Below are 55,037 nucleotides of genomic sequence, written 5' to 3'. Positions count from 1 at the left end.
GCGGAATCGACCGAGATCTTGCGGCCCATCACCCAGTTGGGGTGCGCGACCGCCTCTTCCGGCGTGACGTCGCGCAGGCTCTTCGGGTCGCGCGTGCGGAACGGCCCGCCCGAAGCGGTGAGGATGATCTTCTCGACGCGCGCGGGCCACGTCGACGGGTCTTCGGGCAGCGACTGGAAGATCGCCGAATGCTCGCTGTCGATGGGCAGCAGCTGCGCCCCGCCCTTCTCCACCGCGGCCAGGAACAGCTCGCCGCCCACGACCAGCGCCTCCTTGTTGGCCAGCAGCAGGCGCTTGCCGGCGCGCGCAGCGGCCAGGCACGACGCGAGGCCCGCTGCGCCGACGATGGCGGCCATCACGGTGTCGACCTGCTCGTGCGACGCCACGTCCTCGAGCGCCCTGGCGCCCCACAGCACTTTCGTCGGCCAGCCGCGGCCCTCGATCTTGCGCGCGAGCTCGCGGCCTGCGGCCTCGTTCGCCATCACGGCCAGCTGCGGCTGGAAGGCCGCGCACTGCTCGAGCAGGGTGTCGACCTGGGTCGCCGCCGTCAACGCGAAGACCTCGAAACGGGCGGGATGGCGGCGGATCACGTCCAGCGTGTTCGCGCCGATGGAGCCGGTCGAGCCGAGGACGGCGACGCGCTGGCGCTTCATCCGACGATTCCCGCGATGAACATCGCCAGCGGCAGCGTGGGCAGCAACGCGTCGACACGGTCGAGCACGCCGCCGTGGCCGGGCAGCAGGTTGCTGGAGTCCTTCATGCCGGCGCTGCGCTTGACGAGCGACTCCGTCAGGTCGCCGACGACGCTCATCGCAGTGAGGAAGACCGCGGCGATCGCGAACAGCCACCAGCCGACCGTGGCGAGGCGCGTGTACAGGCTGGGCACCGCGGCGTCGAGCGAACGGTCGGCCAGCACCCAGCACACCCCCAGCACCAGCACACCCAGCGTGCCGCCCCACGCGCCTTCCCAGCTCTTGCCGGGGCTGATCGCGGGCGCGAGCTTGTTCTTCGTGAACTTCAGGCCGAAGGTGCGTCCGGCGGCATAGGCCGCGATGTCGGCCACCCACACCAGCACCAGCACCGACAGCAGGAAATTGATGCCGATGAAGCGCGCTTGCGCCGCCGCAAGCCACGCGACCCACAGGGCCAGCACGCCCAGCACCAGCCGCAGCGCACGCGGGATGCGCGGCCAGCCCGCCACGCCCATGCGCAGCAGCAGCGCCCCACCGATCACCCACAGCGCGCCGGCGATGGCCCACAGCAGGCCGAGGGGCTTTTCGATCAGGCCCGCCATCCACGACGCACCGCACAGCACCAGGCAGATCACGCCCACCGCCACCGATGCACCCATGGTCAAGCCATTGAGGCGGCCCCATTCCCAGGCGCCCCCCGCCAGCAGCACGAGGACGACGGCCGCGAAGGGATACGGCGACGGCCAGAACAGCGCCGGCAGCAGGATCGCCAGCATGACGAGCGCGGTGATGATGCGCGTTTTCAGCATCACGCCACCTTCTGGGCCACTTGCTCCGAGGTCTTGCCGAAACGCCGCTCGCGCGACGCGTAGTCCGCGAAGGCGGCGTCGAGCGCGGCGGCATCGAAATCGGGCCAGAGCTTGTCGCTGAAATACAGCTCCGAGTACGCGGCCTGCCAGAGCAGGAAGTTGGAGATGCGCTGCTCCCCGCCGGTGCGGATGATCAGGTCGGGGTCGGGCACATGCGCGAGCGCCATGGCTTCGGCCATGCTCGCCTCGGTGATCGGCTCGCCCCGCGCCGCCAGGCGTGCTGCGGCCTGGGCGATGTCCCAGCGGCCGCCGTAGTTGAAGCAGACGTTGAACGCCAACTTCGTGTTGCCCGCGGTCGCGGCCTCGGCCTTTTCGAGCCCGTCGCGCACCTTGTCGCTGAGCGCACTGCGCTCGCCGATGAAGTGCAGGCGCACGCCTTCGGCAGCCAGCTGCGGCACCTCGCGCGCGAGCGCGACGGCCAGCAGCTCCATCAGCGCCGAGACTTCGTCGGCGGGACGGTTCCAGTTTTCGGAAGAGAAGGCGAAGACGGTGAGCACCTTCACGCCGCGCTCGCCGCAATGCCTCACGCAGGCGCGCAGCGCATCCATGCCCTTCTTGTGGCCCGCGACCCGCGGCAGGAAGCGGCGCGTCGCCCAGCGGCCGTTGCCGTCCATGACGATCGCGACGTGATGCGGGGTGCGCTGATGCGTCATGTGAGTGGAGACCCGGCTCAGACGGCCATGATCTCCTGCTCCTTCTGGTGGATGAGCGCATCGATGTCGGCGATGTGCTTGTCGGTCACCTTCTGGATGTCGCCCTCGGAGCGCTTCACCTCGTCCTCGGAGATGTGCTTGTCCTTGGCCAGGCGCTTGGCGTGGTCGTTGGCGTCGCGGCGCAGGTTGCGGACGGCGATCTTGGCGTTCTCGCCTTCGTGGCGCACCAGCTTCGTCATCTCCTTGCGGCGCTCCTCGCTCATCGGCGGCATCGGCACGCGGATGAGGTCGCCCATCGCGGCGGGGTTCAGGCCCAGGTCGCTGTCGCGGATGGCCTTCTCGATCTTGGGGCCCATGCCCTTTTCCCAGGGCTGCACGGAGAGCGTGCGCGCATCGAGCACGGCCACGTTCGCGACCTGCGTGATCGGCACGTTGCTGCCGTAGTAATCGACGTGCACGGTGTCCAGGATGCCGGGATTGGCGCGCCCGGTGCGGATGTGCGAGAGGGTCGTCTTCAGCGCGGCGATGGTCTTGTCCATCTGCTCCTGCGCGTGTTTCTTGATCTCGGGGATGTTGGTCGCTGCCATGGGTTTGCTCTCCTCTTTTTCCTCTGCCCTCAGGCGTAGACGAGCGTGCCCTCGTCCTCGCCCATCACCACGCGGCGCAGCGCGCCGTGCTTGAAGATCGAAAAGACCTTGATGGGCAGCTTCTGGTCGCGGCACAGCGCGAACGCCGTGGCGTCCATGATGCCGAGATTCTGCGCCATCGCCTCGTCGAACGAGATGCGTTCGTAGCGCTTGGCGGCGCTGTCCTTCTTGGGGTCGGCGGTGTACACGCCGTCGACCTTGGTCGCCTTGAGCACGAGCTCGGCGCCGATCTCCGCGCCGCGCAGCGCGGCGGCCGTATCGGTGGTGAAGAAAGGGTTGCCGGTGCCGGCGGCGAAGATGACGACCTTGCCTTCCTCGAGGTACTGCAAGGCCTTGGGACGCACGTAGGGCTCGACGACCTGCTCGATCGCGATGGCCGACATGACGCGGGCCACCAGGCCCTGCTTGTTCATCGCGTCGGCGAGCGCCAGCGAATTCATCACCGTCGCCAGCATGCCCATGTAGTCGGCCGTGGCGCGGTCCATGCCGACGGCGCCGCCCGCGACGCCGCGGAAGATGTTGCCGCCGCCGATGACGATGGCCACCTCGACGCCCATGTTCACGACCTCTGCGACCTCCTCGACCATGCGGACGATGGTGGCGCGGTTGATGCCGAAGGCATCGTCCCCCATGAGTGCTTCACCGGACAGCTTCAGCAGGATTCGCTTGTGGGCCGGCTTGGCGTCGGTCATGGGGGGAGGTCCTTTTCGAATACGGGGTCGAGTGTAGCGGCTTGGTTGCGGGAAAAGGCCTCAGGCAGCCTGCTTGGCGGCTGCGACTTGCGCGGCCACTTCGGCGGCGAAATCGTCGGCCTTCTTCTCGATGCCCTCGCCCACCACGTACAGCGTGAACGACTTCACCGTGGTGCCCTTTTCCTTGAGCATCTGTTCCACGGTCTGCTTGTCGTTCTTCACGAAGGGCTGGTTGAGCAGCGAGACTTCCTTGAGGTACTTCTGCACCGAGCCTTCGACCATCTTGGCGATGATCTCGGCGGGCTTGCCGGATTCGGCGGCCTTCTGCGATGCGATCGAGCGCTCCTTCTCGACGAGGTCGGCCGAGACGTCCTTGCTCGACAGCGCCACGGGCTTCATCGCGGCGACGTGCATCGCGACGTCCTTGGCCGCGACTTCGTCACCCTCGTACTCGACGATCACGCCGATGCGGGTGCCGTGCAGGTACGACGCCAGCTTTCCGCCATTGGCGAAGCGCTTGAAGCGGCGGAAGCTCATGTTCTCGCCGATCTTGCCGATCAGGCCCTTGCGCACGTCTTCCAGCGTGGGGCCGAAGCCGTCCTGGGAGTGCGGCAGCGCGGACAGCGCGGCCACGTCGGCGGGATTGCTCTTCGCGATGAGTTCCGCGGCGGCCTTGGCCAGCGCGAGGAAGCTGTCGTTCTTGGCGACGAAGTCGGTCTCGCTGTTGGTCTCGAGGATCGCGCCGGTGTTGCCGTCGATCGCGATGCTGATGACGCCTTCGGCGGTGACGCGCGAGGCGGCCTTGCCGGCCTTGTTGCCCAGCTTCACGCGCAGGATTTCCTCGGCCTTGTCGAAATTGCCTTCCGCTTCGGTGAGCGCCTTCTTGCACTCCATCATCGGGGCGTCGGTCTTGGCGCGCAGTTCGGCGACCATGCTTGCGGTGATTGCTGCCATGTTTCTCTTCCTTGGGTGTTTCTTGATGGTCGAAGGGGGCCCGAAAGCCCCCTTCATCTCGGAATGGGACCGGCCGCTTAGGCGGACGCGCCTTCCTGCACTTCGACGAATTCGTCGCCGCCTTCGGACACGGCGCGCTGCACGTCCGCAGCGGCGTTGGCGCGGCCTTCCAGCACGGCGTCGGCGATGCCGCGCGCGTACAGCGTCACGGCCTTGGCCGAGTCGTCGTTGCCGGGGATGACGTAGTCGATGCCGACGGGCGAATGGTTGGAGTCGACCACGCCGACGATCGGGATGCCCAGCTTCTTGGCTTCGGCGATGGCGATCTTGTGGAAGCCCACGTCGATCACGAACAGGGCGTCGGGCAGGTTGTTCATCTCCTGGATGCCGCCGATGTCCTTCTCGAGCTTGGCCATCTCGCGCGTGAACATGAGCTGTTCCTTCTTGCTCATGGACTCGAGGCCGGCTTCCTGCTGGGCCTTCATGTCCTTCAGGCGCTTCAGCGACGTCTTCACCGTCTTGAAGTTGGTGAGCATGCCGCCCAGCCAGCGCTGGTCGACGAAGGGCATGCCGGCGCGCTGCGCCTCGGCCTTCACGATGTCGCGGGCCTGGCGCTTGGTGCCGACCATCAGGATGGTGCCGCGGTTCGCCGCCAGCTGGCGCACGAACTTGCTGGCATCCTGGAACATCGGGAGCGAGCGCTCCAGGTTGATGATGTGGATCTTGTTGCGATGGCCGAAGATGTAGGGGGCCATCTTCGGGTTCCAGAAGCGCGTCTGGTGGCCAAAGTGCACACCGGCTTCCAGCATCTGACGCATGGTCACGGACATGAATGTCTTCCTAAGGTTGGGTCTAGAATCCGGCCCGAAATCGTTGTGGGTTTTGCTCCCGCAACGACACCTTGGTAGGGCCCGATTCGCGATTTGCTTTGCTCATCCGCGGCGCCCGTCATGGGCACCACCCGGCAAAACCCAAAAATTATAGCAGCTTCACCCTTGCCGCGCTCCCGACCCGACCTGCACCACGTCCGCGCGGCCATCGCGCGCGGCGACACCACCGCCCCCCGCGAGATCGAGGAATCGATCACGATCGCCCAGGCCGAGGCCTGCCGGCACGTCTTCCTCAAGCCGACGTTCGAGGAAGCGCGCCGTGCCGCGTCCGATCCCGGCTCGGGCCAAAGGCCGCTGGCCGGGCTGGCGGTCTCCGTCAAGGACCTGTTCGACGTGCGCGGCGAGGCCACCGCCGCGGGCTCCGTCGCCCTCGCCGGCTCGCCGCCGGCCGCGCAGGATGCGCCGGCCGTGGCGCGCCTGCGCGCCGCCGGTGCGGCGATCCTGGGCCGCACCAACATGACCGAGTTCGCGTACTCGGGGGTGGGCGCCAATCCGCACTTCGACACGCCGTGGAACCCGGCGGACCGCGCGACGCGACGCATCCCCGGCGGGTCGTCGTCCGGCGCAGCCGTGTCGGTCGCCACGGGCGCTGCGTTCGTGGGGCTGGGCTCGGACACCCGCGGTTCCATCCGCACCCCCGCTGCCCTGTGCGGGGTCGTGGGCTTCAAGAACACCGCCCGCCTCGTGCCCACCGACGGCTGCGTGCCGCTGTCGACCACGCTCGACACGGTGTGCGCGATGACGCGCTCGGTGCCCGACGCGATCCTCGTGCACGAGCTGCTGTCAGGGACGACGATCCCGCGCGCCGATGTGCCGATGTCCGGCTACCGCCTCGCCGTCGCCCGCAACGTGATGCTCGATGCCCTGGAAGCTCCGGTGGCGCGGGCTTTCGAGCGCGCCATCAAGGCCTTGCGCGATGCCGGCGCGGCGGTGGAGGAAGTCGACCTCCCCGCGATCGACGACATCGGCCCCATGCAGGCCATCGGCGGCTTCGGCGCCGCGGAAAGCTACGCCTGGCACCGCCAGCTGCTGGCGCGCGCCGGCGACCGCTACGACCCGCGCGTGCGCAAGCGCGTCGAGGGCGGCGCGGCGATGAAGGCCTACGAATACCTCGAGCTCTTCGGCGCCCGTGCGGCAGCGATGGCGAAGCTGCAGGCGTCGCTGCGCGGCTTCGACGCCGTGCTCTCGCCCACCGTCCCGCTGGTCGCCCCGCCCTTCGCGCAGGTGGCGCCCGGCGCCGAGCGCGACGACGAGTTCTTCCGCGTCAATGCGCTCCTGCTGCGCAACACCAGCATCGTGAACATGGTCGACGGCTGCGCGATCTCGATCCCGTGCCATGCACCGGACGAGCTGCCCGTCGGGCTGATGATCTGGCAAGGCGCCTTGCACGACGCGGCGGTCCTCAACGTCGCCGCGCAGGCGGAAGCCACCCTCCAGAAGACCCGCGCATGAGGATCGCCGTCATCGGCGCCGGCATCATCGGCGTCACCACGGCCTTCGAGCTCGCCGTCGACGGCCACGAGGTCACCGTCTTCGAGCGCCGCTCGTCCGCCGCCGAGGAAACCAGCTTCGCGAATGCCGGTGTGATCGCGCCGGGCTACGTCACGCCGTGGGCCGCGCCCGGCATGCCGGCCAAGGTCGCGCGCTTCCTGGTGTCCGACCACGCGCCCGTGCGCCTGAGCCTGCCGCTTTCCGCGGCGGAAATCGGCTGGATGTGGAAGTGGTACCGCTCCTGCGACGCGGCCACCTACGCCGCGAACCGCGCGCGCATGCAGCGCCTGGCCTTCTACAGCCGCACCCGCCTGCACGAGATCACCGAGCACTTCCACCTCGAGTACGACCGCAGCACGGGCTACCTGGTGATGCTGCGCGGCGAGAAGGATCGCAAGATGGTGCAGCCGGGCCTGCAGGTGCTGCGCGACGCCGGCGTGACGTTCCACGAGGTCGATGCCGAACAGGCGCGCAAGGTGGAGCCCGCGCTCAACCCCGACACGCCCTTCGTCGGCGCCATCCACCTGCCGCAGGACGAGGTGGGCAATTGCCGCCAGTTCGCGCTGCTGCTGAAGAACGAGTGCCAGTCGCGCGGCGTCGCGTTCGAGTTCAACAGCACGGTGGCTCCCCTGTCGCGAGCGACACCGGGATCGCTGCAGGTCAGGGGCCCCGACGGCGGCACGGCGCAGTGGAATTTCAATGCCGTGGTCGTTTGCGGCGGCGTCGACTCGGCGCAGCTGCTGGCGCCCGTGGGCCTGGACGTCCCGCTCGCGCCCGTGTGGGGCTATTCGATCAGCGCGCCGCTGCGCGAGCCGCTCAATGCGCCGCGCAGCGGCATCATGGACGAGCGCTTCAAGGTGGCGATCTCGCGCCTGGGCAACCGCGTGCGCGTCGCGGGCAGCGCCGAGATCGGCGGTTCCGCGTCGAAGAAGCGCGAGGGTTCGCTCCAAACGCTCTACAAGGTGCTGCGCGACTGGTTCCCCGGCGCGGCGCAGCTCGCCAACACCGGCGGCGCCGCGGTGCAGGAGTGGAAAGGCGCGCGGCCCATGCTGCCCGACGGCCCGCCGCTGATCGGCGCCACCGGCGTTCCGGGCGTGTGGATCAACCTGGGCCACGGCTCCAGCGGCTGGGCGCTGTCGTGCGGCAGCGCACGCGTGATCGCCGACCTGATGGCGGGCCGTTCGCCCGAGGTCGACATCGAAGGCCTCGGGGTGGAGCGCCTCGCGGCGTAAAGCTACGATGCGGCCCATGCGCCGCGTCACGCCCGACCGTCCCTGGCCCTTGCACGGCGTCGCGGCCTCGCGCGTCATCGAACAAGGCGCCGCAGGCTCGCTTCCTGCGCACACGCTGATGCAGCGCGCCGGCCACGCCGTCGCGCGCCTTGCGCTGGCCATCGCGCCGCACGCGAAGAACGTGTGGGTGGCCTGCGGCCCCGGCAACAACGGCGGTGACGGCTTCGAGGCCGCGATGCACCTGCGGCAATGGGGCAAGGACGTGACCGTGACCCTCGCGGGCGACGAAGCCAGGGCGCCTGCCGATGCGAAGGCTTCGCTGCAGCGCGCCCGCGCGGCCGGCGTGCGTTTCGCATCGGACGTCCCGGCCAGCTTCGACTTGGCCATCGACGCGATGCTGGGCATCGGCTCCGCACGCCCGCTCGAAGGCCGCATGCGCGAGTGGGCCGGTGCGATGCGTGGCGTGCCGGTGCTGGCGGTCGACGTGCCTTCGGGGCTGTCGGCCGACACCGGCACGGGTGAGTCCGTCTTCGCGACGCACACTCTGTCGCTGCTGACGCTGAAGCCGGGCCTGTTCACGGCGCACGGCCGCGACGCATGCGGCGAGACCTGGTTCGACGACCTGGGGGTCGAAGGCGGCGAGCCGACGGGCTGGCTGTCGGGGCCACCCGCGCTTTCGCAACGCGCGCACGCCTCGCACAAGGGGACCTGGGGTGACGTCGCGGTGATCGGCGGCGCGCCCGGCATGGCCGGCGCGGCCTTGCTCGCGGCTTCGGGGGCGCTGCATGGCGGCGCGGGCCGCGTCTACGTGGGCCTGCTCGGCGACACCCTGCCCGTCGATCCCGCGCAGCCCGAGCTGATGATCCGCGACTGGAGCACGCTGGACCTCGCCGCGATGGCCGTCGCCTGCGGCTGCGGCGGGGGCGACGCCATCCGCGCCGCATTGCCGAAGGTGATCTCGAGGGCGCGCGCGCTGGTGCTGGATGCCGATGCGCTGAATGCGATCGCCGCGGACCCGCAACTGCAATCGCAGCTCGAAGCCCGAGGGCGGCGCGGCCGGCGCACCGTGGTCACGCCCCACCCGCTGGAGGCTGCGCGCCTGCTGTCACGCTCGACGCAGGACGTGCAAGCCGATCGCGTCGCAGCCGCGCAGGCGCTGGCGCAACGCTTCGGGTGCGTCGTGGTGCTCAAGGGTTCGGGAACCGTGGTCGCTGCGCCTTCACAGCTGCCGCGCATCAACCCCACGGGCAACGCGAAGCTCGCGACCGCCGGCACCGGCGACGTGCTGGCGGGCCTGGTTGCGGCGCGCCTGGCTTCGAACGACGACGCGCTGGAAGCCGCGGCAGGGGCCGTGTTCGACCACGGCCTCGCGGCGGACCGCTGGCGCGCGGGCCGCCCGCTGACCGCCTCCGCGCTGGCGCGAAAACTCTAGCCGCGCCCGACGAAGGGCATCTTCGTCGCCATCACCGTGTGGAAGAGCACGTTGGCTTCCAGCGGCAGGTTGGCCATGTACAGCACCGACTGGCCGACGATCGCCGCGTCCATCAGGGGCTCCGGCGCGATGGTGCCGTTGGCCTGCGGCACGCCCTTGGCCATGCGCGACGCGAGGTCCGTCATGGCGTTGCCGATGTCGATCTGGCCGACGGCGATGTCGTACTTGCGGCCGTCGAGCGACGCGGTCTTGGTGAGGCCCGTCACCGCGTGCTTGGTGGACGTGTAGGCGATCGAGTTCGGGCGCGGCGCGTGCGCCGAGATCGAGCCGTTGTTGACGATGCGCCCGCCCATCGGCTGCTGCGCCTTCATCACGCGGAACGCCTCGCGGATGCCGTAGAAGACCCCGTTGAGGTTGGTGTCGACGACCTTCTTCCAGTCGTCGTCGCCGATATCCTCCAGCAGCGTCTGGCCCAGGCCCATGCCCGCGTTGTTGAAGACGAAATCCACGCGGCCCCACTTGGCCACGGTGGCGTCGAACAGCGCGCGGACCTGCTTCGGGTCGGTCACGTCAGTCGGCACCGCCAGGCCGCGCTCGCGCGCGCCGCCTTCCGCGATCACCGCCTCCAGCGGCTCCTTGCGCCGGCCCGCGACAGCCACGCGCCAGCCGTCCTGCAGCAGCGCGAGCGCGGCAGCCTTGCCGATGCCGGTGCCGCCGCCGGTGACGATCGCGACGCCCTTGGGATTGCTTGCCATGTGTGGGTACTCCTCGTGTGTGGTTGCTAGCGGCGGCGGTGCTTGGCCTTGGGCGCGTGCTTCTTGACGGCGGGCTTGGCAGCAGCCTTCACCGCCTTTTTCGCGACGCCCTTCTTCCTGGGCTTGGCGCCTTCGCGCGCCTCGGACGGCACGCCCTTGTCCTTCATCGCGCGGTTCAGGAGCTCTTCGCCCTCCTTGACCAGCCGGAAGTCGATCTTGCGCCCGTCCAGGTCCACGCGGCTGACCTGCACGCGCACGCGCGAGCCGATCGCGTAGCGGATGCCGGTGCGCTCGCCGCGCAGCTCCTGGCGCGCCTCGTCGAACTTGAAGTACTCGCCGCCCAGCTCGGTGATGTGCACCAGGCCTTCGACGTACATCTGGTCCAGCGTGACGAAGATGCCGAAGCTGGTCGCGGCGGTGACGACGCCGCCGTACTCCTCGCCGAGGTGGTCGCGCATGTACTTGCACTTGAGCCAGGCCTCGACGTCGCGGCTGGCCTCGTCGGCGCGGCGCTCGTTCGCGCTGCAGTGCAGCCCCGCGGCTTCCCAGGCCTGCATCTCGCGCGTGGGCGGCGCGGCCTGCTTCTTGGCCCGGCCCGAAGCCGCGGCCTTCGCGGTGTTGCTCGCGATGCGGCGCGACAGCTTCTCGTGGTGCTCGCCCGGCGTCGGCAGCGCCGGCAGCTCGTAACGCTCGCCGTTCAGGATGGCCTTGATCACGCGGTGGACCAGCAGGTCCGGGTAGCGGCGGATCGGCGACGTGAAATGCGTGTACGCGTCGTAGGCCAGTCCGAAGTGGCCGCTGTTGAACGGCGTGTAGATGGCCTGCTGCATCGAGCGCAGAAGCATGGTGTGGATCTGCTGCGCGTCGGGCCGGTCCTTCGTCGCTTCGGCGATGCGCTGGAACTCGGCCGGCAGCGGCTCGTCGCTGATGGTCTGCGAGACGCCGATCGCCTTGAGGTACTGGCGCAGGATTTCCTTCTTCTCCGGCGTCGGGCCCTCGTGCACGCGGTACAGGCCCGGGCGCTTGGACTGCTGGATGAAGTCGGCCGCGCAGACGTTGGCGGCGAGCATCGATTCCTCGATCAGCCGGTGCGCGTCGGTGCGCACGCGCGGCACGATCTGCTCGATGCGGCCGTTCTCGTCGCAGACGATCTGCGTCTCGGTCGTCTCGAAGTCGACCGCGCCGCGGGCCTCGCGCGCCTTGAGCAGCACGCGGTAGACGTCGTGGAGGTTCAGGAGGTCCTGCACGCGGTCCTTGCGGCGGGCCGCCTCGGGCCCGCGCGTGTTGGCCAGGATCGCGGCGACTTCGGTGTACGTGAAGCGCGCATGGCTCCACATCACGCCGGGGTAGAACTGGTACGCAAAGATCTCGCCGGTCGACGTGATCAGCATGTCGGCCACCATGCACAGCCGCTCGACCTCGGGGTTCAGCGAGCACAGGCCGTTGGAGAGCTTCTCCGGCAGCATGGGGATCACGCGGCGCGGGAAGTAGACGCTGGTCGCGCGGTCGTAGGCGTCCACGTCGATGGGGCTGCCCGTCTCGACATAGTGGCTCACGTCGGCGATCGCGACGAGCAGGCGCCAGCCCTTGCCGCGCCCCACCTTCGTCGGCTCGCAGTACACGGCGTCGTCGAAGTCGCGCGCGTCCTCGCCGTCGATGGTGACCAGCGGCACGTCGGTCAGGTCGACGCGGTTCCGCTTGTCCTCCTTGCGGACCTTGTCCGGCAGCGAGCGCGCGAGCGCGATGCAGGCATGCGAGAACTCGTGCGGCACGCCGTACTTGCGCACGGCGATCTCGATCTCCATGCCCGGGTCGTCGATCTCGCCCAGCACTTCCTTGACGCGGCCCACGGGCTGGCCGTACAGGCTGGGCGGCTCGGTCAGTTCGACGACGACGACCTGGCCCGGCTTGGCCAGGCCCGTCGCGCCCTTGGGGATCAGGACGTCCTGCCCGTAGCGCTTGTCTTCCGGCGCCACCAGCCACACGCCGCTTTCGTGCAGCAGGCGGCCGATGATCGGTTGCGCGGGGCGCTCGATGATCTCGACGACGCGCCCTTCGGGGCGGCCCTTGCGGTCGTGGCGCACGATGCGCGCCTTGACGCGGTCGCGGTGCAGCACCGCGCGCATCTCGTTGGGGGGCAGGTAGATGTCGGTTTCGCCGTCGTCGCGCTGCACGTAGCCGTGCCCGTCGCGGTGCCCCTGGATCACGCCCTCGATCTCGTCGAGAAGGCCGATCCCGGCGTGGCTGGAGCTCAGGTGGTTGATGTTTTTGATGTTAGAATCCTTGGTTCCTGAAAGCCCAGGTGGCGGAATTGGTAGACGCACTAGTTTCAGGTACTAGCGAGTAACATCGTGGGGGTTCGAGTCCCTTCCTGGGCACCAAACAATCATAAGGCCGACTGAAGTCGGCCTTATTCGTTTGGCGCCCCGTCACCCTCAGATGGGGATGGCGATGAGGTCGTGGCCCTGGGCGGCGACGACTTTCGCTTTCGTGAACTCACCCACGCGCAGCTGCTTGCTGATCTTTTCGGGCGGCAGGAGCTGGACCGTTCCGTCGATCTCCGGCGCGTCCGCGTAGCTACGGCCGGCGCCGCCCTTGCGGCCGAGGCCGGGCGCCGAATCGACGAGCACCTGCATCGTCGCGCCGACGCGCTCGCGCAGCTTGTCGGCGGAAGCTTCCTCGGCAACCTTCATGAAGCGCGCCTGCCGTTCGTTGCGCACTTCCGCCGGCACCATGCCGGGAATCTCGTTCGCGGCCGCACCTTCGACGGGGCTGTAGGCGAAGCAGCCCGCGCGATCGATCCTCGCCTCGCGCATGAAATCCAGCAGGTGCTGGAACTCCGCCTCCGTCTCGCCCGGGAAGCCCGCGATGAACGTGCTGCGGATCACGAGCTCGGGGCACATCTCGCGCCACTTCGCGATGCGCTCGAGGTTCTTCTCGCCGTTGGCCGGCCGCTTCATGCGCTTGAGAACGTCCGGATGGCTGTGCTGGAACGGCACGTCCAGGTAAGGCAGTACCTTGCCCTCGGCCATCAGCGGGATCACGTCATCGACGGACGGGTACGGATAGACGTAGTGCAAGCGCACCCATGCGCCGTACGGTTCGGCCATCTCGCCGAGCGATTGCACGAGCTCCAGCATGCGCGTCTTCACCGGCCGGCCGTCCCAGAAACCGGTGCGGTACTTCACGTCCACGCCATACGCCGAGGTGTCCTGGCTGATGACCAGCAGCTCCTTCACGCCGCCTTCGAAGAGCGCCTTCGCCTCCTTGAGCACGTCGCCGATGGGACGGCTCACGAGGTCGCCGCGCATCGACGGGATGATGCAGAAGGTGCACCGGTGGTTGCAGCCTTCGCTGATCTTCAGGTACGCGTAGTGCTTGGGCGTGAGCTTGATGCCGGCGGCGGGCACGAGGTCGATGAACGGATCGTGCGGCTTGGGCAGGTTCGCGTGCACCGCATCCATCACCTCCTGCGTGGCGTGCGGGCCCGTGACGGCCAGCACCGAAGGATGGATCTGCTTGACGAGGTTGCCGCCGCCGTCGCCCGCCTTCGCGCCCAGGCAGCCGGTGACGATGACCTTGCCGTTCTCGGCCAGCGCCTCGCCGATCGTGTCCAGGCTTTCCTTGACGGCGTCGTCGATGAAACCGCAGGTGTTGACGATGACCAGGTCGGCGCCCTCGAAGGTCTTCGAGGTCGCGTAGCCTTCGGCGCTGAGTTGGGTGAGGATCAGTTCGGAATCCGTGAGGGCCTTCGGGCAGCCGAGGCTCACGAACCCCACTTTCGGGGAGCTCATCCCCGTATTGTCCCAGAGGACCAATAACTTACTGGATCCCGGCCTTCGCCGGGACTTCGCCAGCCGTTACCGCTTGATGCCGAATGCCCCGAGCATCTGCTCGGTCTGCTTGGCCATCTGTTCCTGCATCTTCTCGAACATGGTGCGCGACTGCTCGACATAGCCGCCCAGCAGCGGGTTCTGCATGTTGACGAACTGCGCCCACATCTCGGGCGTGAGCGTCTTGGACTGCTCGGCCAGCTTGCCCTGGATCTCCATGAAGGCCTGGACGTTCTTCTCCAGGTAGGTGCCCATGAAGGCCTGCGCGGCGTGGCCGTAGATACGGATGAGGTTGGCGAGCGCGGCCTCGCTGAACATTGGCTGGCCGCCGGCCTCTTCCTCCAGGATGATCTGCAGCAGGATGCTGCGCGTCAGGTCGTCGTTGCTCTTGGCATCGCGCACCGTGAACGGCTCGTTGTCCATGACGAGCTGCTTCACTTCGGCGAGCGTGATGTACGAGGAGGTGTCGGTGTCGTACAGCCGCCGGTTCGGGTACTTCTTGATCACCCGCTGGGCCGGCTTCGGGCCGCTGGCTTTCTTGCTCTGCACCACTGGCTGTTCTCCTCGTGCGGGCGCTGCATGGGGCGCCCGCTGTATTGCGTTGCAGCAGATTCTAGGGGAGCGGCTTGCACGCAACGCCCCAAGGTTTACCCGTACCGCACCCGCCGGAAACGGAAGTATCACGACGTGTGCCCGCTCGGTAAAAACCCTCTTTCCGCAGTGCGGCAACGCGCCAGATATTGGCTTGCTAACGATTCACACAAGGAGACAGCCATGACCCAGCCGAAGCAGACCGGACGTCGCAACCTCCTCAAGGGAGCCGCCGTCGCCGCCGGTGCGATGAGCGCCCCGATGGTTGCCACCGCGCAGACCACCGCACTGCGTTTCCAGAGTGCCTGGCCCGCCAAGGACATCTTCCACGAGTACGCCAACGACTTCGCCAAGAAGGTGAACGACATGGCCGGCTCGAAGGTGAAGGTGGAGGTGCTGCCGGCCGGCGCCGTCGCGGGCGCCTTCGGCCTGCTCGACGCGGTCAGCAAGGGCACGCTGGACGGCTGCCACGGCGTGGTGGCGTACCACTATGGCAAGAACACCGCCCTGGCCCTGTGGGGCTCCGGCCCCGCGTTCGGCATGGACCCGAACATGGTGCTGTCCTGGCACTACTACGGCGGCGGCAAGGAACTGCTGGAGGAGATCTACAAGTCGCTCAACGTCGACGTGATCTCCTGGCTGTCGGGCCCGATGCCCACGCAGCCCTACGGCTGGTTCAAGAAGCCGGTGACGAAGTCCGCGGACATGAAGGGCATGAAGTTCCGCACCGTGGGCCTGGCCGTCGACATGTACACGGCGCAAGGCGCGGCGGTGAACCCGCTGCCGGGCGGCGAGATCGTCGCGGCGCTGGACCGCGGCCTGATCGACGGCGCGGAGTTCAACAACGCCTCGTCGGACAAGGCCCTGGGCTTCCAGGACGTCTCGAAGGTCTGCATGCTGCAAAGCTACCACCAGAGCGGCGAGCAGTTCGAGATCATGTTCAACAAGACCAAGTACAACTCGCTGCCCGAGGAAGTGCGCAACATCATCAAGTACGCCACCGAGGCATCCAGCGCCGACTTCAGCTGGAAGGCCGCGCACCGCAACAGCCAGGACTACATCGAGCTCAAGAAGCTCGGCGTGAAGTTCTACAAGACCCCCGACTCGATCCTCAAGGACCAGCTCGACGCTTGGGACAAGATCATGGTCGACAAGCAGAAGGACAACCCGTTCTTCAAGAAGGTGCTGGATTCGCAGCGCGCCTTCGCCGAGCGCGCGGGCCGCTGGCAGACCGACTACATGGTCGACTTCAAGCCGGCGTGGAACCGCTACTTCGGCGGCGGCGGCAAGGCGCCGGCCAAGAAAGCCTGACCTCCAGATCAGGCCCCTGCAGGCCAGCGGCCCCGGCGCGGGGCGCTGGCCTTTTGCATGGATAACTACTAAAACACCAACCTGATGAACACCCAACGCCTGCTCCACACGGCAGACACCATCAGCACCTGGGTCGGCAAGGCCGCCGCATGGCTGATCGTCGCGCTGATGCTCATGGTCGTCGTCGAGGTCTTCAAGCGCTACATCCTCAATGCGCCGACGGCCTGGATCTACGACGCCAGCAACATGATGTACGGCACGCTTTTCATGATGGCGGGTGCCTACACGCTCGCGCAGGACGGCCACGTGCGCGGCGACTTCCTCTACGGCAACATGAAGCCGCGCACGCAGGCCTCGCTCGACCTGGCCCTGTACGTGCTGTTCTTCATCCCGGGCATCCTCGCGCTGATCTGGGCCGGCTGGATCTATTTCGGCGACGCGCTCGCCATCAAGGAACAGACCTTCAACGCGGTGCAGCTGCCGCTGTATCCCTTCAAGGGCGTCATCCCGGTCGCCGGCGCGCTGGTGATGATGCAGGGCATCGCGGAGATGATCCGCTGCGTCATCTGCATCCGCACCGGGCAGTGGCCCGCGCGCCTGAAGGACGCCGAGGAGATCGACGTCGTCGAGCAGCAGCTCGCCAAGAGCACCTACGTCGACGACGAGGCGCGCAAGGCCGCCATCGCCAGCGCCCACCAGATCGATGAAGTGGCCCGCACGCGCAGCACGGGGGACAAGCCATGATCATCAGCAATGCCGCCCTCGGCATGACGATGCTGGCGCTGATCGTGGTCGCGATCATGCTCGGCTTCCCCACCGCCTTCACCCTCATGGGCCTGGGCATGGTGTTCGGCTACGTCGCTTTCCACGACGCGTCCGTGCCCATCATGAAGAACCACATCTTCGACCTGATGGTGCAGCGCTGCTTCGGCGCGATGACCAACGAGACGCTGCTGTCCATCCCGCTGTTCGTGCTGATGGGCTACGTGATGGAGCGCGGGGCGCTGGTGGACAAGATGTTCCACGCGGTGCAGCTGGCTTTCCGCCGCGTGCCCGGCTCGCTCGCGGTCACCACGCTGATCATCTGCACTTTCTGGGGCATCGCGAGCGGCCTCGTCGGCGCGGTGGTGGTGCTGATGGGCGTGATCGCGATGCGGCCCATGCTCAACGCGGGCTACGACGTGCGCCTCGCCTCGGGCGTCATCACGGCCGGCGGCACGCTGGGCATCCTGATCCCGCCGTCGGTGATGATCATCGTGTACGCGGCCGTCGCCGGGCAGTCGATCGTGAAGCTCTATGCGGCCGCGATGTTCCCCGGCTTCTTCCTGGCTTTCCTGTACCTCGTCTACGTGGTGGGATGGGTGCTGATCAACCCGAAGATCGCGCCGCAGCTGCCGAAGGAGCAGATGGTCGTGCCCATCCCGGGATGGCTGTCACACCTGTCGCAGAACTACTCGCCGCGCACCTTGCCGGCACTGCTGAAATCGCTGGTGTCGCCGGCACGGGCCACGGCTTACCAGGGCGAAACCCGTATCACGCGGGGCTTCCTCGCCTCGAACTTCCTGCGCGCGCTGGTGCCCGCGATCCTCGCCGCCGCCCTGCTGGGCCTCACGTGGTGGTACGTCGTGATCCACTCGCAGCAGAAGGATGCGCCCGTGATGGCCGCGACCGCGCAAGTCGCTCAGAAGGAAGCCGCGGGTGCGGCGACCGCATCCGGTCCCGCGGCCGATGCCGGCGGCGTGCAGGAGCCGCCCAGCAGCGGCGGCGTCCAGGAGCCTCCCGCTTCGGGCGGTGTCGAAGAGCCGCCCGGCGCCGGCGGCGTGCAGGAGCCGCCGGGTGCGGCCGCATCCGCTGCAACGGCCGCGCCCGCCGCGGACGCGCCGCTGCAGCAGCTCGGCGACCCGTCGGCGGAGATCGAAGTGGCACCCGTGCCCGAAGCTTTCTACCCCGGCTTCGCGATCGCATGCGCCCTCATGCTGGCCCTGCTCGTCTGGTACTACCGGAAGTTCGACGCGGAGCAGTTCGAGATCCTGCGCATGCTCGTCACCTCGGTGATGCCGCTGGCCCTGCTGACCATCGTCGTGCTCGCGGTGATCCTCTTCGGCATCACGACCGCTACCGAGTCCGCCGCCGTCGGCGCGGCCGGGGCCTTCCTCATGGCCTGGCAGGCGAAGACGCTCAACCTCGAGCGCATCAAGGAGGCCGTCTACCTCACCGCGAAGACCACCGCGATGGTGTGCTGGCTGTTCGTGGGTTCGGCGCTCTTCTCCGCCGTGTTCGCGCTGCTCGGCGGCCAGGGGCTGGTGGAGAGGTGGGTGCTGTCGATGAACCTGTCGCCGCTGCAGTTCCTGCTGGTGTCGCAGGCCATCATCTTCATCCTGGGCTGGCCGCTGGAGTGGACCGAGATCATCGTGATCTTCGTGCCCATCTTCCTGCCGCTGCTGCAGCACTTCCAGATCGACCCCATCCTGTGGGGCACGCTGGTGTTCGTGAACCTGCAGGCGGCGTTCCTGTCGCCGCCGGTGGCGATGTCGGCCTTCTACCTGAAGGGGGTGTCGCCGCCGCACGTGACGATCAACCAGATCTTCTCGGGGATGATGCCGTACATGCTGATCGTCATCCTGTGCATGGTGTTCATGTACATCTGGCCCGGGATGACCCTGTGGCTGCCGAAGTACCTGTACGGCGGCTGAAATGCGAAACGGCACCGCGAGGTGCCGTTTTCAGGTGTTGGTAGGCGCGATTGGATTCGAACCAACGACCCCCACCATGTCAAGGTGGTGCTCTAACCAACTGAGCTACGCGCCTGGGATTCGTCGAGCCCGTGATTGTAGCAGGCCTCTCAGCGGCGCCGTGCCCGCTGCACGCCGGCCACGTCCCGCACCAGCGCCAGCACCTTCGACAGCTTGCTCGCATCGGCCACTTCGACGGTGAACGTCATCCACGCCGTGCCCTTGACCGAGGTGGTCTGCACGCCGATCACGTTCATCTTCTCCTTGGCGAACACTTCGGAGATGTCGCGCAGCAGGCCCTGCCGGTCGGCGGCCTCCACGCTCACGTCCACCGGGTAGACCGCGTCCGACGCGCCCCGCGCGCCCCACTGCACGTCGATCACGCGCTCGGGCGCCTTCGTCGCGAGCTCGTGGAAGCTCGGGCAGTCGCGCCGGTGGATGCTCACGCCCTTGCCGCGCGTGACGAAGCCCGCGATCGAATCGGGCGGCGCGGGCTTGCAGCAGCGCGCCAGCTGCGTCATGAGCGAATCGATGCCCACCACCAGCACGCCGCCCTTGGGTTCGCGCGCCGCGGGCCGCGGCTTCTTCAGCAGGAACTCGTCCTGCGGCAGCGGGGCGGCCGGCGGGTTCAGCACCGTCTCGATGTTGCGCAGCGAGAACTCGTCCTTGCCGACCACGCCGAACAGGTCGTCGGCCGACTTGAAGCCCAGTTGCTCGGCGAGGTCCTCCAGCTTCACGGCGGTCTTGCCTTCGCGCTGCAGGAGCTTCTCGACGAGTTCGCGGCCGCGCGCCACGGTCTCGTGCCGCAGCTGCTCGTTGAACCAGGCGCGCACCTTGGCCCTGGCGCGATGGCTCGCGAGGAAGCCCAGCTCGGGGTTGAGCCAGTCGCGCGAAGGCCCGCCCTCCTTCGCCGCGACCACGGCGACGGTCTGCCCGTTCTTCAGCGGCGTGTTCAGCGGCACCATCGCGCCGTCGACGCGCGCGCCGCGGCAGCGGTGGCCCAGGCTGGTGTGCACGCTGTAGGCGAAATCCACCGGCGTCGCGCCCTGCGGCAGCTCGACGATCGCGGCGTCGGGCGTCAGCACGTAGATGCGGTCCTCGAACAGCCCCTTGGCCGCGCCCGACAGGTCGCGCTCCCACGCGAGCAGCTGCCGCAGCACGGCGATCTTCGCGTCGTACTCGCCACTGGCGGACACGCCGGAGTAGCCCTTCTGCCCCGCCTCTTTGTAGGCCCAGTGGGCGGCCACGCCGTGCTCGGCGTGCTCGTGCATCGCCTGCGTGCGGATCTGGATCTCGATGGCGCGGCCCTGCGCGTCGCGCACGATGGTGTGCAGCGACTGGTAGCCGTTGGGTTTGGGCTTGGCGATGTAGTCGTCGAACTCCTCGACCAGCGGCGTGAACTGCTGGTGCACCCACGACAGCGCCGCGTAGCAGTCCTTCACCTCCGGAACGATGACGCGCAGCGCGCGGATGTCGAACACCTGGGCGAAGTCCAGGTCCTTGCCGCGCATCTTGCGAACGATGCTGTAGATGTGCTTGGGTCGCCCGTAGACGCTGGCGGCGATTCCCTGGGCGCGCAGCTCGCCTTCGAGCCCGGAGCGCAGGTCCTCGACGTAGTGCTCGCGCTCGGTGCGCTTCTCGTCGAGCATCTTCGCCACGCGCTTGTACGTGTCCGGCTCGAGGAAGCGGAAGGCCAGGTCCTCCATCTCCCACTTCACCTGCCAGATGCCCAGGCGGTTGGCCAGGGGCGCGAAGACGTTCAGGGCCTCGCGCGCCACACCCTCGGGCGCGACAGTCTTGTTGGCCGCGTGCCAGCGCAGCGTCGCGAGCCGCGAGGCCAGGCGCAGCAGCACCACGCGCAGGTCGCGCGAGAAGGCCAGCAGCATCTTGCGGACGGTCTCGGTGCGGGCCTTCGCCTCTTCCTCGCCCTCGTCCTGCGCGACGCGTGTCTGCTGCTGGATGCGCACCAGCTTGTTGGTCTCGGTGGCGAGCTTGGCGTAGCTCTCGCCGAAGGCCTTGGCGATGACCTCTTCGGGCTTGTTGAGGTAGGCGCAGGCGTAGACGAGATAGCTCGCGGCCTGCATCGCCTCCGAGCCGCCCATGGACTTGAGGATTGCCGCCACCGCATCGGCGTGCGCGAGCGTGTTCTCGCCGGTGTCCAGCGTCTCGTGGGCGATCAATGGCTCGGCGAAGGCGCGCGTGCGCGCCAGCGCGTTGGCCTGCTGGGGCAGCGCCTCCTCGGTGGCGGCGATCAGCTCCGGGACCTGGCCGTCAACCTGTTCTGCCAGCAGGCTTTTCATCGGAAGGATCGAGCAGGAACGAGGCGACCGCCTCGACCTGGTTGTCGGAAACGAACGTGGGCGCATGGCCCACGCCGGCGAATTCGACCAGGCTCGCACGCGGGCCGCGCTTGGTCATCGCGAGCGCGGTTTCCTTCGCGAGCAGGTCGGAATCGGCGCCGCGCGTCAGGAGCACGCGGGCCTTGATGTTGTCGTAGGCCTGCCAGAGCGCGGTCTCGCCTTGCGCGGCGGCTTCCCGGGTCAGGGCCTTGATCGGCTCGGCGATGGCCGGGTCGTAATGCAGCGTGTAGGCGCCATCCTCGAGCTGCTTGACCATCGGCGCGGAAAGCGCCATCCACTGCTCGGGGGTGTGGGGGCCGAAGGACGTCGAGACAGCCCACATGGCATCGGCCGCCTGCTGCACCGATTCGAACCGCCCGGTCTTGCCGAGATAGCCCTTGATCCGCTCCAGCGACGACCACTGGATCGCCGGGCCGACGTCGTTGAAGACGATGCGGCGCACCGGCACGGGAAGCGGCAGGTTCGGGGTGCCGGCCAGGCCCATGCCGATCAGCCCCCCCATGCTGGTCCCGACCCAGTCCAGCGTCTGGATGGGAGCCTGCTTGTGCAGCAGCCCGAGCATCGCGAGCATGTCGGCCACGTACGTCGGCACGCCATAGGCCATCGGGTCCTGGAGCCAGTCGCTCTTGCCGCGGCCCACGACGTCGGGGCACACCACGCGCAGCTTGCCGCCGGCCCGCCCGACGAGCGCCTGAGCCAGCACATCGAAATCGCGCCCCTGCCGCGAGACCCCGTGCGCGCACACGACGACGTGCGGCGCCGCGGCGTCGCCCCATTGCCAGTACGCCATGCGATGCCCACCCTTGGGGTCGGGGCAAGGTACGTAGTTCAGCGTAGGGACCGTCATGGAAGGAAAAAGCGGGCAAACCGCCGCATACTGTGCGGCAACATTTTGCGGCTGCGCCGCACCCATTTTTTCGTATCCTAGTTCAAGTACGGAGACCATCATGCTGAAGGGCAAAACCGCACTCGTCACCGGCTCGACCAGCGGCATCGGCCTGGGCATCGCGAAGGCGCTCGCCCGCCAGGGCGCGAACATCGTGCTCAATGGCTTCGGCGACGTCGACGGCCCCAAGGCGCAGGTGGAAGCCTTCGGCGTCAAGTCGGCGTACCACGGCGCGGACATGAGCAAACCGGGCGAGATCGAGGAAATGATGAAGTTCGCCGCCGGCGAGTTCGGCCGCGTCGACATCCTCGTGAACAACGCCGGCATCCAGCACGTCGCGCCGGTCGAGGACTTCGCGCCGGAAAAGTGGGACCAGGTCATCGCCATCAACCTCTCCAGCGCCTTCCACACCACGCGCCTGGCGCTGCCGGCCATGAAGAAGGCCAACTGGGGCCGCATCATCAACGTCGCATCCGTGCACGGGCTGGTCGCCTCGGTGCAGAAGTCGGCCTACGTGGCCTCCAAGCACGCGATCGTCGGCTTCACCAAGGTCGTCGCGCTCGAGAACGCCACCACGGGCATCACCTGCAACGCGATCTGCCCCGGCTGGGTGCTGACGCCGCTGGTGCAGAAGCAGGTCGACGCGAAGGCGGCCGCGCTGAAACTCTCCAACGAGGAAGCGACCAAGCAGCTCCTCGGCGAGAAGGAACCCTCGATGCAGTTCACCACGCCGGAAGAGCTGGGCGAGCTCGCCGTGTTCTTCTGCTCCGATGCCGCGAAGAACGTGCGCGGCGTGGCGTGGAACATGGACGGCGGCTGGGCCGCGCAGTAACTACGCGCCGAGCTTCAGGTCGTACGGGTGCGTCATCTCGAAGCGCGCATCCGCCAGGTCGTAGTCCCAGCGTTCCACCTTGCAGGTGCGGGCTTCGCCGGACACGGGTGACGCCCACCGGATCACGTTGATCGAGTTCGGCGTGTTGTGGCGCACGCGGCGCGACAGCGCGGTGCCGGCCTGCAGGCAGTACATCGCACGCTTCGCGCCCTTCACCACCGCGCAGACATCCGTCACGTACGGCAGGTGGATGTGGCCGCCGAGCACCAGGTCCGCGCCGGCGTCGGACCAGGCGGTGACGGCCTCGTGGCCGCCGTGCAGCCGGTCGTCCTCGTCCTCTTCGCGCAGCACGCAAGCGGGCTGGTGCGTGACCACCACGCGCAGCTTGTCGCGCGGCATGCCTTTCAGCAACTCCACCACGCGCGCGACCTGTTGCGGCGAGACTTCGCCATCCTTGTGCCGCTCGGGCCGCGTGGTGTTCACGCCGACGACGATGGCGTCGGGCAGTTCCATCACCGGTTCCAGTTCGCCGCCGAAGGCCTTCTTGTAGCCGCGGTAAGGCATCGCGATGCGGGCGAAGACGTTGTAGAGCGGGATGTCGTGGTTGCCCGGCAGCGCGAGCATCTTCGAAATGCGCAGCGACTCGCAGAAACTGCGCGCGGCAGAGAACTGCGCCGAGCGCGCGCGCTGCGTGATGTCACCGGAGAAGATGAGCCCGTCGGGCTTGAGCTCGTGCGCGAAAGCCTGCAGCGCCAGGACGACGGCCGGGTCTTCGGTGCCGAAATGCGTATCGGAGATGTGCAGCAGCACGCTCATCGCGTGCAGCATACGGTCTATTTCAACTGAACCGATCCCGACACGGTGACCGTGACGGCGGATTTGCCGGCTTCGACCGGCACCGGCGACGACTCGGCGCTCTGCGCGGCGCGCGCCATCATCATCGGCCGCGGCCCCGGCGTGAAGTCGTTCGAATTCACGCTGACTTCCCGCAACGTATAGCCCGCGAAGCCGAAGCTGCGCGCCAACTCCGTGGCCTTGGCCTTGAAGCGTTCGATGGCGATGTGCTGTGCGTCGCCTTCGACCTTGGCGCGTTGCTCGCGGCTGAGCCCGAACGCGACGCTCGCCACCGTCATGCCGGGGATCTTGCCGGCCGCCTGCGTGATGCGCGCGAAGTCGCGGCCTTCCAGCACCAGCTCCACCGTGCCGCGCCAGCCGTCGATCTTGCCGCCGGTGGTGTAGCGCGGGCCGACGTTGAACAGGCCCGTGCGCACGTCCACCTGGCCCGGCTGCGCCGACTTCTTCGCTTCGGTCAGCGCCGCTTCGAGCAGTGACTTGAGCTGGGCTTGCAGGCCGTTTGCGTCCGGCCCGTCGCGCGACGCGGCCAGGCTGATGGTGATGAGGTCCTGTGCCACCTCCACCGTGCCGGTGGTGGACAGGTTCAGGACGTTCTGTGGAGGCTGGGCCTGCGCAGCGGCAAGGCCGGTCCACGCGATCGCCGCAAACGCGATCGCCAGGGTACGCACGAGCTTCATGGGCGGCGGTATTGTTGGTTGAATTGCTGCAGCTGCCGGCGCAGTTCGGCGCGTTCCTGGTCGTTCAGGTGCCGCACCGGCGCGGACGGCTGTGCCTGCGGCAAGACGCGCGGGGCACCCGCCTTGCCATCCACGACCTGCTGCCCGCGGGTCCCCGGCACCGGCGCTGCAGTCGCGACTGCCGCGATTGCGAGGAAGGCGCCAAGGATGAGGCACGGTTTCATGGATGGTCATTTAACGCCTCCAGCGATGCAACGTTCACGCTCATCCGGTGAACCGTTGCGCCGCGCCGCAACATTTGTAACACTGTGTCAGGCCTACTGAAAAACGCCGCACGCCCACCGTTCAGCCCCTCAAAATCGGCTCTGTTACAAATGCCTCTGACTGGAGCAACATGACACAAGCCGCAGCCCGAACCGACAAGATCCTCGTCGTCGACGACGACGCGCGGATCCGCGACCTGCTGCGCCGCTACCTGACGCAGGAAGGCTTCGAAGTGATCCTGGCCGAGGACGGCAAGGCGCTGAACCGCCTGATGCTGCGCGAAACGGCCGACCTGATCGTGCTCGACCTGATGATGCCCGGCGAGGACGGCCTGTCCATCTGCCGCCGCCTGCGCGCGGCCAACGACCGCACCCCCATCATCATGCTCACCGCCAAGGGCGAGGACGTGGACCGCATCGTCGGGCTGGAAGTCGGCGCCGACGATTACCTCGGCAAGCCCTTCAACCCGCGCGAACTGCTGGCCCGCGTGCACGCCGTGCTGCGCCGCCGCCCCGCGCAGGAAGCGCCCGGCGCACCGTCGAGCGACAACGAAGTGGTGGGTTTCGGCCCCTTCCAGTTCGACCTGGGCGCACGCACGCTGCGCAAGAACGGCGAGGAGCTGCCCCTGACCACCGGCGAATTCGCCATGCTCAAGGCGCTGGTTCGCCACCCGCGCCAGCCGCTGTCGCGCGAGAAGCTGGCCCAGCTGGCCCGCGGCCGCGAGTTCGAGCCTTTCGACCGCAGCCTCGACGTGCAGGTGTCGCGCCTGCGCAAGCTGGTCGAGGCCGACCCCGCCTCCCCCCGCTACATCCAGACGGTGTGGGGCGTGGGCTACGTGTTCGTGCCGGACGGGGCATCCTGATCGCAACCCCCGAATGACGAGTCTGCGCTTCGATGACAGAATGAAGCTGTCATCGAGGACAGCATGATCCGAGGGGTTACCACGAGCATCGACGTCACCGGCCCTGCGCCGCTGGAGACCGCGCCAGCGCCCCTGGACATGCGCCCGCGCCTGGGCCTGTCGCTCTTCTGGCGCACCTTCTTCCTGCTGTCGCTGCTGCTCGTCGGCTCCATCGTCGCGTGGCTGCAGACCTTCCGCGCGCTCGAGTTCGAGCCGCGCGCGGTGCAGACGGCCCAGCAGATCGCATCGCTCGTGAACCTGAGCCGCGCCGCGCTCGTGCACTCCGATTCGATCGCACGCGTATCGCTGATCAAGACCCTGGCCGACCAGGAAGGCGTGCGCATCGTGCCGCGCGAGCCTACCGACCGTTACGCCACTTTCATCCCCGGGGAACTCGACGAGCGGGTGATGGAGGAACTGGTGACGCGCCTGGGCCCCGGCACGATCATGGCCTCCAGCGTCAACCGCGAGGTGGGCCTGTGGATCGGCTTCAAGATCGAGCAGGACCAGTACTGGATGCTGCTCGACCGCTCGCGCCTGTCCAGCGTCGGCGGCCGCACCTGGCTGATCTGGCTGATCACCGCCGCCGGCCTGTCGCTCGCCGGTGCGGCGTTGATCGCGAGGCTGATCAACCGCCCGCTCAAGCAGCTGTCCTTCGCCGCCAGCCGCGTGCGCGACGGCGACTTCGACGCCAGCCGTCTCGACGAGAAGGCCGTGACCAGCGAAATCCGCGAGGTCAACATCGGCTTCAACCGCATGGCGCAGCAGCTGGCCAAGATCGAGCAGGACCGTGCGGTGATGCTGGCCGGCATCTCGCACGACCTGCGCACGCCGCTCGCCCGGCTGCGCCTGGAGACGGAGATGAGCGTCGCCGACGCCGACGCCCGCGAGCACATGGCCGCCGACATCGACCAGCTCGACGCCATCATCGACAAGTTCCTCGACTACGCGCGGCCCGACCACGCGGAGCTCAAGCCCGTGCTGCTCAACGACGTGATCGAGGCCTGCCTGTACTCGCTGCAGGACCACGGCGACATCAAGATCAACCTCGACGTGTCCAAGGGACTGTACGTGATGGCCGACGAGGTGGAGCTGGCCCGCGTCATCTCGAACCTGCTCGAGAACGCGCGCCGCTACGGCAAGACGCCGGAGACCGGCATCGCGGTGGTGGACATTGCCGCCAAGCCGCGCAACGAATGGGTGCTGCTGAAGGTGCGCGACCACGGCATGGGCGTGGCGCCCGAGGCGTTGCCCAACCTGGTCAAGCCCTTCTTCCGCGGCGACGCCGCGCGCACCGCCGCCACGGGCGCAGGCCTGGGCCTGGCCATTGTCGACAAGACGGTGCAGCGCATGGGCGGCATCTTCGCGCTGGCCAACACCACGTCCGGTGGGCTGGCCGCCCACATCAAGCTGCAGCGGTCAAAGAACCTGCAGCCGCCGCCGCTGCCGAACGAAGGCGCCCCGCGCAGCGAGCCCGCCCTGCAGGGCTGAGCACCCCGGCTACTTGCCGCCTTGCGGCATCACGCCCTGCTCGAGCAGCACGACGGCGCGCGCCTCGATCGACAGCCCCTCGCCCACCGGGCCCATCTTCTCTGCGGTTTTCGCCTTCACGTTCACCTGCGCGGGCATCAGCATCAGCGCCTGCGCCAGGCGCGCCCGCATGGCGTCGATGTGCGGCGCGAGTTTGGGCGCCTGCGCGATGACGGTGCTGTCGACGTTGACGATCTGCCAGCCTTGCTCGCGCACGCGGCGCGCGGTTTCGGCCATAAGCAGGATGGAGCTGGCGCCCTTGAAGCGTTCGTCGGTGTCGGGGAAGTGCTTGCCGATGTCGCCCAGGCCCGCCGCGCCATAGAGCGCGTCGGTGATTGCATGCGCCAGCACGTCGGCATCGGAGTGGCCGAGCAGGCCCTTGTCGTGCGGGATCTCGACGCCGCCGATGACGAGCTTGCGGCCCGCGACCAGCGCATGCGTGTCCCAGCCCTCGCCGATGCGCAGGAGGCTCAACGCATGCGCCCCTTCAGCACGATCTCCGCCGCCGCGAAGTCCTCGGGGTAGGTCACCTTGAAGTTCTGCGCGCCGCCCTCGACGAGCAGCGGCCGCTTGCCCAGCGACTCGATCGCCGCGGCTTCGTCGGTGACGCCGTTGCCCGCGCGCTCCAGGCCCTGCAGCAGCATGCCGATGCGGAACATCTGCGGCGTCTGCGCGGCCCACTTGTCTTCGCGATCCAGCGTCTCGGCCACCCGGCCGTCCTCGTCGCGCTTGAGCGTGTCGGGCAGCTTGTGGGCGAGCAGGCCGCCCACCTCGTCGCCCTGCACCGCGTCGATCAGCTTGTCGATGAGCTCGGGCGTGACGAGGCAACGCGCCGCGTCGTGCACCAGCACCCAGTCGTTCTCCGTCGCGCCCACGCGGCGCAGCTCGTACAGGCCGTTCTTCACGCTTTGCGCGCGCGTCGCGCCGCCGCAGGGCACGACCAGGGCCGAGGTGGGGTTGCGTTCGAAGAAGCCGTCGCCCGGTGCGACGACCACCATCGCGCGCGCGATGCGCTTGACGGCCGCGAAGGCCGCCAGCGTGTGCCACACCAGCGGCTGGCCCGCGATGCGTTCGTATTGCTTGGGGCCGGACGTGCCGGCCCGGCTGCCCGTTCCCGCGCAGGGCACCAGCGCGTAGAAGCGGGGATTGGGATTGCTGTCACTCGCTGCCATACCGTCCATTCTAGAATTCATTGTCCACCCCACCCTATTCCAGGAGCGGGGTGTTCGTCATTTTTCATCCGGATGGAATTCCCCAAGCTCAGTACAGGCAAGCGCTTCACGCTGCCACGCCCGCCGGGGTCCGCCGACGCCATGATGCTCGCGCGGCTGGCTCAGCGCGAGCAAGGATCGCGCCGCCTGACCACGATCGTTGCCGCCAGCGCGACAGATGCGCAGCGCCTCGTCGCCGAGATGCCGTTCTTCGCGCCCGACCTGCGCGTGGCCCTGTTCCCCGACTGGGAAACGCTGCCGTACGACACCTTTTCGCCGCACCAGGACCTGATCAGCGAACGTCTGGCTACCTTGTGGCGCATCTCGCAGGCCGAAGTCGACGTCGTGATCGTCCCCGCTACCACCGCGCTGTACCGCGTGGCACCGCCCAGCTTCCTGGCCGGCTACACCTTCCAGTTCGCCGTGAAACAGAAGCTGCAGGAGGCGCGGCTGCGCGCGCAGCTCACCCTGGCGGGCTACAACCACGTCACGCAGGTCGTGAGCCCCGGCGAGTACGCCGTGCGCGGCGGCCTCATCGACCTGTTCCCCATGGGCTCGACGGTGCCCTACCGCGTCGACCTCTTCGACGACGAGATCGATTCGATCCGCACCTTCGACCCGGACTCGCAGCGCAGCCTGTACCCCGTGCCCGAGGTGCGCCTGCTGCCCGGCCGCGAGTTCCCCATGGACGACGATGCGCGCGCGCTCTTCCGCCGCCGCTGGCGCGAGTTGCTCGAGGGCGACCCGACCAAGAGCCGCATGTACAAGGACATCGGCAACGGCGTCGCGACGTCCGGCATCGAGTACTACCTGCCGCTCTTCTTCGACGAAACCGCGACGTTCTTCGACTACATCGGCGCGGAATCCACGCTCGTGCTGCACGGCGACCTCGAGCCGGCGTTCCAGCGCTTCTGGCAGGACACGCGCGAGCGCTTCCGGCTCGCACAGGGCGACCCCGAGCGGCCCGTGCTGCCGCCCGAGGCGCTGTTCCTCACCAGCGAGCAGTTCTATTCGAAGGCCAACGAGCATGCGCAGCTGGCGCTGAGGGCGACGGCCGACGAGCAGCAGCCGTACACCGAGTTCAGCGCACTGCCCGACATCGCCGTGGTGCGCGGCGCCGACGACCCGCTGGCGCGCTTCAAGGAGCACCTGCGCAACACGCAGCACCGCGCGCTGGTGCTGGCCGAGAGCGACGGGCGGCGCGAGAGCCTGCTCGACTTCCTGCGGGCCAGCCACGTCGCCCCGCCGGCGTTCGAGTCGCTGGAGGAATTCCAGAAGAGCGACGAGAAGATCGGCATCGCCACGTCCGAGCTGGCCGTCGGCTTCGCCTGGCTGGAAGAAGGCATCGACCTCGTCACGGAGACGGAGCTCTTCGCCGCCGCGCCCAGCGCGCGCCGCCGCCGCAAGCAGGAGCAGGTCAGCGACGTCGAAGCCCTGATCAAGGACCTGTCGGAGCTGAACATCGGCGACCCGGTGGTCCACGCGCAGCACGGCATCGGCCGCTACAAGGGCCTGGTCAACATGGACCTGGGCCAGGGCAGCACGGAATTCCTGCACCTCGAATACGCGGACAAGGCCGCGCTGTATGTCCCGGTCAGCCAGTTGCACCTGATCAGCCGCTACACGGGCGTGTCGGCCGACGAGGCGCCGCTGCACAAGCTCGGCTCGGGCCAATGGGAAAAGGCCAAGCGCAAGGCCGCGGAGCAGGTGCGCGACACCGCAGCGGAGCTGCTGAACATCTACGCCCGTCGCGCCGCGCGCGAAGGCCATGCCTTCCGCTTCTCGGCGCAGGACTACGAGGCCTTCGCCAACGACTTCGGTTTCGAGGAGACGCCAGACCAGAACGCCGCCATCCACGCCGTCATCCACGACATGATCTCGCCGCAGCCCATGGACCGCCTCGTGTGCGGCGACGTGGGCTTCGGCAAGACGGAGGTCGCGCTGCGCGCCGCGTTCATTGCGGTAACCGGCGGCAAGCAGGTGGCCTTCCTCGCCCCGACCACGCTCCTGGCCGAGCAGCACTTCCAGACGCTGGTCGACCGCTTCTCGAAGTGGCCGGTCAAGATCGCCGAGGTGTCGCGCTTCCGCTCGACGAAGGAAGTGAACGCCACGCTCAAGGGCCTGGCCGACGGCAGCGTCGACATCGTCGTCGGCACGCACAAGCTGCTCTCCGAAGCCACCAAGTTCAAGAACCTGGGCCTGCTCATCATCGACGAGGAGCACCGCTTCGGCGTGCGCCACAAGGAGGCGATGAAGGCCATGCGCGCCGAAGTGGACGTGCTCACGCTCACGGCCACGCCCATCCCGCGCACGCTGGGCATGGCGCTGGAAGGCCTGCGCGACCTGTCGGTGATCGCCACCGCGCCGCAGCGCCGCCTGGCGATCAAGACCTTCGTTCGCAACGAGAGCAACGGCGTCGTGCGCGAAGCCGTGCTGCGCGAGCTCAAGCGCGGCGGGCAGGTGTACTTCCTGCACAACGAGGTCGAGACCATCCAGAACCGCCGCGAGCGGCTGGAGCAATTGCTGCCCGAGGCGCGCATCGCCGTCGCCCACGGCCAGATGCCCGAGCGCGAGCTCGAGCGCGTCATGCGCGACTTCGTGGCGCAGCGCTTCAACGTGCTGCTGTGCTCCACCATCATCGAGACCGGCATCGACGTGCCGACGGCCAATACCATCGTCATCAGCCGCGCCGACAAGTTCGGCCTGGCGCAATTGCACCAGCTGCGCGGGCGCGTCGGCCGCAGCCACCACCAGGCCTATGCCTACCTGATGGTCCCGGACAAGGAAAGCCTGACCAAGCAGGCCGAGCAGCGCCTCGATGCGATCCAGCAGATGGAGGAACTCGGCTCCGGCTTCTACCTGGCGATGCACGACCTGGAGATCCGCGGCGCCGGCGAGGTGCTGGGCGAGAGCCAGAGCGGCAACATGCTGGAAGTGGGCTTCCAGCTGTACAACGAGATGCTGGCGGAGGCCGTGAAGTCGCTGAAGGCCGGCAAGGAGCCGGACCTGCTCGCGCCGCTGGCCGTCACGACCGAGATCAACCTGCATGCCCCCGCGCTGCTGCCGGACGACTACTGCGGCGACGTGCACCTGCGCCTGTCGTTCTACAAGCGCCTGGCCACCGCCAAGACCACGGACCAGATCGACGCGCTGCTCGAGGAGATCGTCGACCGCTTCGGCAAGCTGCCGCCGCAGGCCCAGACGCTGATCGACGTGCACCGCCTGCGCGTGATGGCGCGGCCCTACGGCGTCGTGAAGGTCGACGCCGCGCCGGGCGTGATCAACATCACGTTCAAGGCCAACGCGCCCATCGACCCGATGCGCATCATCGAGCTGGTGCAGAAGCACAAGCACTTCAAGTTCGCGGGCAACCAGAAGCTGCGCATCGAGCGCTCCTTCGTCGACGTGAAGGACCGCGCGCAGATGGTGCGCGACGTGCTGCGCTCGCTCGGGACGCCCAAGGTGGCCGAAACCGCATGACACAATCGAAGCCATGAGCGACTTCCGAGAACTCTCTCCCGGCCTCGCGGTGCGCGGCGTCAACCCGCCGCTGAAGCTGGCCGACTTCAAATTGATCGCGTTCGACATGGACTCGACGCTGATCAACATCGAGTGCGTCGACGAGATCGGCGCCGCCGTCGGCAAGAAGGAAGAGATCGCCGCGATCACCGAGGCCGCCATGCGCGGCGAAATCGCCGACTACAAGGAAAGCCTGCGCCGCCGCGTGAAGCTCCTGCGCGGCGTGACGGTGGCCGACCTGGAGCAGGTCTACACCGAGCGGCTGCAGCTCAACCCCGGCGCGAAGGAGCTGGTCGCCGCGTGCAAGGCAGTGGGAATGAAGACGCTGCTGGTCTCCGGCGGCTTCACGTTCTTCACCGACCGCGTGCGCGACACGCTGGGCATCGACTACACGCGCTCGAACGTGCTGGAGGTCCAATCCGGCCCCAACTGCGGCCAGCTCACCGGCCGCATGGTCGACCAGGACTGGGGCGACATCTGCGACGGCGCCGAAAAGCGCAAGATGTTCCTCGAAACCTGCGCGAAGCTGGGCATCTCGCCGAAGCAGGCGATCGCGATGGGAGATGGCGCGAACGACTTGCCGATGATGGGCGAAGCGGGGCTGTCGGTGGCCTATCACGCCAAGCCGAAGGTGCGCGAGCAGGCGATGGTGCAGATCAACTCGGGCGGGCTGGACCGCCTGCTCGAACTCTTCGCCTGATCAGGACGGCAGGCTCACGCGGAAGGTCGTGCCCTTCCCGAGCTCGCTCTCCACGTCGATCACGCCGCCGTGCATTTCCACGGCGTTCTTGACGATCGCCAGCCCCAGCCCCGTGCCCTGGATCGCACCGACGTTGCTCGCGCGGTGGAAGGATTCGAACAGGTGCCCGATCTCGTCGGCCGGGATGCCGATGCCCTGGTCGGCCACTTCGAAGACGGTGTGCGAGTTTTCGCGCCGCACCTGGAAGCGCACCTCGCCACCGTGCGGCGAATACTTCAGGGCGTTGGACAGCAGGTTGCTGAAGATGTGGCGCAGCAGCTTCTCGTCATAGGCGCCCTCGTCCACGTCCTCGGCGATCTCCACCTTCACGTCGTTGCCGTCGTGCGGCTGCTGCGCGCGCGCCTCGTCGACGAACTGCTTGACCAAAGGCGCCAGCTGGATGCGCTGCGGCTGGAAGTCGAGCATGCCCGCATCGGCCTTCCCGAGCAGCAGCACGCGGTCCATCATGCGCGACATGCGCTGCACGCCCGACGAGATGCTGTCGAGGATCTCGTCGCGCTCGGCCCGCGGCAGCCGGTCGCCGTAGTGCCGCAGCAGCTCCTCGGCCGACATGATGGCGGCCAGCGGCGTGCGGAATTCGTGGCTGGTCATCGCGACGAAGCGGCTGCGCAGCTCGTTCAGGGCCTTCTGCTGCTCCAGCGCCTCGCGGATCTCGATCTCGGACTTCTTGCGCCCCGTGATGTCCAGGAAGGTCCAGATGACGCCCGAGTCGGGGTCGTTCGGCCGGATGCAGCTGCCGCCCATCTCCACCCAGAACAGCTCGCCGTTGCGGCGCTTCACCTGGCGTTCGCTGGTGTAGGAGCCGGTGGCGATGAGCGCCGCGCGCGCCTCCTCGCCGAAACGCTCCCACGCTTCCATGTCGGGATGGATGTAGCTCGAATCCTGGCCGATCAGCACCTGGCGCGGGTAACCGAGCATCTGCGCGAACTTCTCGTTGACCCATTCGTGGCGGCGGTTCACCGACAGCACGATGCCCACCAGCGCGTTGTTCAGGATGGCCTCGCGCTCCTGGCCGGTCTTCTGCAGCTGCGCCTGCAGTTCCTTGCGCTCCGTGATGTCCATCAGGACCCACACGGTGCCCTTGGAGAGGTCGTCCTTGTTCACCGCCTTGCCCGACAGCGACACCCAGATCGGCACGCCGTCGGCGCGGCGCATCTGCACCTCGCTCTCGAACACTTGCCCTTTCGCGACCGCCGCCGCCACGCCGCCGCCCACCTGCAGGTATTGCTCGCGCGACATGTAGAACGGCTCCATCGACAGCCCCGGCCGCGCGTGGATGCCGAAGAGGTCCATCACCGGCTTGTTGGCCCAGCGCAGGCGCCCGTCGGGCGTGAGGAAGGCGATGCCCACGATGGAGTTCTGCAGGATGATCTCGCGCTCCTCCAGCACCATGCGCAGGTGGTTCTGCGACTGGCTCAGGGCCTCGACCATCGCGTGCTCGGCCGCGATGCGGGCCTGCGCCGCCTCCTTGAAGCGGCGCGCGACGTTGATGCGGTCGCCCAGCGCGAACGACAGCAGCACCATCTCGGCCGCCGATCCCAGCAGCAGCGCGTTGGAGGTGATCGCGTTGGACGGCAGGAAACCGGTGTTGTGCAGCGCCAGCGTCACCACGCCGACCAGCAGCATCACCCACGCCGTGAAGAAGTACTTGGCGCCGGCGAACTCGCGCTTGACCGTGACGATGCCGATCACCACCATGGTCAGTACGCTCACGACCGCCAGCACCGTGACCATGTACGTCGACACGATGTACGGCAGCGTGACCGCCGCGACGATCGACAGGAACCACCCGGCCAGCTGCACCAGCAGGAAGCGGTCGATCTTCGGCATGCGCTGCGCGCTGGCGAGGAAGCTGCGCGCGAACAGGATGCCGAACACCGCGGCCGACGCCAGGCCCACGGGCGGCGAGACGGTGTTCCACCACGTCCACGCCGGCCACAGGAACTGCGCGCCCAGCCCGGTGAGCGACGCCAGGCCGATGCCCAGCGAGAACGCGAAGGCGCAGTACGCCGCGTAGGCCGCCTCGCGCACCGACATGAACAGCAGCAGGTTGTAGAGGAACAGGCCGATCAGCAGGCCGAAGTACAGGCTCAGCGCCGAGTACGTGGCCAGGTCGTGCTGCCACAGCGCCGAGGGCTGCCACAGCGTCGCGGGCGCGGCCACCGTGCCTTCGGACTGGACGCGCAGGTACAGCACGTTGTCCTGCCCGGCCTTCAGGTGCACGGGCAACACGTGGTTGCGGTGCGGGATCACGCGGTCGCCGAAGGGGTAGGCATCGCCGCCGACCTGCTTGTCCCAGCCGTACGCGCCGGGCGCATACAGCTCGAGCTTGTCCAGCGGCGGGTACGCGACCTCCAGCAGCCAGTCCTCGCGCGCCTTGGGCGGCAGGCGCAGCGTCACCTTCAGCCAGATGGCCGACGACGTCAGGCCGAAGTTCGCGCCCGGGCCGTCGCGGGGCACGGCCTTGAACATCTGCTGCACACCGGGCTTCGTGATGTCGTCGATGCCCAGCTTGCCTTCCTTGTCCTCCAGCTCGACGAAGGACTTCGACAGCACGTAGCTGTCGCCGCCGTTCACCGCCACCACGCCCGGCGCGCCCTGCGCGAGCACGCCTGCGGCCCATGCGAGCGAGACGACGAACGCAGCCAGCCTCCTCATGCAGCCTCCACCCGCTGGCGGCCCGCTTCCACCGTGAAAGTGGCCAGTGTGTCCACGCGCGTGTCGCGCTTGGTCACGTCGTCTACGACGCGCAGCGTCGTGGTCAGGCGCGACGGCGTGAACTCCACCACACCGTAGCCCTTGCGCTCGGCGTCCGCAAAGACGAAATGCGGGTTCTCGGCGAGCACCGGCGCGATCTGCGCGTTGCCGCCCGAGCGCGACGTGATGCTGGTGCCGCAGAACTCCACGCCGATCGGGGCGCTGTCGGGGCGCTGGTAGTCGGCCTTCAGGTGCCCGACCCAGTTCTCGTGCACGTCGCCGCCCAGCAGCACGGGGTTGGCCACACGGTTCTTCAACAGGCTTTCGGTGAAGCGGCGGCGCGCCGCCGGGTAGCCGTCCCATCCGTCGTTCCACAGCGAGCGCCCCGGGCCCGGCTGGAAGTCGCGCTGGCCGAACAGGGTTTGCTGCCCCACGACCGTCCACGTGGCGCCGCCTTGCGCCAACACGCCGTCGAGCCATTGCTCCTGCGCGGCGCCCAGGAGGCTGCGTTTGGGGTCCTCCCAGCTCGCGCACGCCTGCGGGTCGACGCTGGCCGATCCGCGCTTGCCACCCGGGTTGCAGGCCTGCGCGTCGCGGTACTGGCGGCTGTCCAGCATGACGATGCCCGCGAGCTTGCCGAAGCGGTGCTGCGCGTAGACGCGCTTTTCGGAGAGCGCCGCCGCGCGCACGGGCATGTGTTCGTAGAAGGCCTGGTAGGCCGCCGCGCGCCGCGCCGCGAAGTCGGGCACGCGCGGCCCGGAATCGCCGGGCACGAGCCCGGCGTAGTCGTTCTGAACCTCGTGGTCGTCCCAGGTGGCGAACCAGGGGCAGGCCGCGTGCATGGCCTGCAGGTCCTGCTCGCTGCGGTACAGCGCGTAGCGCGCGCGGTAGTCGTCCAGCGCCAGCGTCCACCAGCCGGTGGGGATGCGCACGGGCGAGGCCGCCAGCGGGTACTCGTAGATGTAGTCGCCCAGGAACAGCACCGCATCGAGGTTCTCGCGCAGCATGTGGCGCCAGGCGCTGAAGTAGCCGTGCTCCCAGCGCTGGCACGACGCGTACGCGAGCCGCAGCCGCGCGGGAGCCGCATCCGGCGCCGGCAGCGTGCGCGTGCGCCCCACCGTGCTCAGCGCGTCGCCGGCCATGAAGCGGTAGAAGTACCAGCGGTCCGGCTCGAGGCCGGCCACTTCGGCATGCACGGAATGCGCGAGTTCGGGCACGGCTTGTTGCTCGCCACGCTGCGCGATGCGGGCGAAGGCTTCGTCGTGCGCGACTTCCCACCGCACCGCGACCGGCCCGCGCGGCAGGTCGCCGGCCAGGCGCGTCCAGAGCACGACGGAATCGTGCGTGGGCGAGCCGCTGGCCACGCCCATCTCGAACGGGTTGGCGCGCAGGCGGGGCTGCGACCACGCGGCGCGCGGCGCCCATCCCGCGCTGGCCGTGGCGAGCGCGAGTTTCAGCCAGTCGCGGCGGTCGAATCCCCTGCTGAGCATGCGCGGCCCACTATAGCAACTGGCGTGCGGCATCCGCCTCCGTGCGCAGCCACTGTGCGAAGGCGTGCGCATCGGGGTTGCGCCGGCCCGACTCGCCCAGCATCACGTAGTACCCGCGCTGCGACGCCGCGCCGCCGCCGAAGGGCGAAACCAGCCGCTTGTCGCGGACCATTTCGGCCATGAGCGGCAGGCGGCCGATCACCACGCCCTGCCCCGCCACGGCGGCTGCCACGGCCTCGGTGTAGCGGGTGAAGCGCACCGTGTTCTTCATGTGGACCTCGGCCAGGCCCATCACGCGCAGCCACGGCTCCCAGTCCACGGTCATGGAGCCGCCCTGCGGCGTGTCGATGGTCAGCAGCGTGTGGTTGGCCAGGTCGGCCGGCTTCTTCAGGGGGTTGCGCTTGTCGGCCACGAGCTTCGGCGAGCACAGGGGGACCACCTGCTCCTCGAAGAGCGGCGCGCCCTCGCCCTCGCCCTTGGGGATGAAGCGCACGGCCAGGTCGACCTGGTGGCGCTCCAGGTCGACGAGCTCCAGCGTGGCGGAGATGCGCACGTCCACCTCCGGGTGGTCCGCGGTGAAGCGCGTCAGGCGCGGGATCAGCCACAGCGAGGCGAAACCCGGGGTGCACGTGATGGCGACGTGGCGCATCTGCGAGGTGGCGCGCACGCGCGTCGTCGCATCGCGCAGGCGCTCCAGGCAGTCGGTGACCGCGCGCTGCATGATGCGGCCCGCCTCGGTCAGCTCCAGCGAGCGGTGCTTGCGCTCGAACAGGGCCACGCCCAGGTTCGCCTCGATCTGCTGGATCTGGCGGCTGACGGCCGATTGCGTGAGGAACAGCTCCCCCGCGGCGACGGTGAAGCTCAGGTGGCGAGCCGCGGCCTCGAAGGTGGGCAGCAGGTCCAGCGGCGGCAGGGCCTGGCGCGGGACGGCGGGCGGCGGGGGTTTCGCATTCGTCTTGAGCATGCGAGAGATTCCAAATGATCGTTTGTACCGGGGAGACGCGGCCAATATAGTGATTCCAACCGCGAATGCCACCGGAGAAACACCATGACCACCGCCGTCCCCTTCGAGAGCACCACCCTCACCCTCGCCGCGCGCCAGGTGCACGCCATCGACGACCCCTCGCGGCTGCGCATCGCCTGCCGTGAAGGCACCCTGTGGATCACGCTCGACAACGACGAGCGCGACTGGGTCGTGGAAGCGGGCGAGACCTTCGAGACGCCGCGTCAGGCGCGCGCGCTGCTGTACGCGCTGGGTCCCACGCGCGTGGACCTCGTCGCGCTCCAGAGCAGGAACGAGACGATCGCCACGTTCAACAGGTTCCAGCCGATGCCGTTGATGAAGGCGGCGCGGTAGGAGCCCGTCCAGTCGAACACGGCGCCGGACATCCAGCCGCCCAGCGCCATGCCGAACAGCGACGCCATCAGCACGGTGCCCACGCGCCAGCCGGCCTGCGCGGCCGGGAAGTGCTGGCGCACGATCAGCGCATAGGACGGCACGATCCCGCCCTGGAACAGGCCGAACAGGCCCGAGACGACGTACAGCGACACCAGCCCGTCGTAAGGCAGGAAGAGCAACAGCGCGATGCCCTGCAGGATGGAGCCGAGCAGCAGCGTGCGCAGCCCCCCGATGCGGTCGGAGATCCACCCCGAGACGAGCCGGCTCACCACGCCCAGCGCCAGCATCAGCGACAGCATCTCCGCGCCGCGCGCGGCGCCGAAGCCCAGGTCGCTGCAATAGGCCACGATGTGCACCTGCGGCATCGACATCGCCACGCAGCAGGCGACGGCGGCCACGCACAGCAGGAACTGCACCAGGCCCGCGCTCAGGCCCATGGGCCGCACTGGACCCGCGCTGGTGGAGCCCATCGCCGCCGCGACCTCCTCCTTCTGCGGCGGGGGCCTGCGCCGCAAGGCCAACGCCAGCGGCAGCATCGCCAACACGCTGAAGATGCCGATGCCCACGAAGGTGGCGCGCCAGCCGTAGGCATCGCTGAAGTAGCGCACGACCGGGGGCCACACCGCGCCGGCGACGTAGTTGCCGCTCATGCAGATCGCCAGCGCGATGCCGCGGCGGCGGTCGAACCACTTGGACGTGTCGGCCGCCAGCGGCGCGAAGGTCGCCGACGTGCCGAGCAGCCCGATCAGCACGCCGTGCACGATGTCGAAGAGGACCAGGTTGGGCGCGACGCCCGCGGCGACGAAACCCAGCCCGATGCCCATGCTGCCCACCACCACCGGGACCATCACGCCGAAGCGGTCGGCGAGCTTGCCCATGGCGATGCCGCCGATGCCGAAGCCGATCATGGTCAGCGTGTAGGGGAAGGATGCGGCGCCGCGGTCCACCGCGAAGTCCTGCTGGATGCGCGGCAGCACCACCGAGATCGAATACATGCCGGCGCCGCCGATCGTCATCAGCGTGAGCGACACCATGAGCCGCAGCCACGCGTAGCGCGATTCGATGTCCTGGGTCGTGGCGTGGGGAGCGCTCATCCGTGCCCTATTGGACAACAAACGCGCGCTACGTGCTTTCCACACGGCCCACGGGTGTTCTTCGGACTAACGTTGCACCACGCAGTTGGAAAGACCACAGGAGACATCATGACGCGAGCCCTTCTTGCGCGCGCGGCCACGGCCGGCGTGTTGGCCCTCCTCGCCCATGCGGCACAGGCAGCGACGATCGTCGTGGGACAGGTCGGCCCCATGTCCGGCATGGAAGCCACGCAAGGCCGCGCGTATGCCACCGGCATGGAGCTCCTGTTCAACAGCGTGAACAAGGCGGGCGGCGTCAACGGCCACACCTTCACGCTCGTGCGCAAGGACGACGGCGGCCGGCCCGAGGACACGGTGTCCATGACCAGGGAACTGCTGGCGCAGAACAAGCCGCTGGTGCTGGCCGGCTACTTCGGCAACAAGAACATCGCGGATCTCGTCGCCTCGGGCCTGCTCGAGAAGGAAAAGATCCCGCTCGTGGGCTACCGCTCGTGGGAGATCCGCGGCGAGACGCCCCTGCTGTACAACGTGCGCGCCGGCCTGCGCGAGGAATTGAACAAGCTCACCGAGCACCTGGCCACCATCGGCATCACCAAGCTCGGCCTGCTGTACGAAGCGGGCCCGGGCGCCGCCAGCCTGCTGGCGGCCGCGGAACAATCGGCCAAGCAGGCCAAGGCGCAGATCGGCTCGCATGCCACCTACGACCCCGGCACGACCAAGGTGAACGCCGCCGTCGACCAGCTGGTCAAGGCGCAACCGCAGGCGATCCTGGTCGTGGCCAGCGGCGCGGCCGCGGCGGCCTTCATCGAGCAATACCGCGCCTCGGGCGGCGTCGCGCAGATCTTCACGCACTCGGGCGCCGACGTGGAGCAGATGGCCAAGCGCCTGGGCGAGGAGCAGCTGCAGGGCGTCGCCATCGCGCAGGTCACGCCCAGCCCGTACAAGATCTCCAGCCGCATCGCGAAGGAGCTCAACGACATCGCCGCCGCTTCGGGCAAGCTGGAAGTGCCCCTGAGCTACGCGATGATGGAAGGCTTCATCACCGCGAAGGTGATCGTCGAGGCCGTGCGCCGCCAGCGCGCGCCCAGCCGCGAAGGCATGGTCGCCGCGCTCGACTCCATCGACCGCCTCGACCTGGGCGGCTACATGGTCGGCTTCAAGCCGGGCCAGCGCACGGGCTCGAAGTTCGTCGAGCTCTCGATCGTGAACAACACCGGGAAGATCCGGCAGTAAGCCGTCGGACGCTGACTACACACCGCGGCGCGCGGCTCCGACGGTCGGGCTGCAAGGCCCGGCTTAAGGTGATCCGATGGACCAAGCCGCGCCCCGCCACTTCTCGATGCTGCGAGGCTTCCACCTCGCGGACTTCTTCACCCTGGGCAATGCCGCGTGCGGCGTCGGCGGCGTGATGCTGGCCATGCTGTACATGGCCAGCGGCGATGCGGCGCACTTCTTCGCGGCCGCCGCGCTCGCGCCCGCCGCATTCATCTTCGACGTGCTCGATGGCCGCGTCGCCCGGGCGCGCCACCAGCACTCGGCGCTGGGCCGCGAACTCGACTCACTGTCCGACGTGATCTCCTTCGGCGTGGCGCCGGCGGCGCTGGGCTTCGCGGCCGGGATGCAGGGCGGCTGGGACGCCGCTGCGCTCATCTACTTCGTGTGCTGCGGCGTGAGCCGGCTGGCGCGCTTCAACGTCACCGCCGAACAGCTGGCCGACACCGCCGGCAAGGTGAAGTACTTCGAAGGCACGCCGATCCCGACGAGCGTGGTGCTGACCGGCGTGATCGCACTGGCGCACTGGCGCGGCCACACGGGCGAGGCGCTGTGGGGCGGCAGCTTCATGCTGGGCCCGTGGGAACTGCACCTGCTGGCGCTGCTGTACGTCCTGTCCGGCAGCCTGATGATCAGCAAGACCCTGCGTATTCCGAAGTTCTAATCCGGTCCTGTTCAGGCGCACAATCGCGCTCATGCGAGCGCCGGCGACCGTCCGCCTCTTCATCGCCCTGTGGCCCCCCGAGCCCGTGCGGGAGGCCATCGCGCTCTGGCAGGCGCAATGGCAGTGGCCGCAGCAGGCCACGTTGGTCAAGGCCGAACGGCTGCACGCCACCCTGCACTTCCTCGGCGACGTCGCGCCCGAGCGCGTGCTCGACCTCAAGTACGTGCTGGACCGCGTCGCGGCGCAGGGTTTCGCCTTGCACTTCGGGCACCCGGACATGTGGCAGCACGGCACGGCCGTCCTGCGCCCGGAAAACTCGCCGACCGCCTTGCGCGGGCTGCATGCGCGCATCGGCCTCGCGCTGGCCGAAATCGGCCTGCCGGTGGAAGGGCGCAGCTACCGCCCGCACGTCACGCTCGCGCGCCGCGCGCAAGGCGCGAAGCCGCCCGCAGAGATGGCAGCGATCGACTGGGAATCGAAGGGCGGGTTCGTGCTGGTGCAGACGCTCGGCGGCGGCCGCGGCTACCAGGTGCTGGAGACTTTCGGGAACGCCTAGCGCTTGCGCGGCGTGTCGGGGATCTCCGTGAGCTCCCCGGGCTGCGTCATCATGGCCTGCAGCTTCTGCAGGTCGGTGGCAAGCGCGTCTTCCTCGTCGGGCGGCAGCGTGTCGCCGGCGTCCTTGTCGATATGCGCCGGTTCGGTGTCTTCTTCCTTCCACGCGCCCGTGCCGGGCAGCTTGTGGAAGCCCTGCTCCGACTTGCCGTAGAACTCCCAGCCCACGCTGAAGAGCCAGTCGTGCGCCCGCGGGTCGGTGCGCAGCACCTGCTCCCAGAAGCTTTCCTGGAAGGCGTGGAGCCATGGCAGGACCTGGTGGTCGCCCTTGCGCACGAGGAACTGCACGTGCATGCCCTGCTTGTGGTGCTTGGTCAGCACGGAGAGCGTGCGGCAGTCGATCCAGTCGGAGGGGATGCCGTGGCGCCGCATGGTCTCGCGCAGGGTGATCTGCACCAGCTCGCGCCGCGGCGCGTTGCTCGACTTGGTCTGGTCCAGCGCCGTCGCGGCCTGGCTTTCCTGGAACTGCGACGGCTGGGCGGACTTGCCCTTGCCGCCGAGGATCTTGTTCATCAGCCCCATGCGCCCGCCTGCCTTTGTTGGAAGAAGCGATGGCGCATCATACGGGCCGCCGCCTCATTCCTTGAACTGGAACAGCATGCGGGTGCCGGCGATCTCCACGACGTCGTGGTTGGAGAGCAGCAGCGGGTCGGCGCCGATGCGGTCGCCGTTGAGCGTGGGCGCCTCCACGCCGTCCAGGTGCGCCACGAAGAAGCCTTCGCGCCGGTGCGACACGGCGACGACGCAGGTGCCCGGCTTGCCGAAGGTCGTCACGGCCTTGACGACGGGCATCTCGAGCCCCGCGGAGGAGCCGTTGAGGACCTGGAACACGGCGTGCAGCTGGCGCGGCACGCCGTCGGCGCCGATCTTCATCGCGGTGGTTTCGCCGAAGCCGCTGGGCCTTTCGGTGGCCTCCAGGAACTGGATGCGGAAGTTGCCGATGGCGATCACGTCGCCGTCGTGCAGCCGCTGGCGCTTGACCATCTGGCCGTTGATGTACGTGCCGTTGGTGGAGCGCAGGTCCTCGATGTAGACGTCGGCCAGGCCCTTCAGGTCGAACACGCAGTGGTGGCCGCTGACCACCATGTTGTCGAAGACGATGTCGTTGTCGGGGGCGCGGCCCAGCGTCGTGCGGTCCTTCTGCAGGTACACGTGCTTGATCTCGACGCCTTCGACGGAAGCGATGAGCTGCGGCATGCGCCCATCCTAGTGCCGCGCAGGCGGCCGCGCAATCGGGCGCGCTTCGGTGCTATTGCGCGGGCGCGACACGCCAGATGGCGTTGCCCACGTCGTCGGCCACCAGCACCCCGCGCCGCGCGTCCACGGCCACGCCCACCGGGCGCCCGTAGGCCTTGCCGTCCGCGCTGAGGAAGCCGGTGAGGAAGTCCTGGGGCAATCCCTTGGGCTTGCCGCCCTCGAAGGGGATGAACACCACCTTGTAGCCGGCGAAGGGCTTGCGGTTCCACGAGCCGTGCTCGCCGACGAAGGCGCCGCTGGCGTAGGGCGCGGGCAGCCTGCCTTCGGCGAACGCCAGGCCCAGCGGCGCGACGTGGTTGCCCAGCGCGTAGTCGGGCGATTTCGCGGCGGCCACCTTCTGCGGGTTGGCCGGCTTCACGCGCTCGTCGACGTTGCGGCCCCAGTAGCTCCAGGGCCAGCCGTAGAACGCGCCGTCCTGCACCGACGTGAGGTAGTCGGGCACGAGGTCGCTGCCCAGCTCGTCGCGCTCGTTGACCACCGTCCACAGCGCGCCGCTCGTGGGCTCCCACGCCAGCCCGTTGGGGTTGCGCAGGCCGCCGGCGAACAGGCGCTTCCTGCCGCTGGCGACATCCACTTCCCAGATCGCCGCGCGGCCCTCCTCGATGTCCATGCCGTTCTCGCCGATGTTGCTGTTGGAGCCCACGGTGGCGTACAGCTTCGAGCCGTCGCGGCTGGCCAGGATGTTCTTCGTCCAGTGGTGGTTGATGCCGGCCGGCAGGTCCGCGACCTTCTCCGGCCTGGCGTCGATGCGCGTGGCGCCCGGCTTGAACGGCACCTTCACGATCGCATCCGCGTTGGCGATGTACAGCACCTCGCCCACCAGCGCCATGCCGAAGGGCGACTTCAGGCCGTCGATCAGCACGGTCTTCGTTTCCGCCACGCCGTTGCCGTCGGCGTCGCGCAGGAGCGTGATGCGGTCGGCGCTGGGCACGCCCGCCCCCGCCTTTTTCATGAACATCTTCATGAAGAAGGCCTTGATGCCGTGCTTCTCCTTCTCGCCGGGGGGCGGCTGGGGCTTGTTGCTTTCGGCGACGAGCACGTCGCCATTGGGCAGCACCACGACCCAGCGCGGATGCGTCAGGCCGGTGGCGAACGGCGTCACGCGCCAGCCTGCGGCGGCCGTCGGCTGCGCGCCCTGCGGCCAGCCCGTGGCATCGGCGATGTTCACGGTGGGGATCAGCCGCTTCTGGATTTCGCCGAGCTGCGGGTCCGGGCCCCACGTGGCGTTCTCGGGCAGCTTGGCAACCTCGCCGCAGGCGCACAGTGCCGCGGCGGCAAGGACGAGTAGGGCCAGTGTTCGCATGCCTATTATTCTGAGCGCGAACGCGCGGCGGCGGTTCCTTCCATACTCGGTGCATGGCCGCCTTCTCCGTGCTCGACCTTTCGCCCATCGCCGAAGGCGGCGATGCCGCCCAGTCCTTCCGCAATTCGCTCGACCTCGCGCAGCACGCCGAGCGCTGGGGCTATCGTCGCTTCTGGCTGGCCGAGCACCACGGCATGCCCGGCATCGCGAGCGCGGCCACGTCGGTGCTCATCGCCCACGTGGCCGGCGGCACCAAGACGATCCGCGTCGGCGCGGGCGGCATCATGCTGCCCAACCATTCGCCGCTGGTCATCGCCGAGCAGTTCGGCACGCTCGAGGCGCTCTTTCCCGGACGCATCGACCTGGGCCTGGGCCGGGCGCCGGGCTCCGACCAGGCCACCGCGCGCGCCCTGCGGCGCAACCTCATGAGCGACGCCGACGAGTTCCCGCGCGACGTGCTGGAGCTCATCGACCTGATGTCCGACGAACCGGAGCAGCGCATCCGCGCAGTGCCGGGGCTGGGCGCGAAGGTGCCGGTGTGGATCCTCGGCTCCAGCCACTACGGCGCGCAGCTGGCTGCGATGCTCGGCCTGCCCTACGCTTTTGCGTCGCACTTCGCGCCGCAGGCGCTGATGCAGGCGATCGAGCTGTACCGCAGCCTGTTCAAGCCCTCGAAGTTCCTGGACAAGCCCTACGTCATGCTGGGCTACAACGTCTTCGCGGCGGACACCGACGAAGAGGCGAAGCCGCTCGCGACCTCGTGGCAGCAATCGTTCGTGAACCTGCGCAGCGGCCGCCCCGGCCGCCTGCCCCCGCCGCGCGAGGGCTTTTATGAGCAGTCGACGGGCGGGGAGCGCGCCCTGCTCGACACGATCCTCAGCTGCACGGCGATCGGCTCGCCGGCGACGGTGAAGGAACGGCTGCGCGAGTTCATCGCCGAAACGCGCGCCGACGAGCTGATGATCGCGGGCGCCATGTACGACCACCGCGCGCGCGTGCATTCGTACGAAATCGCGGCGCAGGTCCGCGAGGAGCTGGCTACTTCACCCTGACGTGCACGTCCAGCACGCGCGTGGCCAGCAGCGTCTCGCGCAGGAAACACAGCAGCGCCGCGAGGAACATTGCAACGCCGAACAGGAAGGTGCCCACCGCGATCTTGCTCGCGTCGATCGACGTGGTTTCGCCGACGAACAGCAGGATGATGGTCACACCGATGAGGAACGCGCAGGTGGTGAGCAGCGCGATGCAGGCGTTGCAGTAGCGTCCGCGCACGCGTAGCTCGTCCAGCTCCACGTTGGCCCGCGCACGGAAGTCGTTGTCGGAGGATGCGAGGGCGCTGTCCTCGAGCCGGCGCGCGCGGTCGATGATGCGCGCCAGGCGCCCCGCGACCGCGCCGATCATGCCGGACACGGCCGTGAGCAGGAACACCGGCGCGACGGCCAGCTGGATGCCGTGCGCGGCGGCGTTGGTATCTATGGTGAAAGCCATCGGCTGCCGTTATAGCAGCCGAGGCTTTCAGTCACGCCTTAGCGGCGGTTCGGGTTGTTGGGCGCGTTGTCGTAGCGGTTCGGCACGCCGTCGCCATCACGGTCGCGGTCGTTGCGGTTCGGCACGCCGTCGTGGTCACGGTCGCCATAGCCGCGCGCGCCCATGTAGCGGTTGCCGTGATGGCCGCGCTCCCAGTGGCCGGCCACCAGTTCCCAGCGGCCGTTCGGGCGCTGCACCCAGCGGTCGCCCACCCAGTGCATGCCGCGGCGCTCGCGCAGGAAACGGCCCTCGACCCACACGTACTGGCCGTTGCGCCAGGCCCAGTGGCCCGGGGCCCAGTCGTAGCCGCGGCGGTATTCCGGGATGCGCTCTTCACGCACGGTCGGCGGCGCCTCGGTGATCACGATGGCGCGTTGCTGCGCAACGGCGGCACCGAACGACGACGCGATCGCGGCGGCAAGAAGGACTTTCTTCAGCATAGCTATCTCCCATTCAGGTGAGCAGGGGCCGGAATGGCCCCCGTCCTCTAGAACGCCCAGAATGGCTTGGGGTGCACAGCAGTGGTGTAGGAAAACGGCCACTTAAGGCCACGTTCACACCGCGTTTACGCGACAGTTACCTTGTGCGCGGGGGCAGCGGGTACGCCGGGTCGTTGAAGCCGGGAGTCGACGGATGACCTGCGCGCACGAACGAATCGACGAGCTGCTCATCCTCGGGCGTCAAGGCTGCGTCGATGGCCGGCAGGTACTGCTGCCATTGCTGCAGCGTGCGTGGTCCGGCAATCACCGAGCTCACCGCGCGGTGCGCCAGCACCCAGGCCGTGGCGAACTGCGCGAGCGACAAACCCTTGCGCTGCGCATGCTCCTGCAGCTTCTGTGCGATGACGAGCGACTCCTCGCGGAACTCCGTCTCGGCGATGCGCTTGTCGCCGCGCGCCACGCGCGTACCTTCGGGCGGCTTCTGGCCCGGCAGGTACTTGCCCGTGAGCACGCCGCGCGCGATCGGGCTGTACGGCGTGACCCCGATGCCGAACGCCTCGCATGCGGGAAGGATCTCGACCTCGGGCATGCGGTTGAGCAGGTTGTAGTAGGGCTGGCACACCACCGGTTGGGGCATGCCGAACTCGCGCGCGACGCGCACGCACTCGGCGATGCGCCAGCCGCGGAAGTTGGAGATGCCCCAGTAGCGGATCTTGCCGGCGCGCAGCATCGCGTCGAGCGCACGCAGTGGCTCCTCCAGGTCCATGCCGTTGAAGTCGCGGTGCAGGTAGAGGATGTCGACGTGGTCGGTAGCCAGGCGCGCGAGGCTCGCGTCCAGCTCGCGCAGCATCCACGAACGCGAGAAGTGGCCTTCGTTGGGCCGCTCCGACATCTTGTTGCCGAGCTTCGTCGCGAGCACCCATTGGTGCCGGCGGCCCTTGAGCAGCTCGCCCACCATGGCCTCCGACGCGCCCTTGGTGTAGACGTCGGCGGTGTCGATGTAGTTGACGCCATGCTCCTGCGCGTCGTCGACGATGGCCCGCGCGTCCGCGACGGGCGTCTGGTCGCCGAACATCATGGTGCCCAGGCACAGGACGGAAACGTTCAGGTTGCTCTTGCCGAGCGTGCGGTAGTGCATCGCTTGATCCTTCAGCGGAATGTGACTTCGAGGTTCGCGAGCGGCGCATCGTAGCGCGCTTGCCAGCGCTCGCCGGGCTTCACCGGCCAGGCGTCGGTCCACGTGCCGGTGGTGACCACGTCGCCGGGCAGCAGGTCGGGCGCCCCGGGGCAGTCGCGCAAGGCCTGCAGGAAGTGCAGCAGCGCGTGCAGCGGGCCGTCGAGCACGTTGGCGCCGGCGCCGCGGTCCTTCACCTCGCCGTCGTGCACCAGCTCGACATGCGCGCGCGCGAGCTGGGCCTCCAGCAGCGTGGCCGTCGCGGCGACTTCGCGCACGGGCTTGCGCGGCCCGACGAGCAGGCGGCCGTGCAAGGCGCCGTCGGCAGCCGTGTCGGCGGCGACGAACTTCCAGCCCGGCATGTGCGACTGCACGACCTCGAACCCCGGGGCCAGCCACTCGATGCAATCGAAGAGCTCGTCCAGGCCGGCACGCGCCGGCGGCGTCCGGGCGATGCCGAACACGCACTCGGGCTCGATGCGCGGTTCGCTGCAGGTGCCGATTGCCAGCTCGCCGCTGCCTTCGCAGAATCGCAAGGTGGTGTCGTAGACGGTACCCCAGATCGGCGCGTACACACCGTACCGCTCCCAGATGGTGCGGTTGGTGAAACCGATCTTGAAGCCGCGCGGTTTCTCGCCGCGCGCGATGCGCAGCTCGCGCACGGCCAGCTGGTGCTCGTACGCCTCCTGCAGCGAGGCGCCGAAAGGCTGCGGCCAGTAGGTGTTCGCGTCCAGGTGTGCGAGCAATTGCTGGGGTGACAAGGCCATGCGCTCACTGTACTCTCGATGCATGCACGCGCGCCCCATCCCTTCCACCTCGCAGCCGCTGCCGGTGGTGGGCTGCGGCACCTGGCTGGGGTTCGACGTGGGCAGCGACCCGGTCGCGCTCGCGCAGCGCGGGAAGGTGCTGGATGCGCTCTTCGCCGCGGGCGGCCGTGTCATCGACAGCTCGCCGATGTACGGCAGCGCGGAGCAGGTGGTGGGCGAGCTGCTGGGCACGCGCGCGGCGAAGGAGCCGGCCTTCGTCGCGACGAAGGTGTGGACGTCGGGCAAGCGCGCCGGCATCGAGCAGATGGAGCGCTCGATGCGCCTGCTGGGGGTCGAGCGCGTGGACCTGATGCAGGTGCACAACCTCGTGGACACGCACGAGCACCTGGCCACGCTGCGCGAGTGGAAGGCGCAGGGGCGCGTCGGCTACATCGGCGTCACGCACTACACCTCGTCGGCCTATGCGGACTTGGAGAAGGTCGTGCGCGCCGAGGCGCTGGACTTCGTGCAGTTCAATTACTCGGTGGCCGACCGCGAGGCCGAGCAGCGGCTGTTGCCGCTGGCGCAGGAGCGCGGCCTGGCCGTCCTCATCAACCTGCCGTTCGGCGGCGGCAAGGTGCTGAAGGCCCTGCGCGGCCGGCGCCTGCCGGCCTGGGCCGCCGAGATCGGCTGCGACACGTGGAACGAGGTGCTGCTGAAGTTCGTGCTGTCGCAGCCCGCGGTCACCTGTGTCATCCCCGGCACGTCGCGGCCGGAGCACATGGCCGCGAACGCCAAGGCCGGCGAAGGCGAGATCCCGCCGCCGGCGTGGTGGCAGGACAAGGTGGCGGCTATCGTCGCCTGATCACGAGCGCAGCTGCGACTCGAGCTGGCTGACTTCCTGCACGCCGTAGCGCGCGTTCGCGATGTGCCGCTGCGTCTCGACCGGCAGCTGTGCGGTGTTCAGCCCGTTCCACTGGTTGCGCCCGCGCGTGGAGAGGTTGTAGTAGATCGAGATGCCTTCGCGCAGCTTCTCGGCGCGCTCGGCCTTGCCGAGCTTCAGCGTGCGCAGCCGGTCCTCGCTCCACAGCGCGGCTTCCTTGATGTGGACCGCCGCCGCATGCACCGCTTCCACCGGGTCGTCCGGGTCGCGGATGCCCAGCGCCTTGGCCGTGGCGGGCTCGAACTGCGCGATGCCCAGGTTGGGCGTGCCGTCGCGGCTGGCGCCCGTGCGCGGCGCCCACGAGGTCTCGGCGTTGATGATCGCGTAGACGTCCTTGTACGACAGGCCCAGCTGGCCCAGGCCCGCGCGCTCCGCGGCGGACTTCGCGAGCAGCAGGCGCGACTCGAAGTCGGGCGCCATCATCGTCGCGCGGCCCACCTTCGTCGGCACCCAGCGCACCTGGGCGCGCAGGTCGTCGAAGTACGAAGCCTCGCGATCGACCTTCACGGCGATCTCGACGCGGGGTAGCTCGACGGTGAGCAGTTCCGGCAACCGGGGCATCTGTTGCTGGGCCACGAAGGTGGTGCAGGCAAGCATGACGCCGAAGAACCCGGCGAAAGCGGCAAAAGCAGGCGAACGCGCGACGCGCATGTAGTCCCTCTCCGACAAGGCAAAGCGGGAGAGACTAAGGCTCGCGGCGCGAAGTTCGGCGTTGTATCAGCGCAAGTGCGTGCGGAAGCGCACTTCGAAGAATTTTCCCTGGCTCAGTCAGGCTTGGCGCCCGATTCCTTGACCACCTTCGCCCACTTGATGGTCTCCTGCTGGGTGAGCTGCATCAGCGCCTCGGGCGTGCCCGTGTTGATTTCCAAGCCCAGCGTCGCGAGCTTTTCCTTCACGTCCGGCAGAGCCATCACGCGCAGCGTCTCGGCGTTGATCTTCATCTGCACGTCGCGCGGCAGGCCCGCGGGCGCATAGAGCGCGAACCACGACGTCGCCTCGAAGCCCGGCAGGCCCGACTCGGCGATCGTCGGCACGTTGGGCGCGGCCGGCGAGCGCTGCGCGCTCGTGACCGCAATGGCGCGCAGCTCGCCCGCCTTCACCAGCGGCAGCGCCGACGGCATGTTGTCGAAGATCATGTCGATGCGCCCGCCCAGCAGGTCGGGGATGGCCTGCGCGCGGCCCCGGTACGGGATGTGCTGCATCTTCACCCCGGCCAGGGTGTTGAAGAGTTCGCCCGACAGGTGGATGGACGTGCCGCTGCCCGAGGAGCCGAAGGTCAGCGGCTTCGTCTTCGCCAGGTCGATGAGTTCCTTCACCGTCTTCGCCGGCACCGTGTTGTTCACCACCAGCAGGTTCGGCGTGGACGCGAGGAAGGTGACCGGCGTGAAGTCCTTGAGGTTGTTGTACGGCATCTTGTCGTACAGCGACGCGTTGATCGCATGCGTGCCCACGGTGCCCACCACCAGCGTCGTGCCGTCGGCCGCGCTCTTGGCCACGAAGTCCGCGCCGATGTTCCCGCCCGCGCCGGGCTTGTTGTCCACCGTGATCGGCTGGCCGAGCGAGCCCCACTTCTCCGCGAGGATGCGCGCCAGCGTGTCGGGCGCACCACCCGGCGGGAATGTGACGACGATCCTCACCGGCTTGGTGGGCCACACCGATTGCGCGGCGGCGGGAATGGCGACGAGCGCGGCAGCGGCGATGCAGATCGCGCGGCGCGAGATTCGGTTCATGGCTTTGTCTCCTTCGTTGTCGGTTCTAGCGGCGCGTGCCCAGGTGCGTGCCGCCGTCGATCATCAGCAGCTCGCCCGTGATGGTGGGTGCGCCGACGATGAGGAACACGATGGCTTCGGCCACGTCTTCCGGCGTGCTCGGCTTGCGCAGCGGCGTGTGGGCTTCGGTGGCGGCGATGGCCTTCTCGAGCCCGCCCTCGCCCATGCCCTTGTCGAACCACGGCGACGTGATGAGCGCGGGGCAGACGGCGTTGACGCGGATGTCGGGCGCCAGCTGCCGCGCGAAGTGCAGCGTCAGTGAATTCACCGCGCCCTTGGACGCGACGTAGGGCACCGACGACCCGATGCCCAGCGCACCCGCCACCGACGACACGTTCACGACCGCGCCTTTCGCCGCCTTCAGTTGCGGCAGGCAGGCGCGCAGCATCTGGAAGGTGCCCAGCGTGTTCACGGCCAGGATGCGCTGGAACACCTCGGCGTCGATGTTGTCCCACTTGGCGTCCTCGCCGAAGACGCTGGTGCCGGCGTTGTTCACGAGCGCATCGATGCGGTTCCAGCGCTGCACGGCGGCCGCCGCGATCGCGCGGCAGTCATCGTCGGATGCGACGTTGCCCTTCGCGAGCAGCGTGTGCGCGCCCGCCGACTGGCACGCAGCCTGCGTCTCCTGCGCTTCCTTCTCGCTCTTCGAGTAGTTGATGACCACGTTCCAGCCGCGCTGGGCGAGCTTCAGCGCGGTGGCGGCGCCCACGCCGGAGGCGGAGCCGGTGACGATCGCGACGGGTTTGTCCATCGGGCCAGTCTAATGCGACCGGCGGAAAAGGGGAGCAAACAAACGGCTGAAGAAATCGACCACCGGGTCCTCGCGCCGCGGCGGCTCGCGCTTGGGCCGGGGGATGTCGAACTCGGCCTGCGGGTCGATCCAGCGGTTGCGCAGCGCCTGCTGGAACACGTCGCCCACGATGGGCAGCGCGCTGCGGGCGCCCTCGCCCCAGTCGCCCATTTTCACGGCGGGGTCGTTGAAGCCCACCCACGCGCCACCGACCAGCTGGCGGTGCACGAGCAGGAACCAGCCGTCGCTGTTGTCCTGCGTGGTGCCGGTCTTGCCCGCAACGTCGGCCTGGATGCCGAAGCGCGAGCGGATCGCCGTGCCCGTGCCTTCGTCGACGACGCCGCGCATCACGTCGACCAGCAGCAGCGAGGTCGCCCGCGAGATCGCGCGCTCGGGGTCGGGGTACGCGAACTGCGCGAGCAGCTCGCCGTCGCGCCGCTCGATGCTCAGCACGAGGTGAGGCTCGGCGTAGAGGCCGCCATTGGCGATCGGCGCGTAGGCCGCGACCATTTCGCGCAAGGTGACGGGGCTCGTGCCCAGCGCAAGCGAAGGCACGGCTTCCAGCTTGCTGTCGCGCACGCCCATGGCGCGCGCGGTCTTCGCCACGCGCTCCGGGCCCACGTTGTGCATCACCTGCGCGGTGATGCGGTTCTTCGAGAACACCAGGCCGTCGCGCAGCGACATCTGCTGCATCGTCGGCGGGGCGACGTCGTTGGGGCTCCACACCTCGCCGCCCGCCAGCCGGTACGACACCGGCGCGTCCTGGTAGGTGAAGGAAGGATGCATGCCCGCCTCGAAGGCGGCCGCGTACACGAAGGGCTTGAAGGTGGAGCCGGGCTGGCGGCGCGCCTGCGCAACGTGGTCGAACTGCTCCTTGGCGAAGTCGCGGCTGCCCACCCACGCGCGGATGAAACCCGAGCGCGGGTCCATCGCCACGAAGCCGGCCTGGATCGTCGGCGCGGTCTCGCCCTTGCGCACCCGCCGGTCGACGAGCGACTGCAGTTGCGCGCCCTGCCGCACCACGGCCTGCACCGCCGCCTTCTGCAGCTTGCCGTCGAGCGTCGTGCGCACGACGAGGCCGTCGGCGTAGATGTCGTAGCCGTTGCGGTCGGCCCACTCGATCAGCCACTTGCGCAGGAACTGCGCGACGTGCGGCGCCGGGCCCGGGATCTCGTCCTGCCGCTCGAAGTCGATGCCCAGCGGGCGCTTCTGCAGCGCCGCCACGCGCGTGGGGTCGAGCTTGCCCACCTGCGCCATCTGCGTGAGCACGAGGTTGCGCCGCGCGAGCGCCCGTTCGGGGTTGAGCACCGGGTTGTACGCGGCCGTGCCCTTGAGCATCGCCACCAGCGTCGCGCTTTGCAGCACGTCCAGCTTGTCGGCGCTGGTGTCGAAGTAGGTGCGCGCCGCCATCTCGATGCCGAAGGCGTTGTAGAGGAAAGGCACCGTGTTCAGGTAGACCTCGAGGATCTCGTTCTTGGAATACACGGCCTCGATCTTCAGCGCGGTGATGGCCTCCTTCACCTTGCGCGTGAGTGTCGGCGCGCGGCCGATGTCCTCGGGGAACAGGTTGCGCGCGAGCTGCTGCGTGATGGTCGAGCCGCCCTGCCGGTCACCGCGCAGCGTGCGCACGAGGGCACCCGCCGTGCGCACGACGTCGATGCCGTGGTGGCTGTAGAAGCGCCGGTCCTCGGTGGCGATGAGCGCGTCCACCACGCGCGGCGAGATGCCTTCCAGCGGCACCCAGCGCCGGTTCACGCGCCGGTATTCGGCGATGACGACGCCGTCGGACGAGAGCACGACTGCCGGCACCTCGGTGCGGAACTTGCGCAGGTCGGCGACGCTGGGCGTGAACGGGATGAGGGCCAGCACCCATGCGGCGACGAGGAGCGGCGGGATCGCGACGGTGCGCCACGGGTGGCGGCGCACCCAGCCGGCGCAGCGGCGCGCGAACGCCGTGGCTTGCGAGCCCCATGCGCGCAGGCGCGCGCTCGTGCCTTGCGGCGTCTCCTCGTCGGCCATGGCGCGACTCTAGGCTGGCCCAGCCGTGGCTGCTGTAGGACGCCTAGCCGAGTTCCTCGAGCTTCTTCTGCGCGTCGCGGCGCCCCATGCCGCGCAGCTGCGCGATGGCCTCGATCTGCTTGCGGCGCGGGCGCGTGTTGCCGCTTTCCCACTTGTAGACCGACAGTGCCGACACGCCCAGCAACTTGGCGAGCGACGCGGCCGACAGGCCGAGCCGCTTGCGCTGCGACGCCAGGCTCTTGGCGCTGTAGCGGATCTGGGGGCCGCCCTCCTCGCCGTCATCTTCGGCGGCGGCGGCCCTGGCGCCGCGCACGGGCCCGGCCTTGCCGAGGCGGCGCACCTGCTGCTCCAGCGCCTGCATGCGGCGCTTCAGTTCCGCGATCTGGCCGCGGTAGTGGGAATTCGCCTTCTTCAGCGCCTGGATTTCGGTGCGGGATTGCTTTCGCGAGACGCGGGCGATTTCTTCTTTTAGGAGCGATGCAATGTTGGGCATGGGCTTTGCGCTGTTGGCCTGCTTCCCTCTGTTGGTGCCGGGGATTGCGAAGCCGGTTGCCTCCGATGGGCCCATCTTAGCCCACGGCCAAACTAATGTCGCATCGGCTTGTATCCGGCGAACTGCGGATAGATTTCCGCAACCACGCGACCCCTCAGAGCGTCTTGTAGAAATACACCGTGTCGCAGTACCCGCCCTGCGGCAGCAGGGCATAGCCGGGAATGACGCCCACGCGCTGCCAGCCGCAGCGCTCGTACAGCCGTTCCGCATCGGCGCTCGCGGTGTCCAGCACCAGCAGGGTCTTGCGGTGTTCGGCGGCCGCCTGCTCCGCCGCGCGCATCAGCAATTCGCCGATGCCGCGTTTGCGCATCGAGCGGTGGACGAGCATCTTGGAGACATCGCCGCGGTGCGGCTGGTTCTCGGGCATGTCGAAGACGACCTGCACGGTGCCCACGATGCGCCCGCCCTCCTCGGCGGCGAGCAGCACGCGCTCGCCGCGCGCCGCCGATTGCGCGACCTTGCGCCAGAACCCGAGCGCCTTCTCGCGCGTCATCGGCTCCATGAAGCTCACCGACGCGCCGCCCTCGACGCAGTCGATGAGGACGTCGGCCAGGCCCTCGATGTCGGCTTCGGTTGCGTTCACGATCCGGTGAACCTGCATCTCACTTGCCCTCCATGCGCGAGATCGCGCGGATGGTCTCGGCCACCAGCGCCAGCCGCCGCGGGATGCGGTCGGCAAAGATGTATTCCTCGTCGGACGAGTGGTAGTTGGCGCCGGG

At 68.6% G+C, this 55,037-nt stretch carries 52 protein-coding genes, 2 tRNA genes and 1 pseudogene (2 of these 55 running past the window's edge); 18 read left to right on the top strand and 37 right to left on the bottom strand.

Features of this window, described 5'->3' with window-relative positions; all coding sequences use genetic code 11:
- The 7 genes from ispC to rpsB form a co-directional block, all read right to left on the bottom strand.
- On the bottom strand, positions 1-653 hold the 5' portion of the coding sequence (gene ispC / locus WG903_RS11835) for a 1-deoxy-D-xylulose-5-phosphate reductoisomerase (protein WP_340075524.1). The gene continues 541 nt to the left of window position 1, outside the view; only the first 653 of its 1,194 coding nucleotides appear in the window; it begins with the start codon at positions 651-653; its stop codon lies off the left edge, out of view.
- The gene (locus WG903_RS11830) at positions 650-1,501 is read right to left on the bottom strand and encodes a phosphatidate cytidylyltransferase (RefSeq protein ID WP_340075522.1); all 852 of its coding nucleotides are present in this window, start codon (positions 1,499-1,501) and stop codon (positions 650-652) included. Before WG903_RS11830 ends, ispC begins: the two co-directional genes overlap by 4 nt.
- Positions 1,501-2,214, bottom strand: a complete 714-nt coding sequence (gene uppS, locus WG903_RS11825) for a polyprenyl diphosphate synthase (protein WP_340075520.1) — start codon at positions 2,212-2,214, stop codon at positions 1,501-1,503. Before uppS ends, WG903_RS11830 begins: the two co-directional genes overlap by 1 nt.
- A 17-nt stretch (positions 2,215-2,231) precedes the next feature.
- Positions 2,232-2,801 (bottom strand): ribosome recycling factor, encoded by a 570-nt coding sequence (frr, locus tag WG903_RS11820; protein WP_340075518.1) that lies wholly within the window; start codon positions 2,799-2,801, stop codon positions 2,232-2,234.
- 29 nt (positions 2,802-2,830) lie between these two features.
- Positions 2,831-3,553 (bottom strand): UMP kinase, encoded by a 723-nt coding sequence (gene pyrH, locus WG903_RS11815; protein ID WP_340075516.1) that lies wholly within the window; start codon positions 3,551-3,553, stop codon positions 2,831-2,833.
- A gap of 60 nt (positions 3,554-3,613) precedes the next feature.
- Positions 3,614-4,507: a translation elongation factor Ts gene (gene tsf / locus WG903_RS11810; RefSeq protein WP_340075514.1), complete on the bottom strand. Its 894-nt coding sequence runs from the start codon at positions 4,505-4,507 to the stop codon at positions 3,614-3,616.
- 77 nt (positions 4,508-4,584) lie between these two features.
- Entirely contained in the window at positions 4,585-5,337 is a 753-nt protein-coding gene (gene rpsB / locus WG903_RS11805; RefSeq protein WP_340075512.1) for a 30S ribosomal protein S2, read from the bottom strand.
- 165 nt (positions 5,338-5,502) lie between these two features.
- Between rpsB and WG903_RS11800 the strand changes: the two genes are divergently transcribed.
- From WG903_RS11800 to WG903_RS11790, 3 genes are read left to right on the top strand one after another with little or no spacing between them, the layout of a single operon-like run.
- Entirely contained in the window at positions 5,503-6,849 is a 1,347-nt protein-coding gene (locus WG903_RS11800; RefSeq protein WP_445263596.1) for an amidase, read from the top strand.
- Positions 6,846-8,120, top strand: coding sequence for a D-amino acid dehydrogenase (locus tag WG903_RS11795; protein WP_340075510.1), 1,275 nt, complete (start codon positions 6,846-6,848; stop codon positions 8,118-8,120). Before WG903_RS11800 ends, WG903_RS11795 begins: the two co-directional genes overlap by 4 nt.
- 16 nt (positions 8,121-8,136) lie before the next feature.
- Entirely contained in the window at positions 8,137-9,552 is a 1,416-nt protein-coding gene (locus WG903_RS11790; RefSeq protein WP_340075508.1) for an NAD(P)H-hydrate dehydratase, read from the top strand.
- Here the strand turns inward: WG903_RS11790 and WG903_RS11785 are convergent.
- Complete coding sequence (locus tag WG903_RS11785; protein WP_340075506.1) at positions 9,549-10,307, bottom strand: SDR family oxidoreductase; 759 nt, start codon at positions 10,305-10,307, stop codon at positions 9,549-9,551. The genes WG903_RS11790 and WG903_RS11785 overlap by 4 nt on opposite strands.
- 26 nt (positions 10,308-10,333) lie before the next feature.
- Positions 10,334-12,514: a ribonuclease R gene (rnr, locus tag WG903_RS11780; RefSeq protein ID WP_445263595.1), complete on the bottom strand. Its 2,181-nt coding sequence runs from the start codon at positions 12,512-12,514 to the stop codon at positions 10,334-10,336.
- An 89-nt stretch (positions 12,515-12,603) separates the two neighbouring features.
- On the opposite strand from rnr, the gene WG903_RS11775 reads away from it, so the two are divergent.
- Positions 12,604-12,688 (top strand) — tRNA-Leu (locus WG903_RS11775).
- A 54-nt stretch (positions 12,689-12,742) separates the two neighbouring features.
- Here the strand turns inward: WG903_RS11775 and rimO are convergent.
- Positions 12,743-14,101, bottom strand: a complete 1,359-nt coding sequence (gene rimO, locus WG903_RS11770; protein WP_340075504.1) for a 30S ribosomal protein S12 methylthiotransferase RimO — start codon at positions 14,099-14,101, stop codon at positions 12,743-12,745.
- Positions 14,102-14,167: 66 nt separating this feature from the next.
- Positions 14,168-14,689 (bottom strand): polyhydroxyalkanoate synthesis repressor PhaR, encoded by a 522-nt coding sequence (gene phaR / locus WG903_RS11765; RefSeq protein ID WP_340075502.1) that lies wholly within the window; start codon positions 14,687-14,689, stop codon positions 14,168-14,170.
- A gap of 225 nt (positions 14,690-14,914) precedes the next feature.
- On the opposite strand from phaR, the gene WG903_RS11760 reads away from it, so the two are divergent.
- The 3 genes from WG903_RS11760 to WG903_RS11750 all read left to right on the top strand — a co-directional run bounded on the left by WG903_RS11760 (position 14,915) and on the right by WG903_RS11750 (position 18,735).
- The gene (locus WG903_RS11760) at positions 14,915-16,042 is read left to right on the top strand and encodes a TRAP transporter substrate-binding protein (RefSeq protein WP_340075500.1); all 1,128 of its coding nucleotides are present in this window, start codon (positions 14,915-14,917) and stop codon (positions 16,040-16,042) included.
- Positions 16,043-16,126: 84 nt separating this feature from the next.
- Entirely contained in the window at positions 16,127-16,786 is a 660-nt protein-coding gene (locus tag WG903_RS11755; protein ID WP_340075498.1) for a TRAP transporter small permease subunit, read from the top strand.
- Positions 16,787-16,788: 2 nt separating this feature from the next.
- Positions 16,789-18,735, top strand: a complete 1,947-nt coding sequence (locus WG903_RS11750) for a TRAP transporter large permease (RefSeq protein ID WP_445263629.1) — start codon at positions 16,789-16,791, stop codon at positions 18,733-18,735.
- Positions 18,736-18,773: 38 nt separating this feature from the next.
- On the opposite strand, the gene WG903_RS11745 is transcribed toward WG903_RS11750, so the two are convergent.
- The 3 genes from WG903_RS11745 to WG903_RS11735 form a co-directional block, all read right to left on the bottom strand.
- Positions 18,774-18,850 (bottom strand) — tRNA-Val (locus WG903_RS11745).
- A gap of 34 nt (positions 18,851-18,884) precedes the next feature.
- Complete coding sequence (locus WG903_RS11740; protein WP_340075494.1) at positions 18,885-21,074, bottom strand: RelA/SpoT family protein; 2,190 nt, start codon at positions 21,072-21,074, stop codon at positions 18,885-18,887.
- Positions 21,046-21,981 carry an alpha/beta fold hydrolase gene (locus WG903_RS11735; RefSeq protein ID WP_340075492.1) on the bottom strand — a complete coding sequence of 312 codons (936 nt, stop codon included), beginning with the start codon at positions 21,979-21,981 and terminating at the stop codon, positions 21,046-21,048. Before WG903_RS11735 ends, WG903_RS11740 begins: the two co-directional genes overlap by 29 nt.
- A 100-nt stretch (positions 21,982-22,081) precedes the next feature.
- On the opposite strand from WG903_RS11735, the gene WG903_RS11730 reads away from it, so the two are divergent.
- Positions 22,082-22,852: a 3-hydroxybutyrate dehydrogenase gene (locus WG903_RS11730; RefSeq protein WP_340075490.1), complete on the top strand. Its 771-nt coding sequence runs from the start codon at positions 22,082-22,084 to the stop codon at positions 22,850-22,852.
- On the opposite strand, the gene WG903_RS11725 is transcribed toward WG903_RS11730, so the two are convergent.
- From WG903_RS11725 to WG903_RS11715, 3 genes are read right to left on the bottom strand one after another with little or no spacing between them, the layout of a single operon-like run.
- On the bottom strand, positions 22,853-23,668 hold the full coding sequence (locus WG903_RS11725) for a metallophosphoesterase family protein (RefSeq protein ID WP_340075488.1): 816 nt from the start codon (positions 23,666-23,668) through the stop codon (positions 22,853-22,855).
- A 17-nt stretch (positions 23,669-23,685) separates the two neighbouring features.
- Positions 23,686-24,384: an SIMPL domain-containing protein gene (locus tag WG903_RS11720; protein WP_340075486.1), complete on the bottom strand. Its 699-nt coding sequence runs from the start codon at positions 24,382-24,384 to the stop codon at positions 23,686-23,688.
- Complete coding sequence (locus tag WG903_RS11715; RefSeq protein WP_340075484.1) at positions 24,381-24,608, bottom strand: hypothetical protein; 228 nt, start codon at positions 24,606-24,608, stop codon at positions 24,381-24,383. Before WG903_RS11715 ends, WG903_RS11720 begins: the two co-directional genes overlap by 4 nt.
- Before the next feature lie 170 nt (positions 24,609-24,778).
- On the opposite strand from WG903_RS11715, the gene ompR reads away from it, so the two are divergent.
- Positions 24,779-25,510, top strand: coding sequence for an osmolarity response regulator transcription factor OmpR (gene ompR, locus WG903_RS11710; protein ID WP_340075482.1), 732 nt, complete (start codon positions 24,779-24,781; stop codon positions 25,508-25,510).
- 63 nt (positions 25,511-25,573) lie between these two features.
- The gene (locus WG903_RS11705) at positions 25,574-27,040 is read left to right on the top strand and encodes a sensor histidine kinase (protein ID WP_340075480.1); all 1,467 of its coding nucleotides are present in this window, start codon (positions 25,574-25,576) and stop codon (positions 27,038-27,040) included.
- A 9-nt stretch (positions 27,041-27,049) separates the two neighbouring features.
- On the opposite strand, the gene ispF is transcribed toward WG903_RS11705, so the two are convergent.
- Positions 27,050-27,544, bottom strand: a complete 495-nt coding sequence (gene ispF / locus WG903_RS11700) for a 2-C-methyl-D-erythritol 2,4-cyclodiphosphate synthase (protein ID WP_340078230.1) — start codon at positions 27,542-27,544, stop codon at positions 27,050-27,052.
- Positions 27,545-27,549: 5 nt separating this feature from the next.
- Positions 27,550-28,251 (bottom strand): 2-C-methyl-D-erythritol 4-phosphate cytidylyltransferase, encoded by a 702-nt coding sequence (gene ispD / locus WG903_RS11695; protein ID WP_445263594.1) that lies wholly within the window; start codon positions 28,249-28,251, stop codon positions 27,550-27,552.
- A gap of 72 nt (positions 28,252-28,323) precedes the next feature.
- Between ispD and mfd the strand changes: the two genes are divergently transcribed.
- Positions 28,324-31,770, top strand: coding sequence for a transcription-repair coupling factor (gene mfd / locus WG903_RS11690; protein ID WP_340075475.1), 3,447 nt, complete (start codon positions 28,324-28,326; stop codon positions 31,768-31,770).
- Between the two features lie 13 nt (positions 31,771-31,783).
- The gene (gene serB, locus WG903_RS11685) at positions 31,784-32,509 is read left to right on the top strand and encodes a phosphoserine phosphatase SerB (RefSeq protein WP_340075473.1); all 726 of its coding nucleotides are present in this window, start codon (positions 31,784-31,786) and stop codon (positions 32,507-32,509) included.
- Here serB and WG903_RS11680 read toward each other — a convergent pair whose 3' ends face one another.
- Genes WG903_RS11680 through WG903_RS11670 form a run of 3 tightly spaced genes read right to left on the bottom strand, consistent with a single transcriptional unit; the run spans position 32,510 to position 37,720 of the window.
- On the bottom strand, positions 32,510-35,227 hold the full coding sequence (locus WG903_RS11680; RefSeq protein ID WP_340075471.1) for a 7TM diverse intracellular signaling domain-containing protein: 2,718 nt from the start codon (positions 35,225-35,227) through the stop codon (positions 32,510-32,512). It lies immediately after the preceding gene.
- On the bottom strand, positions 35,224-36,756 hold the full coding sequence (locus WG903_RS11675; RefSeq protein WP_340075469.1) for an alkaline phosphatase D family protein: 1,533 nt from the start codon (positions 36,754-36,756) through the stop codon (positions 35,224-35,226). The genes WG903_RS11680 and WG903_RS11675 overlap by 4 nt, the downstream gene beginning before the upstream one ends.
- Before the next feature lie 10 nt (positions 36,757-36,766).
- Positions 36,767-37,720 carry a LysR substrate-binding domain-containing protein gene (locus WG903_RS11670; protein WP_340075467.1) on the bottom strand — a complete coding sequence of 318 codons (954 nt, stop codon included), beginning with the start codon at positions 37,718-37,720 and terminating at the stop codon, positions 36,767-36,769.
- Between the two features lie 84 nt (positions 37,721-37,804).
- Between WG903_RS11670 and WG903_RS11665 the strand changes: the two are divergent.
- Positions 37,805-37,951: pseudogene (locus tag WG903_RS11665) on the top strand (DUF2917 domain-containing protein); the annotation flags it as partial.
- A 32-nt stretch (positions 37,952-37,983) separates the two neighbouring features.
- Here WG903_RS11665 and WG903_RS11660 read toward each other — a convergent pair.
- Positions 37,984-39,249 carry an MFS transporter gene (locus tag WG903_RS11660; protein ID WP_340075465.1) on the bottom strand — a complete coding sequence of 422 codons (1,266 nt, stop codon included), beginning with the start codon at positions 39,247-39,249 and terminating at the stop codon, positions 37,984-37,986.
- 108 nt (positions 39,250-39,357) lie between these two features.
- Between WG903_RS11660 and WG903_RS11655 the strand changes: the two genes are divergently transcribed.
- The 3 genes from WG903_RS11655 (at position 39,358) to thpR (ending at position 41,741) form a co-directional block, all read left to right on the top strand.
- On the top strand, positions 39,358-40,482 hold the full coding sequence (locus WG903_RS11655; RefSeq protein ID WP_340075463.1) for an ABC transporter substrate-binding protein: 1,125 nt from the start codon (positions 39,358-39,360) through the stop codon (positions 40,480-40,482).
- Positions 40,483-40,558: 76 nt separating this feature from the next.
- The gene (locus WG903_RS11650) at positions 40,559-41,185 is read left to right on the top strand and encodes a CDP-alcohol phosphatidyltransferase family protein (protein WP_340075461.1); all 627 of its coding nucleotides are present in this window, start codon (positions 40,559-40,561) and stop codon (positions 41,183-41,185) included.
- Positions 41,186-41,216: 31 nt separating this feature from the next.
- Positions 41,217-41,741 carry an RNA 2',3'-cyclic phosphodiesterase gene (gene thpR, locus WG903_RS11645; RefSeq protein WP_340075459.1) on the top strand — a complete coding sequence of 175 codons (525 nt, stop codon included), beginning with the start codon at positions 41,217-41,219 and terminating at the stop codon, positions 41,739-41,741.
- Here the strand turns inward: thpR and WG903_RS11640 are convergent.
- The 3 genes from WG903_RS11640 to WG903_RS11630 form a co-directional block, all read right to left on the bottom strand.
- Positions 41,738-42,310, bottom strand: a complete 573-nt coding sequence (locus tag WG903_RS11640) for a hypothetical protein (RefSeq protein WP_340075457.1) — start codon at positions 42,308-42,310, stop codon at positions 41,738-41,740. The genes thpR and WG903_RS11640 overlap by 4 nt on opposite strands.
- A gap of 63 nt (positions 42,311-42,373) precedes the next feature.
- Positions 42,374-42,994 (bottom strand): FHA domain-containing protein, encoded by a 621-nt coding sequence (locus WG903_RS11635; RefSeq protein ID WP_340075455.1) that lies wholly within the window; start codon positions 42,992-42,994, stop codon positions 42,374-42,376.
- A gap of 52 nt (positions 42,995-43,046) precedes the next feature.
- Complete coding sequence (locus tag WG903_RS11630; protein WP_340075453.1) at positions 43,047-44,357, bottom strand: PQQ-dependent sugar dehydrogenase; 1,311 nt, start codon at positions 44,355-44,357, stop codon at positions 43,047-43,049.
- A gap of 53 nt (positions 44,358-44,410) precedes the next feature.
- Here WG903_RS11630 and WG903_RS11625 point away from each other — a divergent pair, with 53 nt between their 5' ends.
- Entirely contained in the window at positions 44,411-45,409 is a 999-nt protein-coding gene (locus WG903_RS11625) for an LLM class flavin-dependent oxidoreductase (protein WP_340075451.1), read from the top strand.
- Here the strand turns inward: WG903_RS11625 and WG903_RS11620 are convergent.
- From WG903_RS11620 to WG903_RS11605, 4 genes are all read right to left on the bottom strand, one after another.
- Positions 45,396-45,845: a DUF2721 domain-containing protein gene (locus WG903_RS11620; protein WP_340075449.1), complete on the bottom strand. Its 450-nt coding sequence runs from the start codon at positions 45,843-45,845 to the stop codon at positions 45,396-45,398. The two genes, WG903_RS11625 and WG903_RS11620, sit on opposite strands and share 14 nt — an antisense overlap.
- Positions 45,846-45,883: 38 nt before the next feature.
- On the bottom strand, positions 45,884-46,324 hold the full coding sequence (locus WG903_RS11615; protein WP_340075447.1) for a hypothetical protein: 441 nt from the start codon (positions 46,322-46,324) through the stop codon (positions 45,884-45,886).
- A gap of 136 nt (positions 46,325-46,460) precedes the next feature.
- Complete coding sequence (locus WG903_RS11610; RefSeq protein ID WP_340075445.1) at positions 46,461-47,462, bottom strand: aldo/keto reductase; 1,002 nt, start codon at positions 47,460-47,462, stop codon at positions 46,461-46,463.
- 11 nt (positions 47,463-47,473) lie between these two features.
- Positions 47,474-48,265 carry a 2-keto-4-pentenoate hydratase gene (locus WG903_RS11605; RefSeq protein ID WP_340075442.1) on the bottom strand — a complete coding sequence of 264 codons (792 nt, stop codon included), beginning with the start codon at positions 48,263-48,265 and terminating at the stop codon, positions 47,474-47,476.
- A 22-nt stretch (positions 48,266-48,287) separates the two neighbouring features.
- On the opposite strand from WG903_RS11605, the gene WG903_RS11600 reads away from it, so the two are divergent.
- Positions 48,288-49,109: an aldo/keto reductase gene (locus WG903_RS11600; RefSeq protein WP_340075440.1), complete on the top strand. Its 822-nt coding sequence runs from the start codon at positions 48,288-48,290 to the stop codon at positions 49,107-49,109.
- Here WG903_RS11600 and WG903_RS11595 read toward each other — a convergent pair whose 3' ends face one another.
- The 7 genes from WG903_RS11595 to WG903_RS11565 all read right to left on the bottom strand — a co-directional run.
- Positions 49,110-49,838, bottom strand: coding sequence for a transglycosylase SLT domain-containing protein (locus tag WG903_RS11595; protein ID WP_340075438.1), 729 nt, complete (start codon positions 49,836-49,838; stop codon positions 49,110-49,112). It lies immediately after the preceding gene.
- Between the two features lie 113 nt (positions 49,839-49,951).
- Complete coding sequence (locus tag WG903_RS11590; RefSeq protein WP_340075436.1) at positions 49,952-50,917, bottom strand: tripartite tricarboxylate transporter substrate binding protein; 966 nt, start codon at positions 50,915-50,917, stop codon at positions 49,952-49,954.
- A 25-nt stretch (positions 50,918-50,942) separates the two neighbouring features.
- A complete protein-coding gene (locus WG903_RS11585) occupies positions 50,943-51,707 on the bottom strand; it encodes an SDR family NAD(P)-dependent oxidoreductase (RefSeq protein ID WP_340075434.1) in 765 nt (254 codons plus the stop codon).
- 9 nt (positions 51,708-51,716) lie between these two features.
- Positions 51,717-53,765, bottom strand: a complete 2,049-nt coding sequence (locus WG903_RS11580; protein WP_340075432.1) for a penicillin-binding protein 1A — start codon at positions 53,763-53,765, stop codon at positions 51,717-51,719.
- 43 nt (positions 53,766-53,808) lie between these two features.
- Positions 53,809-54,258, bottom strand: coding sequence for a helix-turn-helix domain-containing protein (locus WG903_RS11575; protein ID WP_340075430.1), 450 nt, complete (start codon positions 54,256-54,258; stop codon positions 53,809-53,811).
- Positions 54,259-54,412: 154 nt separating this feature from the next.
- Complete coding sequence (locus WG903_RS11570) at positions 54,413-54,919, bottom strand: GNAT family N-acetyltransferase (protein WP_340075428.1); 507 nt, start codon at positions 54,917-54,919, stop codon at positions 54,413-54,415.
- Position 54,920: 1 nt separating this feature from the next.
- Positions 54,921-55,037, bottom strand: partial view of a M20/M25/M40 family metallo-hydrolase gene (locus WG903_RS11565; protein WP_340075426.1) — the end only. The gene runs 1,425 nt beyond the window's last position; the window shows 117 of its 1,542 coding nt (coding positions 1,426-1,542); its start codon lies off the right edge, out of view; its stop codon occupies positions 54,921-54,923.

This window comes from Ramlibacter sp. PS4R-6 (assembly GCF_037572775.1).
GTDB lineage: Bacteria > Pseudomonadota > Gammaproteobacteria > Burkholderiales > Burkholderiaceae_C > Ramlibacter.
Note: the sequence above shows the minus strand (reverse complement) of the source record. Positions and strands in the feature narration are given on the sequence as shown.

What these genes read in the sequence shown, in the direction of transcription:
- WG903_RS11675 (WP_340075469.1), bottom strand. Translation starts at nt 36,756, where the DNA reads ATGCTCAGCAGGGGATTCGACCGCCGCGACTGGCTGAAACTCGCGCTC.
- WG903_RS11575 (WP_340075430.1), bottom strand. Translation starts at nt 54,258, where the DNA reads ATGCCCAACATTGCATCGCTCCTAAAAGAAGAAATCGCCCGCGTCTCG.
- serB (WP_340075473.1), top strand. Translation starts at nt 31,784, where the DNA reads ATGAGCGACTTCCGAGAACTCTCTCCCGGCCTCGCGGTGCGCGGCGTC.
- WG903_RS11620 (WP_340075449.1), bottom strand. Translation starts at nt 45,845, where the DNA reads ATGGCTTTCACCATAGATACCAACGCCGCCGCGCACGGCATCCAGCTG.
- WG903_RS11630 (WP_340075453.1), bottom strand. Translation starts at nt 44,357, where the DNA reads ATGCGAACACTGGCCCTACTCGTCCTTGCCGCCGCGGCACTGTGCGCC.
- WG903_RS11660 (WP_340075465.1), bottom strand. Translation starts at nt 39,249, where the DNA reads ATGAGCGCTCCCCACGCCACGACCCAGGACATCGAATCGCGCTACGCG.
- WG903_RS11650 (WP_340075461.1), top strand. Translation starts at nt 40,559, where the DNA reads ATGGACCAAGCCGCGCCCCGCCACTTCTCGATGCTGCGAGGCTTCCAC.
- WG903_RS11635 (WP_340075455.1), bottom strand. Translation starts at nt 42,994, where the DNA reads ATGCCGCAGCTCATCGCTTCCGTCGAAGGCGTCGAGATCAAGCACGTG.
- thpR (WP_340075459.1), top strand. Translation starts at nt 41,217, where the DNA reads ATGCGAGCGCCGGCGACCGTCCGCCTCTTCATCGCCCTGTGGCCCCCC.
- WG903_RS11580 (WP_340075432.1), bottom strand. Translation starts at nt 53,765, where the DNA reads ATGGCCGACGAGGAGACGCCGCAAGGCACGAGCGCGCGCCTGCGCGCA.
- tsf (WP_340075514.1), bottom strand. Translation starts at nt 4,507, where the DNA reads ATGGCAGCAATCACCGCAAGCATGGTCGCCGAACTGCGCGCCAAGACC.
- rpsB (WP_340075512.1), bottom strand. Translation starts at nt 5,337, where the DNA reads ATGTCCGTGACCATGCGTCAGATGCTGGAAGCCGGTGTGCACTTTGGC.
- ompR (WP_340075482.1), top strand. Translation starts at nt 24,779, where the DNA reads ATGACACAAGCCGCAGCCCGAACCGACAAGATCCTCGTCGTCGACGAC.
- WG903_RS11720 (WP_340075486.1), bottom strand. Translation starts at nt 24,384, where the DNA reads ATGAAGCTCGTGCGTACCCTGGCGATCGCGTTTGCGGCGATCGCGTGG.
- WG903_RS11570 (WP_340075428.1), bottom strand. Translation starts at nt 54,919, where the DNA reads ATGCAGGTTCACCGGATCGTGAACGCAACCGAAGCCGACATCGAGGGC.
- WG903_RS11735 (WP_340075492.1), bottom strand. Translation starts at nt 21,981, where the DNA reads ATGACGGTCCCTACGCTGAACTACGTACCTTGCCCCGACCCCAAGGGT.
- uppS (WP_340075520.1), bottom strand. Translation starts at nt 2,214, where the DNA reads ATGACGCATCAGCGCACCCCGCATCACGTCGCGATCGTCATGGACGGC.
- WG903_RS11655 (WP_340075463.1), top strand. Translation starts at nt 39,358, where the DNA reads ATGACGCGAGCCCTTCTTGCGCGCGCGGCCACGGCCGGCGTGTTGGCC.
- mfd (WP_340075475.1), top strand. Translation starts at nt 28,324, where the DNA reads ATGGAATTCCCCAAGCTCAGTACAGGCAAGCGCTTCACGCTGCCACGC.
- WG903_RS11615 (WP_340075447.1), bottom strand. Translation starts at nt 46,324, where the DNA reads ATGCTGAAGAAAGTCCTTCTTGCCGCCGCGATCGCGTCGTCGTTCGGT.
- frr (WP_340075518.1), bottom strand. Translation starts at nt 2,801, where the DNA reads ATGGCAGCGACCAACATCCCCGAGATCAAGAAACACGCGCAGGAGCAG.
- pyrH (WP_340075516.1), bottom strand. Translation starts at nt 3,553, where the DNA reads ATGACCGACGCCAAGCCGGCCCACAAGCGAATCCTGCTGAAGCTGTCC.
- rimO (WP_340075504.1), bottom strand. Translation starts at nt 14,101, where the DNA reads ATGAGCTCCCCGAAAGTGGGGTTCGTGAGCCTCGGCTGCCCGAAGGCC.
- WG903_RS11715 (WP_340075484.1), bottom strand. Translation starts at nt 24,608, where the DNA reads ATGAAACCGTGCCTCATCCTTGGCGCCTTCCTCGCAATCGCGGCAGTC.
- WG903_RS11705 (WP_340075480.1), top strand. Translation starts at nt 25,574, where the DNA reads ATGATCCGAGGGGTTACCACGAGCATCGACGTCACCGGCCCTGCGCCG.
- WG903_RS11605 (WP_340075442.1), bottom strand. Translation starts at nt 48,265, where the DNA reads ATGGCCTTGTCACCCCAGCAATTGCTCGCACACCTGGACGCGAACACC.
- ispD (WP_445263594.1), bottom strand. Translation starts at nt 28,251, where the DNA reads ATGGCAGCGAGTGACAGCAATCCCAATCCCCGCTTCTACGCGCTGGTG.
- WG903_RS11670 (WP_340075467.1), bottom strand. Translation starts at nt 37,720, where the DNA reads ATGCTCAAGACGAATGCGAAACCCCCGCCGCCCGCCGTCCCGCGCCAG.
- WG903_RS11585 (WP_340075434.1), bottom strand. Translation starts at nt 51,707, where the DNA reads ATGGACAAACCCGTCGCGATCGTCACCGGCTCCGCCTCCGGCGTGGGC.
- WG903_RS11640 (WP_340075457.1), bottom strand. Translation starts at nt 42,310, where the DNA reads ATGAACAAGATCCTCGGCGGCAAGGGCAAGTCCGCCCAGCCGTCGCAG.
- WG903_RS11610 (WP_340075445.1), bottom strand. Translation starts at nt 47,462, where the DNA reads ATGCACTACCGCACGCTCGGCAAGAGCAACCTGAACGTTTCCGTCCTG.
- WG903_RS11790 (WP_340075508.1), top strand. Translation starts at nt 8,137, where the DNA reads ATGCGCCGCGTCACGCCCGACCGTCCCTGGCCCTTGCACGGCGTCGCG.
- WG903_RS11740 (WP_340075494.1), bottom strand. Translation starts at nt 21,074, where the DNA reads ATGAAAAGCCTGCTGGCAGAACAGGTTGACGGCCAGGTCCCGGAGCTG.
- WG903_RS11590 (WP_340075436.1), bottom strand. Translation starts at nt 50,917, where the DNA reads ATGAACCGAATCTCGCGCCGCGCGATCTGCATCGCCGCTGCCGCGCTC.
- WG903_RS11730 (WP_340075490.1), top strand. Translation starts at nt 22,082, where the DNA reads ATGCTGAAGGGCAAAACCGCACTCGTCACCGGCTCGACCAGCGGCATC.
- WG903_RS11785 (WP_340075506.1), bottom strand. Translation starts at nt 10,307, where the DNA reads ATGGCAAGCAATCCCAAGGGCGTCGCGATCGTCACCGGCGGCGGCACC.
- WG903_RS11755 (WP_340075498.1), top strand. Translation starts at nt 16,127, where the DNA reads ATGAACACCCAACGCCTGCTCCACACGGCAGACACCATCAGCACCTGG.
- WG903_RS11595 (WP_340075438.1), bottom strand. Translation starts at nt 49,838, where the DNA reads ATGCGCGTCGCGCGTTCGCCTGCTTTTGCCGCTTTCGCCGGGTTCTTC.
- WG903_RS11600 (WP_340075440.1), top strand. Translation starts at nt 48,288, where the DNA reads ATGCACGCGCGCCCCATCCCTTCCACCTCGCAGCCGCTGCCGGTGGTG.
- WG903_RS11725 (WP_340075488.1), bottom strand. Translation starts at nt 23,668, where the DNA reads ATGAGCGTGCTGCTGCACATCTCCGATACGCATTTCGGCACCGAAGAC.
- WG903_RS11760 (WP_340075500.1), top strand. Translation starts at nt 14,915, where the DNA reads ATGACCCAGCCGAAGCAGACCGGACGTCGCAACCTCCTCAAGGGAGCC.
- WG903_RS11680 (WP_340075471.1), bottom strand. Translation starts at nt 35,227, where the DNA reads ATGAGGAGGCTGGCTGCGTTCGTCGTCTCGCTCGCATGGGCCGCAGGC.
- WG903_RS11795 (WP_340075510.1), top strand. Translation starts at nt 6,846, where the DNA reads ATGAGGATCGCCGTCATCGGCGCCGGCATCATCGGCGTCACCACGGCC.
- WG903_RS11830 (WP_340075522.1), bottom strand. Translation starts at nt 1,501, where the DNA reads ATGCTGAAAACGCGCATCATCACCGCGCTCGTCATGCTGGCGATCCTG.
- WG903_RS11625 (WP_340075451.1), top strand. Translation starts at nt 44,411, where the DNA reads ATGGCCGCCTTCTCCGTGCTCGACCTTTCGCCCATCGCCGAAGGCGGC.